Raw genomic sequence first — 55779 nt, forward strand, 5'->3', positions numbered from 1 at the left:
TACATCGATCCGGCGAGCGGCGCGGTCCTGCAGGATGCCCGCTTTGCCCATTTCGGCATCGGCGCGCGCGCCATCGAGTGGGGCATCGCAACCCATCAGGGCCAGCAATATGGCGAGGTCAACCGCACGCTGATGCTGCTCGGTTGCCTCGCGCTGATGCTGCTGTGCCTGACCGCGCCCGTGCTCTGGTGGAAACGCCGCAAGAACGGGCGGCTGGAGGCCCCTGCCCGGCCCGCCGATCCCCGCAAGGCGCGCGGCGTCGCGGCGATCATGCTCGCCATCGGCCTGTGCCTCCCCCTGACCGGTCTCACGCTGGCGGCCGCCTTGGCGCTCGACATGCTGATGGGACGCTGGCGAAGCCGAGCCGCCATGGCGGGCTGATCGAGCGATGAGTCGTGATACCGCCGGAACAAGGGCGGTTGTACGGCGTTATTCAGCACGAGCCGGCGCGATACGTGCCGGTCGCTTGTTTGATATTACGAGGATGAGTCCGATGAAGAAGATCCTGCTCGCCACGGCGCTGATGGCGTTTGCGATGCCCATGGCACCGGCCATGGCCGATCCGCCACACTGGGCGCCCGCGCACGGGAAGCGCGCGAAAGACCGGGACAATGGCCGCGCCCTTTCCCATAACGACCGCATATGGCGCGGCGACGATGGCCGGTACCGCTGCAAGCGCAATGACGGCACGACCGGTCTGCTGATCGGTGCCGGCGTCGGCGCGCTCGCCGGCCGCGCGATCGACACGAAGGGTGACCGCACAGTTGGCACCTTGCTCGGTGCGGTTGGCGGTGGCCTGCTCGGTCGCTCGATCGACCGGGGCGAAGTGCGCTGCCGCTGATCCTCCGAAAATCTGAAGATCATGGATGCCTGCTTTCTCCCGAGAGCAGGCATCTTTGCCATTTACAGCAGGCGCCACGCTCGCTAGAGGCGCGCGCCATGTCCATGATGATCGTTCAGCCGATTATTACCAAACCGACCCGCATCAGCGGGGCGGTTCGGATGCGCGCGGCCTAAAGAGCCACGATCAGCCGGACAGGAAGCCCCGCGAAGTGCGCGGGGCCGACTTTCCAGACGAAAGCCTGACCGCCGCGTCCTTCAATCAACAGGAAGGAACGTATAGATGGTTGCCCGCTTTTCCCCCGATGCCCGCCTGAATGTCGGCGTGGTCGGCGCCACCGGCCTGGTCGGCTCGATGATGCGCCAGTTGCTCGCCGAGCGCGATTTCCCGGTCGGCACGCTGCGTCTGTTCGCCTCGGCCCGCTCGGCCGGCGCGCAGGTCGAGTTCAAGGGCCAGCAAGTGACGGTGGAAGATGCCGCGACCGCCGACTTCGCCGGCCTCGACATCGTGTTCTTCTCCGCGGGCGGCTCCACCAGCAAGGCGCTGGCGCCCAAGGTCGCGGCAGCGGGCGCCATCGTGGTCGACAACAGCTCGGCCTGGCGCTCCGATCCGGAGGTGCCGCTCGTCGTCTCCGAAGTGAACCCACATGCGCTGGCAAACCTGCCCAAGGGCATCGTCGCCAACCCCAATTGCACGACCATGGCAGCAATGCCGGTGCTCAAGCCGCTGCATGAAGCCGCCGGCCTCAAGCGCCTGATCGTCGCCACCTATCAGGCCGTCTCCGGTGGCGGCATGGAAGGCATCGACGTGCTGGCGCGCCAGATCGCCGCCGTGGGCGATAAGGGCGCCGCGCTCGCCTTCAACGGCAAGGCCGACTTCGTGCCCCAGCCCGAGAAGTGGGCGGTGCCGATCACCAACAACATCGTGCCGCTCAATTATGTGCTGGGTGAGGACGGCTATACCGAGGAAGAGCTGAAGCTGCGCGACGAGAGCCGCAAGATCCTCGAAATTCCCGGCCTGCCCGTCTCCGGCACCTGCGTGCGCGTGCCCGTGTTCACCGGCCACGGCCTCTCCATCAATGCCGAGTTCGAGCGGCCGATCGATGCGGAGACAGCGCTGGCGCTGCTCGGCAAGGCGCCGGGCGTGGTGGTGAGCGATGTGCCCAACGCACTCGACGCGACGGGCGCGGACCCGGTGTTCGTCGGTCGCATGCGCCCGGACCGCACGGTTGAGCATGGCCTCGCCATGTTCGTCGTCGGCGACAACCTCCGCAAGGGCGCCGCGCTCAATGCCGTGCAGATCGGCGAAGTGCTCGCCGGGCGCTAAAACCCACATCGTGCCTCCCCGGCCCTGGGTCGGGGAGGACACAGAGCGTGCTGCCCTCAGAAGCGCTTGCTCAGGAAGAAGCGCTGCTGACCGACGGGATGATCGTCCAGCGTGCCGAACACGCTAAAGCCCAGCTTCTCGTAAAAGCCGCGCGCCTGAAAGGCATAGGTGTCGAGCCAAATGCCGACACAGCCATGGGCGCGCGCCACCCGCTCCGCCTCGGCCATCAGCGCCTTGCCATGGCCGCCGCCGCGATGCTCCGGCGCGATGGCGAGAAGCTCCACGAACATCCAGTCGTAGGAGCATTTGCCCCAGATGCCGCCCACCCGCCCGCCCTGCTCGTCGGTCAGCAGAATGGCGATAGGGCGGATATTCGGATTCCCCGCTTGCGCGATGTTATAGGCCAGCAAGGGTGCGAACACGGCATTGCGGTCGGCCTCGGACGGCTGTTCGGATACGGTGATATGAAGCGGCATAGGCTGATTAGTAGGTCGAATGCAGGGCATGGCAAGGCTGACGACCGGCTCGGCGGCGCGGCCGAAATCGCATGCCGACGCGAGCATACTTGCTTTTTCCACAAACGCCCTCTATGTGCATCGCAGCATTCGGCGCCAGGACTAGTGATCCGGCGCAATCCCGCGCAGCGTGAGGCCCCGCATCTTGCACAAGGGCCGCCGGGACGGACGGATGCGAGAATCGCTCAAGCTTCCTTATTCACGCAGGGTCGCCCGTTTGGAGACCACTGCTGCGCCCGCTCGCGACAGACGCGAGGGCGACGCATGTCATATCGAAAGTCTATTCATGTCTTTTTTCAATGAGCTTGGCCTTGCCGAGCCTATCCTCCGCGCCCTTGAGACCAAGGGTTATGCGGACCCTACGCCGATCCAGCAGCAGGCCATTCCGGCGCTGATGCAGGGCCGCGACCTGCTCGGCATCGCGCAGACCGGCACCGGCAAGACCGCAGCCTTCTCGCTGCCCTCGCTGCACCGGCTGTTCAACAATCCCCAGCCCCGCAAGCCGGCCTCCTGCCGGATGCTGGTGCTCTCGCCCACCCGCGAGCTGGCGGCGCAGATCGCCGAGAACATGCGGGGCTATGCCAAGTATCTCAGCCTCAACGTGCAGGTCGTCTTTGGCGGCGTGCCGGTGGGCAAGCAGGCCCGCGCGCTGGTGCCGGGCACCGACATTCTGGTCGCGACGCCGGGCCGCCTGCTCGACCTGATCGACCAGCGCGCGCTGACGCTGCGCAATGTCGAGATCTTCGTGCTCGACGAGGCCGATCAGATGATGGACCTGGGCTTCATCAAGCCGCTCACGCAGATCGCCAAGATGCTGCCGGCCGAGCGCCAGAGCCTGTTCTTCTCCGCGACCATGCCGCAGGCGATCGCCGAGCTGGGCAAGCGCTTCATCAACGATCCGGTCAAGGTCGAGGTTGCGCCGCAATCCACCACCGCCGAGCGCGTGGAGCAATATGCGACCTTCATCGACCAGAAGGAGAAGCAGGCGCTGCTGACCCTGCGCCTGCGCGATGCCATCGCGTCCGGCGCGCTCGACCGGGCGCTGGTCTTCACCCGCACCAAGCATGGCGCGGACCGCGTGGCGCGGCACCTCGTCGCCGCCAAGATCAGCGCAGCGGCCATTCACGGCAACAAGAGCCAGGGCCAGCGCACTGCTGCCTTGCAGGGCTTCCGCACCGGGAGCGTGCAGGTGCTGGTTGCGACCGACATTGCCGCGCGCGGCATCGACGTGTCGGGCGTGAGCCATGTCTTCAACTTCGAGCTGCCCAATGTCGCCGAGCAATATGTCCACCGCATCGGCCGCACAGCCCGTGCCGGCGCCGATGGTATTGCGATGAGCTTCGTCGCGCCGGACGAGAAGCCCTATCTGCGCGACATCGAGAAGCTGACCCGCGTCAAGCTGGCGGTGATGCCGCTGCCCGAGGACTTCGTGGTAGAAGCCCGCCGTCTGCCGCTGCCCTCCAAGGCGGCTGTGGCCGAAGCCGTCGGCGATGCCGATGGGCGCCGGCAAGGACGGGGCCAGGGTCGAGACCAGGGCCAGGGCCGTCGCCCCGAGTCGCAGCAGCGCCGCGATCGCCCGGAACGCGGCCGGTCCGACGACCGTCGCGAAGCCGGCGCCGGCGCACCGCGCCATGATGGACGGGGTGAGGGACGCGGCGAGCGCCCAGCCCGCTTCGATCGCGCACCCGGTCAGGATGGCCAGCGCCGGAATGCCGGTGAACGCGGCGAACGCCCCTTCCGTGGCGAGCGGGACGGCCAGACCGCCCGCCCGGCGCGCGCGCCTCGCGATGGGCAGGACGCCCAGCGCGGCGGCCAGCGCAATCCCGGCGGCCGCTATCATGATGGCCACGCCCCGAACCGGCCCGGCTTCGACCCGCTGGCCCAGCGCCCTGAACCTGCCGCGACCATGGATGCCGAGCGCCTGCCCAAGCGCCTGCGCCCGGTCTATGCTGCCGCATCGGGCGAACAGCGCCAGACGGACACCCGCTCCGAGGGGGATCGCGCCCGCAAGCCGGGCGGTCAGCGTCCGCGCCACTTCGGCGGCGGACGTCCGCAAGGCAATCCCGGTGGCGGTCGTCGCAGCGGCGCCGGCCGCGCGGGCTGATCCGTCAGGCCGATATCATTGAGATCCGATGGGGGGGGAGCGCTGCTTCCCCCTCATTGCATTCCAGCTAGTGCAGATGGCGCAATTTATCAGGATTGCGCACCACATAGATGCCAATGATGCGCCCCGCCTCGATCTCGAAGGCGGTGGTCTGCAGCTCGCCATCGGCCTCGCGCGTCACGAACCCCGGCAGGCCATTGATGAGCGCCGTGCGCACAAGCTGCGAGCCATGCTTGCGAAACAGCACCGCCAGCGCCTTGTGAAACAGCAGCACATTGCGTCGCCCGAGAACCTCGGCGACCGCTGCCGAACGCTTGCCCCCGCCATCGGCATGCATGCTGACATCAGCGGCCAGCATCGCGCCGAGCGCGGTCATGTCGCCGGTGCGCGACGCCGCAAAGAAGGCGCTCGCGATCTCCAGACCCCGCTGCTTCTCAACCTCGAAGCGCGGCCGCGACTGCCGCACGTGGTCCCGTGCCCGAGCGGCAAGCTGGCGACAGGCCGCCGGCTCCCGATCGATGGTGGCGGCGATTTCCTCGAACGAGACGCCGAACACATCATGCAGCAGGAACGCCGCGCGCTCGAGAGGTGAGAGCCGCTCCAGTGCGAGCATCAGCGGCAGGGTCACATCCTCCTGCCCATCCTCATCCTCGATGACCGGTTCGGGCAGCCATGGCCCGACATAATGCTCCCGCTGGACTCGCGCCGACTTGGCATGATCCAGGCAAAGCCGCGTGACCGTGCGACGGAGGAACGCCTCCGGCTCGCGCACTTCGGCACGGTCGACCCGCATCCAGCGAATGAATGCCTCCTGCACCACATCCTCGGCATCGGCGACCGAGCCGAGCATCCGGTACGCCACCCGCACCAGCCGGGGACGCAGCGGATCGAAGCTGATCGCTGCATCCTCCTGCTGATGAGGGGACATGGGATACCCTGCGCGCATCAGGCAGCCAGCTTGCGTGTCGCCGGGGTTTCGATCCACAGATCGAAGCCGACCGCGAGGCGGTTCCAGCCATTGATGATGTTGATCAGCAACGTCAGCTTCACCTGCTCTTCCTCGCTGAACTGGGCCGCGAGCTGTGCATAGGCTTCGGCCTTTCCGCCATGCCCTTCCGACAGACGCGTAAGCGCCTCGGTCCACGCCAGCGCGGCCCGCTCCCGTGCGCTATAGCATGGCGCCTCGCGCCAGACCGAGAGCAAGTAGAGGCGCTGCTCGCTCTCGCCCTTTTCGCGTGCTTCGGCGGTGTGCATGTTGAGGCAGTTGGCGCACTGGTTGATCTGCGAAGCGCGGGCCTTCACCAGCTCCACGAGCGCAGGCTCCAGGCTGTCGTTGATGGCAAGCGAGGTCGCCATCCATTGCTTGATGAGTGCGGGCGCGGCGGTGAAGGGATCGAGGCGTGCGGTCATGATCGTGTCTCCTGTCCATCGGGTTTGCACAGGCATGACGAGTGAGCGGGCGGCGATTGTGACATGGCGGGAAATTTTTTCTGCCGCCGGCGCAATGGCTACGCCGTCCGGTGCGATCGATGCCTAGACAGGGAGGGCAGCGGCTGGCTAGGACCGCGCATTCGATTCTGACACATTCCATCCGGAGACCTTGCAGACATGAGCGACAACATCGCCGCCGACCAGTTGCGCCTTCTCATCGAGCGCATCGAGCGCCTCGAAGAAGAAAAGAAGGGCATCTCGGACGACATCAAGGATGTCTATGGCGAAGCCAAGGCAACAGGCTATGACGTCAAGATCATGCGCCAGATCGTCCGCCTGCGGAAGCTGCCGCCGCATGATCGCCAGGAGATGGAGGCAATCCTCCAGACCTATCTGGCGGCCCTGGGCATGGAATAAGCCGCATGCGCGGCGAGAGGAGCGGAGAGATGGCCGATAATCCCTGGGGCAATGCCCCGACCGAGATGATCGTCACGACCACCAACAATATCGATGGCCGCACGGTGCAGCGTTATTGCGGTGTGGTGACGGGCGAAGTGATCGTGGGTGCCAATCTCTTCCGCGATCTCTTTGCCAGCGTGCGCGATATCGTTGGCGGGCGCTCGGGCGCTTATGAGGAAGTGCTGAGCCGCGCCCGCGAGGAAGCCATGGCGGAAATGCGCCAGCGCGCCGCCGCAGCCGGTGGCAATGCGATCATCGGCGTGGACCTGGATTATGAAGTGCTCGGCTCGGGCGGGTCGATGCTGATGGTCTCGGCCACCGGCACGGCGGTGCTGCTGTCCGATCCGGCCTAAGCCTGAAGCCGCTCAGGGCGCGGTCGGCGCCAGCGGCTTGAGCTTTCCGCGATTGAAATCCGGCACCGGAATCGGCGCATCGAGCATGGTCCATTGCGCGCCGACCAGCGCCAGCCAGCTCGTATAGGGATGCCAGTTGCCGTCCCGGCGCTGTTCCCACTGGCAATCGAAGGCGCCCGGCGCGTCACTGGTTTCCGCGCAGGTCACGGCGCGCAGATCACCGGCATCCACCGCCCCACTGCCATGATCCCGCAAGGCCTGCGAGAGCGCGTCCGGACTCGGCGCGGGTGGCGCGGCGGGCGCCTGTGCCGCCAGCGGCGCCCCGACCGGGAGGGCGAGCGCGACCAGCCCCGTAAGGACAGCCATGGCCGCGCCGTGCATGACGCCTGTTACTCCGCCGCCTTGGCCACGCCGACCAGAGCCGGGCGCAGCAGGCGATCCTTGATCATGTAGCCGGCCTGCATCTCCTGCACGATGGTGCCCGGCGCTGCGTCTGCGGAGGGCATCTCAATCATCGCCTGATGCTTGTTGGGATCGAGCGGCTCGCCCACAGAAGTGAACTTCTCCACGCCATGCTTGCGCAGCGCGCTCTCCATCTCCTTGCCGGTGGCATCGAGGCCGGCGATCAGGCCTTTCACCTTTTCATCCGCGCGCAGTTCGGCCGGAATGGCTTCCAGCGCGCGGCTGAGATTGTCGGCCACGGAGAGAATGTCGCGGGCGAAGGCGGTCGCGGCATAAGCGCGGGTATCGGCCAGTTCCTTCTCCAGCCGGCGACGGACATTCTGGGTATCCGCGACAGCGTAGAGCGTTTCCTGCTTGGCGTTGGCCAGATCTTCCTCCAGCGCGGCGATGCGCGCGGCGGCGATCTCCTCGCGGCTCAGCGTCTCGCCCGCGCCCTCGGCGATGTCAGCGGCCAGGGTCTCATTCTCATTGTTGGTCTGGTCAGTCATGTCTTCCGTCATTTCATCAATCTGCTGAGGGTCTGTGCGGTGAAGTCCACCATGGGGACGACGCGGGCATAGTTCAACCGGGTTGGGCCGATCACACCGACCACGCCGACCACCTGCCCGCCGGGTCCGCGATATGGCGCTGCTATGACCGAAGAGCCGCTCAGGGAAAAGAGCTTGTTCTCCGAGCCGATGAAGATCTTGGTCGCGGCACCGGCGCGGGCGCTGTCCAGCAGGCGGGCGATCTCGCTCTTGCCCTCCAGCTCATCCAGCAACTGGCGCACGCGCTCGAGATCAGCAGCGGATTGCTCGTCGAGCAGATTGGCTTGGCCGCGCACGATGAGCACGGGCCGGTCCTCGGTATCGCGACTCCACGCTGCCACGCCCCGCGCGACCAAATGGCGCGAAGCCTCATCGAGCGCCGTTTCCTCCGCTTCGATCTGTCCGCTCAGCCAGGCCTGCACCTCGCTCAGCGTGCGGCCGGTGGCGTGGGCGGAGAGATAATTGGCCGCTTCCACGAGCATCGATGGCGTCGTGCCCGGCGGCAGATCGACAATGCGGTTCTCGACGGTGCCATCCTGCCCGACCAGCACGGCCAGCGCCTGCCGGTCCGAAAGCCAGGCAAAACCGAACTGCTTGAGCAGCGTCTCGCGGCGCGGAACCATCACCAGCCCGGCGCAGGCAGACAGGCCCGAGAGCAGAGCCGAGGCGGCGTTGAGTGCTTCCTCGATCGGCCCTTCCCCGGTCAGCTGCCGCTCGATGGCGCGCTTCTCGTCCTCGGAGGGCTCGGCGACCTGCATCATGGCGTCCACGAACAGACGCAGGCCGGATTCGGTCGGCATCCGCCCCGCCGAGGTGTGCGGCGCAGCGAGCAACCCCGCTTCCTCGAGATCCTGCATCACATTGCGGATCGACGCCGGCGAGAGATTGAGCCCGCTCAACCGGCTGATCGTGCGCGAGCCGACCGGCGCCCCGGTGCCGATGTAGGATTCCACGACGACGCGAAAGATATCGCGCGCGCGATCGCTCAAAAGGTTGATGGGCGGCCCGGACATCCCCTGTATGTAGGACGCCGCGCGGCGCTGGCCAAGCGTCCTGTCTTCGGGCCTCTTTTCTTGATTTTAAGATTGTTTCCGTCTCAGAGACATTCAACTCCGCACACAGGTTTTCCATGCAGCGCCGCCACATCCAATCGCATACTGCTCTTCGCGGGATCGCGGCTTTGCTCGTGGTCTTGTATCACCTGCAGTTCGGCGCCGACTTTCGGTTCAGCTGGGAGCAATCCACGCCCTTTTTCACAAAGGGATATCTGTGGGTGGATCTCTTCTTCATCCTCTCGGGCTTCGTTATTGCCTATTCAACGCGGGCTGAAACGCGTCACACATTCCCATGGCCGGAGGTAAAGCGTTTCTGGCGTGCGCGATTTGCGCGCATTTATCCGCTGCACCTCTTCTGCCTCCTTCTGATGGCCAGCATCCAAACGAGCATTCTGGCTCTGAGTGCGATGGCCGGAAAGGACTATGGTGACCCCGACCTGTGGCGCGGGGACTCGTTGCTGAACTTCGTGGAGCAACTGTTCCTTATGAATGCCTGGGGCCTCACCGGCCGGATCGGATGGAACATCCCGAGCTGGTCCATCAGCGCAGAAGCCTTTGCCTATCTGCTCTTCCCCGCCCTCGCCTTGTTTTTGGCGCGCGGCGGGAAATATTGTGTCGCGGCGCTCCTTGCCGGTTCCGCTGCATTCTATGCCTATGCCGCGCTGACGAGCGGGAACCTCGATATTGTCAAAGGCCTGGCCATCGCGCGCTGTCTGGCCGGCTTTTCCCTCGGCATGATCCTGTATTGGCAGAGATCAGCGTTCGATCATCTCTCTAGCGGCTCCCTCGGACTGCTCCAGTTGATCGGCCTGGCGCTCATATCTGCACCTCTGATCGCCGGGCTGAACGACGTGATCGCGATCCCCGGCTTCTTCCTTCTGGTCGCCGCAACATGGCCCGACCGTGGTGCGTTGCCGAGACTTCTGGCCCGACCGTTCTTTCAATGGCTGGGCGAAATCTCCTATTCCATTTACCTCACCCACGTCGTTCTGCTGGGGCCGTGGCGCCTGATTGTTCCACCCATCACGGAACGCCTGCACATAGGGGACGCAATGGCGCGCGTGATCCTGATTGGTGGCGGTGTCCCGATGATCCTGCTTGCCTCCACCCTGACCTTCGTCTTCATCGAGCAGCCCGCTCGCGCGGCGCTGAACCGGAAATCGGCGCATTCATCATGATCCAGTGCAGGCGCGACCTTGCGCCTTGGTCCTGTGCTGATAAAGCCGGTCACCATCTTCCCAACCCGAAAGGCACTCAATCTATGCGCCCATCCGGCCGCGCCCCCGACGAAATGCGTACGATCGCCATGGAACCCGGTTTTACCGTCCATGCCGAAGGCAGCTGCCTCATTTCCTTTGGCGATACGCGGGTGCTCTGCACGGCGAGCGTGGAAGAGCGCGTGCCGCCGTTTCTGCGTGGAAAGGGTGAAGGCTGGGTGACGGCGGAATATGGCATGCTCCCCCGTGCCACGCACACGCGTGGGTCACGCGAGGCAGCCAAGGGCAAGCAGTCTGGGCGCACGCAGGAGATTCAGCGGTTGATCGGCCGCTCGCTCCGCGCGGTGGTGGACCTTAAGGCACTCGGTGAGCGGCAGATCACGCTCGATTGCGACGTGATCCAGGCCGATGGCGGCACCCGCACCGCCAGCATCTCAGGCGCCTGGGTGGCGCTGCGGATCGCAGTGGACAAGCTGCTCGCCAGCGGCGCGCTGACCACCGATCCGATCCAGGCCAAGGTCGCGGCGGTCTCCTGCGGCATCTATCAGGGCAATCCGGTGCTCGACCTCGATTATATCGAGGACAGCAATGCCCATGCCGACGCCAATTTCGTGCTGCTCTCCAACGGCAACATTGCCGAGGCGCAGGCGACGGCGGAAGGCGCGACTTACGACGAGGAAGCGCTGCTGCGCCTGCTGCGCCTCGCGCGTATCGGCTGCACCCAGATCTTCGCCGCGCAGGACTGCGCGACGGGGCGGTGAAGTCCTAACGCCCCCGTTCGTGTCGAGCGAAGTCGAGACACGGAAGGACTGTGCTGGACGTGTCTCGACTTCGCTCGACACGAACGGAAAGAGAGCGCTGAATGACCCGCAAACTCACACCCGGCAAGCTCGTCATCGCGAGCCACAATGAAGGCAAGGTGCGGGAGATCAGCGCGCTGCTCGGGCCTTATGGCATGGCGCCGGTGTCTGCCGGATCGCTCGGCCTGCCCGAGCCGGAGGAGACCGGCACCACCTTCGCGGAAAACGCCGCCCTCAAGGCGCTCGCCTCCGCCACTGCCTCCGGCCTGCCCGCGCTGGCCGATGACAGTGGCCTCGATGTGGCGGCGCTGGGCGGACGGCCCGGCGTCTACACCGCCGACTGGGCGGAGCGGCAGTGGTTCGAGGGCGAGCCCGGGCGCGACTGGTATATGGCGATGGGCAAGGTCGAAGGCCTGCTCTGCGCGCAAGGCCCGCAGGCGGACCGCAGCGCGGCCTTCGTCTGCACGCTCTGCCTCGCCTGGCCGGATGGCGAGACCGTTTTGTTCGAGGGTCGCGTCGCCGGCAGCCTTGTCTGGCCGCCGCGCGGCGCGCAGGGCTTTGGCTATGATCCGGTGTTCCTGCCGACCGGGGCGACGCAGACCTTTGGCGAGATGTCCATTGAGGCCAAGCAGGCGGTCAGCCACCGCGCCCGCGCATTCGAGCAACTGGTCACTGCGCTGTTCTGAAAGGACGCCCCGCGTTCAGCGCCCCGCGTAATCGACCGACGCGCGGTGCCCGTAGACATTGCCCGCCGGATCGTAGCGGCAGACCAGCACGTCCAGCGTCGCCGTGGGGTGGAGCGCGCAGCCGACGCGGCGCGTGCCGGCCCAGATGATCTGTGAATAATGGCCGACATCCGCCCAATTGCCGCTGCGCGAAATGTCCGGCACCGGCGCATCCAGGTAGAGCGCGCGCTCTTCCAGCCAGCTCTCCGCCATTTCCTCATAGGCATAGGCATCGCGGGTGCCGGCCCACAGATTCTCGCCATAGTTGCCCGCGCCGCCGGTTTTGTGATGGGCCGCAATCGGATCCGGCTCCTGCGCCAGCCGGGTGGCGCTCTGCGCCGCATCGGCCGCGAGTTCATCGCTCCACGCCAGCTTCGGCACGCCCCGCGCGGCGCGTTCGCCATTGTGAGCACCCAGCATGATATCGCGGAAATGCGCCGCATCGCGCGGCATGGCAGCAGAAGGCGCATCGCCAGCCAGCACGGGCGCCGGCGTCAGGGTGCAGAGCACGAGCAGGCCCATCGCCGCCCGCATACGCCGTCGCACCACTTCTCGCCCTTTGCCCGCGTCCATGTGCGTCCGCCGTTCCCCCTGCGGTTCCGGTGTGGAACCTAGCTCAGTATGAACGGTTGGGAAAACATTTTCTTCACCAATAAATTGCGTTAAATCATTGTTAATTAATATTTAACCATCAAACCGTGTCTTATTCGCCATGGGCTGACTTTGGCGCGCAGTCCGCTATAGCGGCGGCCATGGCCTCTCCCGCGCCGCTTGCCCTCTATATCCACTGGCCGTTCTGCGTGGCCAAATGTCCCTATTGCGATTTCAACAGCCATGTCCGCGATACGGTGGATCAGGAAGCGTGGCGCGCCGCGCTGCTCGCCGATCTGGCCCATGAGGCCGCGCTGCTGCCGGGGCGGACGCTGGGCAGCATTTTCTTCGGCGGCGGCACGCCCTCGCTGATGCCCCCCGAGACGGTGGCCGCCCTGATCGATGCGGCGACCGGGCACTGGGCGGTCGCGGACGACATCGAGATCACCATGGAGGCCAATCCGAACAGCGCCGAGGCCGCGCGGTTCGCGCAGGTGGCCTCTGCCGGCGTCAACCGCCTCTCGCTGGGCCTGCAGGCACTGGACGATCATGCCTTGCGCTTTCTCGGGCGGGCGCACGGCGTGGACGAAGGCCTCAGAGCGCTGGCGGCAGCGCAGGCTTGCGTGCCGCGCGTCAGCCTCGACCTCATCTATGCGCGCCCCGGCCAGAGCGAGGCGGACTGGGAGCGCGAACTGGCCCGCGCGCTCAGCTTCGGCACCGATCATCTCTCGCTCTATCAACTGACCATCGAGCCCGGCACGCGGTTCGAAACCGACGTGCGCCGGGGCACGCTGGTACCCGCCGATGCGGACCATGCCGCCACGCTGTTCGAGTTGACGCAGGCCATGACGCTGGCAGCCCGCCGCCCGGCCTATGAAGTCTCCAACCATGCCGCGCCGGGGCAGGAGAGCCGGCACAACCTCGCTTACTGGCGCTATGCCGATTATGCCGGTGTCGGTCCCGGTGCGCATGGTCGGCGCGGCGGCATGGCCACCGTGCGTCATCGCAAGCCCGAGAACTGGATGGCGGCGCTGCATCGCCATGGCCATGGCCTCGCCGAGGAGCGCGTACTGCCCGCCGGCGAACAGGCGGCCGAAGCGCTGATGATGGGCCTGCGCCTTGCCGAGGGGATCGATCTGGCCGCGCTCAGCCAGCGCACCGGGTTGGACCGCCCGTCGCTGGTAGACGAGCACGCCATTGCAAAGCTGGCCGGCCATGGCTTGCTGGAGCAAACCGGTGAGCGCCTACGCGTCACCCCGGCCGGAATGCTGCTGCTCGATGCCATTCTAGCGGACATCGTGGTGGCAGGCTGAAGCGACCACGCCCCGCCTTCATTAACCATTCGACCATTTGGGTTAACTCGTGGATAATGGCCACAGTCCTTCCCACCCGAGTCAGCTCATCTGAGGGAAGGCGTCAACTTCGTGGGGGAGTAGACATGGCCTTTCCAACCATTTGCAAAATCGCATCGCACCGGTCCGGCGTGATCATCGCTGCTTGTGCGCTGGCGCTGCAAGGGAGCGCTACGCAGGCCCTGACAATCGCCAGTCTTAAGGGCCAGGGCCTCGATCACATCTATGGCAGCTACGCGCCGCGCGGCGATTGCAGCGGGGAGCCCCGCGTCACCATCGACGACAAGGGCATGACCTTCCGCGCCAATGGCCGCACGGTCACGCCGCCGCGCGTCGAATATGCAGTGAGCTTCATGGGCCCCAGCTATGAGGGCATCACGGCCGTGTTCATGCCGTTTCCGATCAGCGCCAGCGATTCCGGGCGCGTCTATATGTACGTCAATGATGACGAAAAGGCCGGGGTCATCCGGTTCGAGGACAATCTGATGCGCGGTCAGAGACCTGACCCTTTTCATGCCGCCTTTACGGCAGGCGGTTTGTTCATGCTCTGCAAGGGCAGCGCGGCCGTCGGCAGACCAGCCCCGACGCCACCGCGACCAGCGGCAACACCGGCCGCCGCCGTGCAGGGCATCCCGGCGGAATGGACGAACCTTGCCAGCCTCGTGGGCAAATATCCGGGCAGCTACGCCAAAGATAATATCGATCTGCTGGATCGCGGCGCCGTCGCGGCGGCGCTCAAGGCCCGGCTAGGGCCGAAGATGGACGTGCTGCGGACCAATCTCTCAGTCGTCACCCCGCTCAAGCGCGTCGGGAATTATTATTATCTCTCCGGCAACGCCCAGCACAAGGGCGGCGAGGAGCAGGCCTATATCATGATCGACCCCGCCCGGCGGGCGGTGCAGGTGGGCCTGTGGGAACGCGGCAAGCTGAGCGTTTACGCCCCCGCCACCGGTACACGGCTGCCCGTCGCGCCCGAGATCAAGACCCTGCTGGATAACAGTCCGCCCGAGACGGCGGCGGCCCTGCCCGGCACGCCGTGGGAAGTCGTGCCCGTCGCCGGACGCGCGCCCATGGCCTATGTCAGCGCCGCAGCATCCCCCAACATCGAAGCCCTCAGCCTCTATTGCGAGGGCGGGAAGCCTTATATGGCGATGCTGCTCAACAAGCCGACCGCCGGCAACGCCCTGACGATGACCTGGAATTTCGCCGGCCGTCTGGTCAACATTCCCGTCCAGCGTGGCAGCGCCAACGGCACCCACTGGATCGGCGGCATCACCGGCACACCTTTGGTGCCGCTGCTGACCCAGCAGAAAGGAACGGCGATGCTGCGGATCAACGGCAGGCTGGAGGGCGAGGCATCGCTCAGCAATGCGACGATGGCGCTGCGCGCGGCCTTGCGCGGCTGCGTGAAGATGTGATCCGGCAGGGGCGGATGGCCTCGCAGGCCATCACTCGCGCCACTTCCCCCGCCCGGCTTTTACCGACGCGCGCTTGGTCTTACCCTCGACGCGGCGCACTTGCGAGGCTTTGGTAGGCTTGGTCGGCTTGCGTTTCTTGGGCACGATGGTGGCCTGCGCGATCAGATCGCACAGCCGCTGGCGCACTTCGCGCCGGTTCTCGAACTGCGAGCGCGAGCCTTCGCTGCGCAAGATGAGCACCCCCTCCCCCGTCATCCGTGTGCCCGCCAGCGCTGCGAGGCGCGTCTTGACCGCCTCCGGCAGCGACGGCGAACCGGCGACATCGAAGCGCAGAATGACCGCGCTGTCGGTGGTATTGACATGCTGACCGCCAGCCCCGGACGCGCGCGTGGCGCTCTCGAGAAGCTCGTCCTCATCGATGCTGATCGATCGCGTGATCTGGATGCGCGGCATGGCCCCTCATCACCCGGCGCGGGGCACTGTCGCAAGAGCCAATCGCTGCCGGGCCTGACGATCAGTTTCCGGTGGTAGGCGCGCTGGGAGACAGCAGCGGCGCCTCGCTGGGAACCGAAGGCGATGACGCGGCTGGGGGCGGGGCCGGATTGGCGGACGCGGACTGCGATGTGGTGCGTGCAGGCGCGGATCGGACCGGCGGCGGTGAGGCCTGCCGCTTGCTCCGCGCTGCGGGCGCAGGTGCGGCTGTCGCGGCGCGTGGCTGCGCCTGTGTTTGGCTTGGGACCGGGCGCGCGGCAGCACGGGGCGCAGGCGCAACCGCCGACACCGGCGGCGCGGCGGCTTCAGGGAGAGGAATGGCGGGCGCGGTGCTGTTCGCCGCGGCCTCGGGCGCCACGCTCTCCATCGCAGCGGCGGGCTCGCTCGAGGGACCGAAGGCGCCCAGCCGCTCGCCGAGCATGAGAGCGCCCGCCGCAAACAACGCCAGCGCAATCAGTCCGACCAGGCCCATTGCGGCGATCCACACTGTCCCCATCCGGCGAACATGGCGGGCCGAGGCCGTCGCCGCGTCGCTCAGCTCGCCGGAGAGCGAAACCTCGGTCCAATCCGTCAGCGCTCGCCGCATCGCTCCAGCCAGTGGGACCGAGAGCGCTAAGCCAACGAGCGCCGCCAGCAGCGCCATCATCATGCCGCCAAAGAAGGTCAGCGCCACCTGCGACAAGGCATCCGGCCCCAGACTGTCCCGTGCGAGTAGACTGAGGCAAAGGCCGCCGGCATTCAGCAGAACCAGCATCGTCAGCGCCCATCGATAGAGCGCGGAGGTCTCCTCCACCAAGCGCGTCATGCCGGTGCCAAGCCGCTCGACGCCACGGCGCCCGACGTCCCGGCCCAGCGCCTGTATCTCCTCCGCTTCGCTCACGCCTGCCTGCCCGATCGGCTCCATGGCTGCTTCCCCGTTTCGTTAACCGCCCGATAATCCAGCGCCTGAAGACCATGCGGCAGCCCGATCCGCAAGAGCCAAGAGGCTGGCGCGGGGGGCAGGCGGCGCCTAAATGAGCAGGTATGTACGATTTTTCTCCCGCAACGGGCAGCGACAAGCCCGCTCTCTATGCCGACCTCCTTGCCGCGGCGCGCGCGCTGACGGAGGGCGAGCCGGACGCCATCGCCAATATGGCGAATGTCGCGGCGCTGATCTGGCGATATGTCCCGGACCTCAACTGGGCCGGCTTCTACCGGCTGGTGGATGACGTGCTGGTGCTCGGCCCGTTTCAGGGCAAGCCTGCCTGCATCCGCATCGCGCTGGGCAGCGGCGTGTGCGGTACGGCTGCGGCGACCCGGCAGGTCCAGCGCGTCGAGGATGTCCACGCCTTCCCTGGCCACATCGCCTGCGATGCCGCCTCCGCATCGGAACTGGTCGTGCCGGTGATCCACGAAGGCGCGCTGATCGGCGTGCTCGATCTCGACAGTCCCCGCCCCGCCCGCTTCGACGAGGCCGACGCCGCCGGGCTGGACGCGCTCTGCGCAGCAATCGCCCCCGCTCTGGCAGGCTGACGCAGGGGCCTTTCGGCTGATCCACTTTGGGACGCGAGACGGGGCGAGCGGACTCGCCAAGCCGGTAAGGCATTGATAGCCTCCCCTTATCGCTCGCACCAAGGCGCATGGCCGCAAGGCGCAACATCGCGGCCACACGCCCCGAGCGAACTGGAACCGGGGGGCTTTCCAGCAGGGGTCCGGCAGCTTTCGAGCGGCCGGACCCTTAGCGTTTTGGGGTGGGGGTGTGCACGAGGCGCTCTTGCACAAAGAGCGGCTTTTCGAGTTTTCAGCTCGAAAGCGGACGTTCCGGACTCGACGACATTGCGGATCTCCCGTCCGTTCGTCCTGAGTAGCTGCTGAGCTTGTCGAAGCGGCGTATCGAAGGACCAGCCTATGCGCTGCGATGCTTCGATACGGCTCTTCGATACGCGCCTGCGGCGCCACTCAGACCCTACTCAGCACGAACGGGGAGGTTTGGCAAAGACCACTCCCCACGACTTTCCAGCCGCAGGCTTAGCCTTACCTGCTCTCAAGTGCGGAACTCCTAGCGCACGACACCCTCCGTTCAGACCGACGCAGGCCGATTATTTGAGAACCCGCCCCTCATGGTCGCGAGTCAGGCTCTGCTCCGGGCGGGCGGCATTCGGGGTGTCGGACTGGCCTGCGGGCAGCACCAGCCGCTCCCAGCCGGCGCGACCGAGCTTTTCCATTGGCTGATAGCGGACCTTGTAATTCATCCGGTCCGAGCCTTCGACCCAGTAGCCGAGGTACACATAAGGCAGGCCGGCGCGTTGGGCGCGCAGGATGTGATCGACGATGATGTAGCTGCCAAGGCCATTGCGGCCTTCCAGCTCCGGCTCGAAGAAGCTGTAGATCATCGACAGCCCATCGCCCTGCTTGTCGGTCAGGCAGGCGCCGATCAGCCGACCGGGGCGGCCGTCTTCCCCCGGTTCGCGATATTCGATGAGATAGGTTTCGACCGGCGTCTGCTCGACCATGTCGGCGAAGTCGATCTCGTCCATCTCGGTCATTCCGCCAGTCGGGTGGCGGGCGGCGAGATAGCGCTGGAGCAGCGAGAATTGCTCGTCGGTGGACCAAGGCTTGCACGCCCGTACGACGAGATCGCTATTGCGGCGCACGAGGCGGCGTTGCGTGGCGTTGGGCTTGAATTCGTTGGCCACGATCCGCACCGACACGCAGGCGGTGCAATCCGCGCAGCTCGGGCGATAGGCGACGTTCTGGCTGCGGCGAAAGCCGATGCGGCCCAGCGCGTCATTGAGCTCGGACGCGTGCTCGCCGGTCAGTTCGGTAAACACCTTCCGCTCCGTGCGCCCAGGCAGATAGGGGCACGGTCCGGCATTGGTCATGAAGAACCGCGGAAAGCGGAAAGCAGCGCTCACATCAACTCCCAGCGGCCCGGCAAAGGCCCGTGATTCAATGGCTCAAGAGACTATGCCTCTATCCCCCCAGTGTGAAAAGAGCATTTACCACGGATTTTTCTGTGCCCGATGGGGCAAGGCTTCGCGCTGCGCGACAATCACGAGCCTTGCTTCTCGCGCCATCCTGATCGATAGTAAGGTAACGAATAATGGAGAGCCTGCCATGGTGATGCTGACTGATGCCGAACAAGCCATGCTGGACGGAGAGTCCGGCGCCGCGACGCAAAAGGCCATGGAACTGCTCATCCGCTACGCCGATGCGCTTGGCGCGGAGCGTTTCGTCGAGACCAACAATGTCGCCGGCGTGCCCGGCTCCGCCCCGCAATGGGTGAAGGATTATTATGCGGCGGACGGCGGCGATTACCGCGCCGTCTTCTCCCGCTTCGATCTCGACAGCGACGAAGTGGTGGACGTCCCGCGCATGAACGCCTTTTCCTGCCACCTGCAGGGCGGCATGGACCCCACCCTCTGGCAGGAACAGGGCATGACGGCGGAGGCGCACGACAATTTCGTCTCCGACGAGGCGGAAGTCGCCGCGCACGGCATCCAGATCCTCAAGACCTGCACGCCCTATCTCGCCGGTAATGTGCCCGTGATGGGCGAGCATTGCGCGTGGATGGAATCCAGCGCGGTGGTGTTCGCCAACTCCGTCATCGGCGCACGGACCAATTGCGAGGGACGCGAATCTACCAGCGCCGCGATGCTGGCCAAGCGCATTCCCGACTGGGGCTTCCACCGCGACGATTTCCGCAAGGGGCAGCACAGCGTGGACGTGCAGGTGCCGGTCGACAGCATCTTCGAATGGGGGATGCTCGGCTATTTCGTCGGCGATGCGGTGCAGGACACGATCCCCGTCATCACCGGGGACATCAGCGAGGCGAGCCTCATCCGCCACAAGCATTTCGGCGCGGCGGCGGCCTCGTCCGGCGGCGTCGAGATGTATCACATGGTCGGCATCACCCCCGAGGCGCCGAGCGTGGAGACGGCCTTCGGCGGCGCGGCGAAAGGCGAGCGCTTCGTCTATGACGCGGCGGCGCGGCGGCGCATCTACGAGACGCTGAACAGCGTCGGCTCCAGCGAGGATGTCGATTATGTCATGCTCGGCTGCCCGCATTATTCCATCGAGCAGATTGCGCAGGTCTGCGCTCTGATCGAGGGGCGCAAGGTGAGCGCCAACAGCGCCTTGTGGGTGTTCACCAGCCGCGCGGTGAAGGCGACGGCGGATGCCAATGGCTATACCAAGATCCTGCGCGATGCCGGCGCCTACCTCATGACCGACACCTGCTCGGCGATCAGCCAGGCGGTGCCCAAGGGCACGAAGGTCGCCGCGCTCGATAGCGCCAAGCAGGTGCATTATCTGCCGGCAATGATGGGCATCGAGGGCTGGTACGGCACCACCGCCGACTGCGTGGATGCAGCCTGTACCGGCAAGTGGAAAGGAGCCTTGGCATGAGCGACGTTCTGGACAAGCCCCGCCTCATCATCCGCGGCCGCGCCGTGGTGCCGGGCATCGCCGAGGGCGAGGCGCTGGTGACCCGCGAGACGATCTCCGGCTGGGGCGGCGTCAACCCGATGAGCGGCACAGTGATCGAGAGCCGCCATGAGCTGAAGGGCCAGAGCTTCGCCGGCAAGGTGCTGGTCTTCCCCGGCGCCAAGGGCTCCTCGGGCTGGTCGAGCATTTTCCACATGTCCAAGCTGCGCGGCGCCTCGCCGGTGGCGATGGTGTTCAACATCATGACCACCAAGGCCGCGCTCGGCGCTGTGGTGATGCGCACGCCGACGGTCACCGAGTGCGACCAGGACCCGCTGGATGCCATCCGTACCGGCGACTGGGTGCGGGTGGATGGCGATGCCGGGACGATTACGGTTTGGGATCGCAAGCCGGGGTGAACGGCGGGTGCGGATCGGCCTTCCCCTGATCCTCATCCCTCGTCATTCCCGCGAACGCGGGAATCCAGCTTCGACACTGTCCCATAACGCAAGCGCTGACCTGGATTCCCGCGTTCGCGGGAATGACGAAGTGTGAGGTTATCCGCGCAGGCTTCGGCTCGCTACCTTACCGCCGCGCCATGATGCTCTGCGCCACGGCCTCGGCGACCTTGATGCCGTCCATCGCCGCCGAGAGGATGCCGCCGGCATAGCCCGCGCCCTCGCCGGCGGGGAACAGGCGGGCGACGTTGAGGCTCTGATAGTCCTTGCCGCGGGTGATGCGGATCGGTGAGGAGGTGCGCGTTTCCACGCCAGTCATCACCACATCGGGATGATCGTAGCGCGCGATCTGGCGGCCGAAGGCGGGGATCGCCTCGTGAAAGGACTCCAGCACGAACTCCGGCAGGCATGATGACAGGTCCGTCATCGTCACGCCCGGCTTGTAGGAGGGGGTGATGCTGCCCAGCTCCGTGGAGGCACGCCCGGCGAGGAAATCCCCCACCTTCTGCCCCGGGGCGCAATAGTTGGAGCCGCCCGCGACATAGGCCAGCGATTCCCAATGCCGCTGCAGCGCGATGCCCGCCAGCGGCCCATCGGGGTAATCGCGGGCGGGATCGATGCCGACCACGAGGCCCGAATTGGCATTGAACTCGGCGCGGGAATATTGGCTCATGCCATTGGTGACGACGCGCCCTTCCTCGGAGGTCGCCGCGACCACCCGCCCGCCCGGGCACATGCAGAAGCTGTAGACGGTGCGCCCGTTGGCGCAGTGATGGCTGAGGCTATAGGCGGCTGCGCCCAGCACCGGATGCTTGGCGTATCGCCCGTAGCGCGCCTCATCCACCCAGGCCTGCGGATGCTCGATGCGCACGCCGAGCGAGAAGGGCTTTGGCTCGATGAACACGCCGCGCTCGTGCAGCATCTCGAAGGTCGGCCGCGCGCTGTGGCCCACGGCGAGGACGACGTGATCGGCCTCCAGAAAACTGCCATCGTGCAGATGCAGCCCGCGCAGGGCCATGTTGCCATCCGGGCTGCGATCCAGCTCCAGCCCGTCCACCCGCGTCTGCCAGCGATATTCGCCGCCAAGCCCCTCGATGGTGCGGCGCATGCTCTCCACCATGGTGACGAGGCGGAAGGTGCCGATGTGCGGATGCGCCTCGGTGAGGATGTCCTCCGGCGCGCCGGCGCGGACGAACTCCTCCAGCACCTTGCGGCCAAGGAAGCGCGGGTCCTTCACCCGGCAATAGAGCTTGCCGTCCGAAAAGGTGCCCGCGCCGCCCTCGCCGAACTGGACATTGCTGTCCGGGTTCAGCTGTGAGCGGCGCCACAGGCCCCAGGTATCCTTGGTCCGCTCCCGCACCACCTTGCCGCGATCCACGATGATCGGGCGAAAGCCCATCTGCGCGAGGATCAGCCCCGCGAACAGACCGCACGGCCCGGCGCCGATGACCACCGGGCGCAGGCCGGACCAGCCCTCCGGCGCGCGGGCGACGAAGCGATAGTCCGTATCCGGGCGCGGCCGCACATCCTTGTCGCCCGCGAACCGCGCCAGCACGGCGGCTTCGTCGCGCAGGGCGGCATCCACGGAATAGACGAGCAGAATCGCACTCTTGCGCCGCGCATCATTGCCGCGCCGCACGACCTCATGGCTGAGCAGATCGGCCTGCGGAATGCCAAGGCGCGCGGCAATGGCGGGCGCGAGCGCATCGTCCGGGTGATCGAGGGGCAGGGTGAGACCGGTCAGGCGGATCATCGCGCCGCCCTAGCGCGTGTGGGGCGGGAGGGGAATGGGGTGTTGGGGAGCGAGAGGATAAGAATTCGGTGACGAAGAACCTCATTTCCGTAACTACGGCAAGTTGACCTATTAACTGCCGGAGGTATTGCCAAACCACATTGGAATTATCGTAGGGACTTTTCGAGTGCGTTGGACCGGTAAATTGCCCTTGGCGGCTTTTGCGATCCTTGGTGCATGTAGCGGCGGTGGAGGTGGCGTCAACAACACACCCCCGCCGCTTCCATCCCCATCGCCGACACCAACGCCGGCGCCAAACGTGACCGTAAATGATCTCCATTCCAGCCAGACTTTTGCAGTGTCCGCACCATCCGCGGCGGTGGAATTTGATCTTTACACCTTACAGAGCAGTTCGGGTGTTTATGATCGTAAGGCGCTCACCATAAGTTACGACGCAGTAAACAATAGTTACACGTTAACTACGCCGATTCGTTCGCAAACCTTCACTCCAGAGGACAAAGAAGCGGGCAATTCTCCCAATCAACTATCTTACGTGATCGGCGGAGCTTCTAGCGGTACAAGGGATGTACTGATGATTGCGCATCAGCAATTTTCACAGACTGATCCCAACCAATTTGTAGGCTTCGGCTATTGGCAACACGATGAATTGGAAGGCGCGAAGCAGAAGGCTTCGTTCAGTATGTTCACTTATGGATTCCCAACTCCCGAAGCTAATATCCCCAGAGTCGGAACAGCAGCCTGGGACATCGACTTATTTGGCATCGCCAATTCGAGCGGCTACTCACCGCAGGGTCTGGGAGGATCCGGCGTTTTCAACGTGGATTTTTTGACCGGCGACTTTGCAGCAACTGCTGACGTGCAGATAGTCAATCTAGTCACGATGGAACCGGGCGAGTTCACATCCAAATTCGAGGCCCTCGGCAGGCTCGGCAGTGCTAACAGCTTTGCAGGCACGGTACTGGTTGTTGGACCGCACGCATATGCTGGATCAATCGAAGGGCAGTTCTTCGGGCCCAATGCCGAGGAGATCGGCGCAACGATTCTCGCTACGCTGCAAGGCGATCCAACCCTGAACAGAGAGGGATTCGTGGGCACAATCACTGGCCGACGCAACCCCAATCCCAATCCGATAAATCTCAATCTCATGAACCTCCAGCAGGATTTGATGGTAGAGACAACTGTCGCACAATTCAGATCAGGGACGGATCCCGGCACGGCGTTTCCTGCGGGGACCACTACGATGCTTCAAGATTTTCTCGGGCAGGTAGTTACGCTCGCTACGGACGGCAGCGTAAAACTGACCGCTGACTTTCTACCGGGATTGAACGCCACCTTCGCCAGCACCGACCGGGTTGGACAAAATTCGCGTTTCGTGACCTACCAGAAGACTATCGATGAGGTTCCGACAGAGCTCGGGATTTTTCGTCCAGGCCTCGCCAACGCTGACATCGCTCTCTCCTATGCCAGCTTTGGCTACTGGTCCACGCACACCGTTAAGGAGAACGGAGGCTTCGATGCCATTCGCAGCTATTTCCCTTACGGGTTCCAAACGCCTCTAAATATGCTGGCCGTCAAGACGGGCAGTGCTCACTATAGTGGCGTGGTCTACGGGACCGGTGCGTTCGGTGACGCGCAACCGTTCGAAGTGGGCGGATCTTCAAATTTCGATTTCGACTTTGCCATGAGCAGATATACAGGCGCCCTAGATCTGCATCAAATTTCCGCAGGGGGATCAGCGGGTGCAGCCTTAGGCCGGTGGACCATCAGCAGCGGCTATATTACGTCTGGAATCCCTTATGGTGGCGGGCTTGTTGGCCCCGTCGAACACGCCAGTGGGGGCTCAATTCTGCCGCGCTTTTACGGTCCAAACGCCGAAGAACTCGTAGCTCGCTTCGTTATTGGGACGCCTACTACAGGCCAGCCTAGACCTGGGGAGGTGTGGATTGCAGGGGTGACGGTCGCCAAGCAAGACTGAGAATGGCCGTCATCACAAACGGTTGAGGTCATGATCGCAATCAGGACTCTGTTCCCCTACTCCCCTCCCCCTTCAACACTCCCGCCACCAGCGGCCCCACCCGTCCCACAATCGTCTCCACGCCTTGCGGATTGGGGTGGATGCCGTCGGGGAGCATGAGGGTGCGGTTGCCGATCACGCCATCGAGGAAGAAGGGGTAGAGCGGCGCGTCGTACTTCTTCGCGAGATCGGTGAAGATCGGATCGAAGGCCTTGGCGTAGTCCGCGCCCATATTGGGGGCGGAGACCATGCCGGTGAGCATGATGGGGATGCCGCGCTTTTGCAGCTCGGCGAGGATCGCATCGAGATTGGCGCGGGTTTCCTTTGGCTCCAGGCCGCGCAGCATGTCGTTGCCGCCGAGGCCGACGATCACGAGATCCGGCTTGCGCTCCAGCCCGTCGAGCGTGAAGGCGAGGCGCTGGCGGCCGGCTGCGGTGGTATCGCCCGAGACGCCGGCATTGACCACCTGCGCGGGCACGCCCTGCCCCCCCAGCGCGCGCTCCAGCACCGGGGCAAAGCCCTCGCGTGGCCCAAGATTATAGCCGGCGTAGAGGCTATCCCCGAACACCACGACCAGCTTGCGGTCCGCGACCGGGGCGCTGCGGGCGTCAGGGCCATTTGCCGTATTGGAGAGGGCTGCGGCGGCGTTATTGCCGGCACCAGCACCCCCCTGAGTGTCGGGAGTTTGTGGAGAACAGGCGAGCAGTGCTTGGACAAGCAGCAGTGAGACACCATAACGAGTAAACGTCTTTGCCACGCGAGGCCCTTTCCGCATGCATGCACCCATCGATGCCTCCCATATCGCCATCCGCGCCCGCAATGTCACCCTCTCGCTCGGCACGGGCGAGGCGAAGGTGGATATCCTCAAGGGCGTGGACCTGGACATAATGCGCGGGGAGAGCATTGCGATCCTCGGCGCCTCGGGATCCGGCAAGTCCTCGCTGATGGCGGTGCTCTCCGGCCTGGAGCAGGCGAGCGGCGGCAGCGTGAGCGTGGCGGGCACGGATTTCAGCACGCTGGATGAGGACGGGCTGGCGCGCGCGCGGCGCGGCCAGATCGGCATCGTGCTGCAGGCCTTCCATCTGCTGCCGACGATGACGGCGGTGGAGAATGTCGCGGTGCCGCTGGAGCTGGCGGGGCTTGAGGATGCCTTTGCCCGGGCGCGCGCGGAGCTGACGGCGGTGGCTCTCGGGCATCGCATCGACCATTATCCCGCGCAGCTTTCCGGCGGGGAGCAGCAGCGCGTTGCGATTGCGCGCGCGGTGGCGCCGGGGCCGCAGATCATCTTTGCCGACGAGCCGACGGGCAATCTGGACGGGCACACCGGTGCGGCGATCATCGACCTTCTGTTCACCCGCCAGCAGGCGAGTGGGGCGACGCTGATCATCATTACCCACGACCCGGATCTCGCGCAGCGCTGCGACCGCATTGTGGAAATGCGCGACGGGCTGATCGTGGAGGGCGCGCCCGCATGAGGGCGGCGCGCATGAGGGCTTTGGGCCTGCGGGCGAGCTGGTCCATTGCCCGGCGCGACCTGAATGCGGGCCTGCGGGGGCTGCGGTTGCTGTTCGTCTGCCTGTTCCTGGGCGTGGCGACGCTGGCGGCGATCGGCAGCCTGACGACCTCCATCACCAGCGAGATTTCCGCACGGGGGCAGACGATCCTGGGCGGCGATATCGAGGCGCGGATGAGCCAGCGCGAGGCGAGCGAGGCCGAGAAGCAGACGCTGCGCGCGCTGGGCACGATGAGCGAGACGATCCGGCTGCGGGCGATGGCGAATGCAGTGGGGGCCGGCGATACCGATGGCCCCGCGGCAGTGCTGACCGAACTCAAGGGCGTCGATGGCGCCTATCCGCTCTATGGCAAGCTGCTGCTGCGCGAAGGGACTTATGCCCCGCTTGCCGCCGACCGCATCATGATCGGCGAGGCGCTGGCGGAGCGCTTGCAGGTGCGGCCCGGCGGCGCGCTGCGCTATGGCACCGCGACCTTCACCATCGCCGGCATCATCGCCGACGAGCCGGACCGGGTGGGCGAAGGCTTCACGCTGGGGCCGGTCGCCATCGTCTCGCTAGAAGGTCTGCGGCGCACCGGGCTGATCCAGCCGGGCAGCCTCTATGAGAGCAAATATCGCGTGCGCGTGGCGCCGGGCACCGATGTCGAGGCGCTGCGCACGCGGCTGGAAGACGAGCAGGCCGAAGCGGGCTGGTCGTTCCGTGACCGGGAGAATGCGGCGCCGGGCACCAGCCGCTTCATCGAGCGGATGGGGCAGTTCCTCTCGCTCATCGGCCTCACGGCGCTGGTGATCGCGGGCATCGGGGTGAGCAATGGCGTCTCCTCCTATCTCGCGATCAAGCGCGGCGGCATCGCGACCTTCAAGGTGTTGGGGGCGACGTCTGCCGATATCGAGCGCATCTACCTGATGCAGATCGGCACGGTCGCGGCGATTGCCATTGCCTGCGGGCTGATCGCGGGCGCGCTGCTGCCGCCGGCGCTGATTGCCGTGCTGGGCGATGTGCTGCCGGTGCAGCCGGGCTTCCGTATCCATCCGCTGCCGCTGATCACCAGCGCGGCTTATGGCCTGCTGATCGCCTATATCTTCACCCTGCCGCCACTGGACCGCGCGCGTACGCTGCCGGTCGCCGCGATCCTGCGCGCGCATGTCGAGCCGCGCAGCCGGCTGGACCGGCGCAGCGTGGCGGGCGTGGTGCTGGGCGTGATGGCGGTGCTCGCGATTGCGCTGGGCACGGCGCGCGAGTCCCTGTTCTCCGCCGCAGTGCTGGGCGCGACGGCGGCGGTGCTCGGCCTGCTGCTGCTGCTCGGCTGGGGGATCAGCGCGATTGCCCGGCGCGTGCCGCGCCCGCGCCGGCCGCTGTGGCGCCTCGCCATCGCCAATCTGTATCGCCCCGGCGCCCAGACCAGCGCGCTGGTGATCGCGCTGGGGCTGGCGCTCACGCTGTTCGTCACGCTGGCCGGCGTGCAGACCAGCCTCACCGCCGAGATCGACCGGACGGTGCCCAAGAAGGCGCCCAACCAGTTCGTGCTCGATATCCCGTCCGATCAGGAAGCGCGCTTCCGGCAGATCGTGGCGCAAGAGGCGCCGGCGGCGGAGCTGAACGTGGTGCCGGCACTGCGCGGGCGCATCGTGGCTTATGCCGGGCAGCGCGTCGCCGACATGGAGGAACTGCCCGAGGGCGCGTGGTTCCTGCGCGGCGAGCGCGGCGTGACCTATAGCGCGGCGCTGCCGGAAGGGAGCGATCTGGTTGCGGGCCAGTGGTGGGCACCCGATTATGCCGGCCCGCCGCTCATCTCGCTGGACGAGGAAGCGGCGAAGACCCTCAACCTCAAGATCGGCGACAGCATGACGGTGAGCGTGCTCGGCCGCGAGATCGAAGCCAAAATCGCCTCGCTGCGCAAGGTGAACTGGGACAGCATGGGGTTCAACTACGTCATGGTCTTCTCGCCAAGCGCATTGGCGAGCGCGCCGCACAGCCTTACCGCCACCATCACCATGGACGAGGCGCAAGGCGCGGGCGTGACGCGCGCGCTGCTGGCGGCCTTCCCCGGCGTCTCAGTGATCGCGGTGGCCGAAGTGGTTGAGCAGATCAGTGGCCTGCTGGAGCAGATGTCCGGCGCCATCGTGGCGGCGGCCTCCATCGCCATCTTTGCGGGCGTCGCGGTGCTGATCGGCGCGATTGCCGCCTCAAGGCAGGCGCGCAGCTATGACAGCGTGATCCTCAAGACGCTGGGCGCGACGCGCTGGCAGATCCTCGGCACGCAGGCGATGGAATATGCGCTGCTCGCTGCCACGCTGGCGCTGGTCTCGCTGGCGCTGGGCATGGGCGCGGCCTGGTACGTGATCGTGCAGGTCTTCGAGTTCGGCTGGGCGCCGGACTGGGGCGTGGTGCTGGCGACACTGGCGGGCGGCGCGATCATCACGCTAGGCATCGGGCTGGCGGGATCGATCCCACTGATGTCGCTGCGGCCCTCGCGGGCCCTGCGGGAATTGTAAGGGTAGAAATTTGTCCACAGCTTATGTGCACTTGTAGACATAAGTCCGCTTTACAGGCGCCTAGGGTCCCTCTTATGGTTAATGCATCTCAGAAGCATGACCATTTAACGGATCATCAAACGGCCGATGAAGCGTTCCTTGAGCCATTTGACAGGTCTTTTTGCGCTCTACGGCCTGCCGCGGCCATGGGCGATCGCAAAGCAGCTTTCGAGGCAATTCGCCTCGCTGGCTGAGCTGGTCCACGCTCCACCGGACGTCCTCAAATTGCGGGGCGCTTCGGAGGCGCAGATACGCGCGATCAAGGACTTTCGGAGCCTTCATCTCAGCGTGCTGGCATCCGAAGCGTTGAAGACCACGCAGCCCCTCGATGTCGAAAAGTTGAAGCGTCACCTTGCTGCGGAAATCGGGCATTGCCGGATCGAGCACTTCCATGTGGTCTATCTGAGCCAGCTCAAACACGTCATCGAGAGCCGTACTCATTGGTCCGGGGGATATGACAGCACCCCGGTCTATGTCCGCGAAATCGTCATGACCGCGATCATCCTCGGGGCGGCGCACATCATTCTTGCCCACAACCACCCCTCCGGCATCGCCGAACCCAGCAAGGCCGACCGGATCATGACGGACCAAATCTGCAAAGCGGCGCGCCCCTTGGACATTCATGTCGCAGACCACTGGGTTTTTGCCGGTCAGGCCGTCTTCAGCTTCGCCGAACACGGCCTGTTGTAGCGGGCGGGGTTGCGGCAATGGCTCGCAGGCCTGGCACGGCTGAAGGAAGCGGCTTCAGGCCATGTCGGCTGGCAGAACCTGCTGGGGATGCAGTCAGTCCACTTTGATGCTCTGTGGCCCACAGCAATATCTCAGAAAAGGCATGGGCAGTGAACAAAGTGATCGCTATGATCGGCTTATGGAAAGCCCAGAAGACCGTGTGGACTATGACCGCCAGCCTCCAGAGGAGGGCATTCCGAAAGATCGAAGTCGTTGGCTGCTGTTAATCAAAGAAATGCGGGCCGCCCATAGTTGCGGCATTTATGAAGCCGAGTGCCGGGCTTTGCAGCAGCCTGCCTGGAAACGATGGGTCGCGCGCCAAATCAATCATGACGCCGAATGTGCAAAAATGGCGCGCGGCCATATTCGCTATAACGGCGACAGAGCTCTGATCGCGGAAGACAATGGAAAGCTGATCGTCCGCAATGGCGTGGGTTCCAAATAGGCCCCCTTTTGCTCTCACTCCGTTGAAGAGCAGCATTGATTTCCAGCCCAGTCCAACCCTCTCCTGTTCCAGGAGAGGGCTGACGGACCAGCTCAGAACAGCTGATCGAACGCCGTTTCCAGCCGCTTGAGGCTGGCGGGCACGTCCTTGAGCTTGTCGAGGCCGAAGAGGCCGATGCGGAAGCTGCGATAATCCGGGCCTTCATCCACCATCAGTGGCACGCCGCCGGCGACCTGCAGGCCGAGCGCGGCGAAGGGCTTGCCGGTCTGCATCGCGGCATCCTCCGTGAACACCACGACCACGCCCGGCGCGGCAAAGCCATCGGCGGCGACCGACCGCACGCCGCGCTCCGCCAGCATCGCCCGCACGGCATTGCCCTGCTCCCATTGCGCGGCGCGCAGCGTCTCGAAGCCGATTTGCTTGGTTTCCATCATCGCCTTGTGGAAGGTGCGCAGGGCATCGGTGGGCATGGTGGCATGATAGGCATGGCCGCCGTTCAGATAGGCTTCCATGATGCTGTTCCACTTGGCGAGATCGATCGCGAAGCTGGTCGACTGGCGGGCGCGGCAGCGCTCCAGCGCGGCGGCGTTCATCATCACCAGCCCGGCCGACGGCGGCGCGGACCAGCCCTTTTGCGGGGCGGAAATGAGGATGTCGACGCCGGTCGCGACCATGTCCACCCAGATGCAGCCCGATGCGATGCAATCGAGCACGAAGAGGCCGCCGACCTCATGCACCGCGTCCGCGACGGCGCGAATATAATCGTCCGGCAGGATCATGCCCGACGCGGTCTCGACATGCGGGGCGAAGACGACGGCGGGCCGCTCGGCACGGATGGCCGCGACGACCTCGTCGACGGGCGCGGGCGCGAAAGGCTGGTCCGCGCCGCCATTGCCGATGCGGCGGGCCTTCATGACCGATTCCGACGCGGGGATCGATCCCGCCTCGAAAATCTGCGTCCAGCGATAGGAGAAGAAGCCGTTGCGGATGACCATCACGGTTTCGTCAGTGGCGAACTGGCGGGCGACTGCTTCCATCGCATAGGTGCCGCCACCGGGGACGACCACGGCGCGCTCGGCCTTGTAGACTTCGCACAAGGTGGCGTGGATATCGCGCATCACGCCCTGGAAAGCCTGGCTCATGTGATTGAGCGAGCGATCCGTGAAGACCACCGAATATTCGAGCAGGCCATCGGGATCGATATCGGGGCGCAGGGCGGGCATAGATGGTTCTCCTTGCTTCAGGCAGCGCATCCTGATGCTGCCCGTTCGTGCGACGGCGCTGACTCGATGCCACGCAATCGCTGCTGGCCGCGCATAGCGGGGCATGGTGCGGGATGCCAGTTGATCCTTCGCATCACCGCTCGGCGCTCGGATGAAGCGAAAGATGCAGATCGCGCTTGACGACGTCCACAGGGATCGGCATGACGCTGTTAATGCGATTCATTGTCATTAGCAGATGATGCAGTCGCAACGCCTTCACCCGCGCGAACCCCTCTTCGCGCGGCGCGGACGTTCCCGGCCTGCAGGTGCAGCAGGCCGGGGACGTCCTTCCACCGGCGATATGCGCGCTTGCCTTGCCGGAGCCAGCGCCGCCTGCCATCGCCCCTGCCTGCCACGGGAGAGATTGCCCATGTATGCGTTTCTGGATTGCCCGCTTTCCTCGCTTGATCGTGGCGGCCGTTTGCTCGTCTGGGCCATGCGGCATTGGGCAAAGGCGGTCTCTTGCGGGCGCTGCCCGTGCGGCGATGTCGGCCCCGTCTTTCACAAGGCGGATCTCATGGCCGGCTTCCCGCATTTCCACATGATGATGGCGGTGCTGAACCGTCACGCGCGCGAGAAGCTGTCCTTTGCGGATGTCGATTGCCCCCGGCTCAGCGATGGCGAGGCGCTTCTGCTCAGCCTGATCCGCCTGGCGGGCGGGGCGCACGCAGATCGAACGCCCGCGACGGTCGCGCTTGTCGTGCAGCCCGAGGGCGCCCCGGCGCTACGTATGGCGCTGGATTCGCTCGGCGCGGCGCTACGGGCGGTTGAACTCTGGCCCGCGCTGCCCATGTTCGATCCCGCCACTGTAAGGTTCCCCAATGAATGACATGACCCATCACGGCTTCGAGCTCGAGCCGACCGGCGCACTCAGCGTGGAATCCGTTCGCTGGGTGAAGCACTGGAACGACCATCTCTTCAGCTTCGCGATCACGCGGCCGGCGAGCTTCCGCTTCCGCTCCGGCGAGTTCGTGATGCTCGGCCTGCCGGGTGAGAATGGGCGGCCGCTGCTGCGCGCCTATTCCATCGCCAGCCCCGCTTATGCCGAGGAACTGGAATTTCTCTCGATCCGCGTCGAGGGTGGCCCGCTCACCTCGCGCCTGTGCAAGATTCAGCCCGGCGACCGTCTCTATCTTGGCCGCAAGCCCACCGGCACGCTGGTGATGGACGCCCTGCGGCCCGGCAGCCGCCTATTCCTGCTCTCCACCGGCACGGGCCTCGCGCCCTTCCTCAGCCTCGTGCGCGATCCGGATGTCTATGAGTATTTCGGCCAGGTCATGCTCGCACACAGCGTGCGCACGGTCGCCGATCTGGCATGCCGCACCGATCTGGAAAGCCAACTCGCCGGCGATCCGCTGGTGCAGGATCAGGCCCTGCTGCAATTCCATTACTGCCCCACGGTGACGCGCGAGCCTTTCCGCACCACGGGGCGGCTCGATGCCCTGATCAACGACGGCACGCTGTTCCGTGGACTGAGCGGCCCGGCGCGCCTGGACCCGGAAACCGACCGGGTGATGATGTGCGGATCGATGGCGATGATCCGCGACTTCTCCGCCCGCCTCGACGCGCTGGGCTTTGAGGAGGGCTCGAACGCCAAGCCGGGGGATTATGTGATCGAGCGGGCGTTCGTGGATTAGGTTTTAGGGTCAGGGGGTTAATCGCGAAGGCGCTTCACCTCCGTCATTCCCGCGCACGCGGGAATCCAGCATGGACGTTGCTTCCCGGCGCAGGCGTGGAACTGGATTTCCGCGTACGCGGGAATGACGAATTCCTGGTCGCCCACTCGCCGATGGCGATCAGGCGCTCCAGGAGACCGCGAGGGCGCCCAGCGCCTTGAGGGCGGCCTCGTCTTGCGGGCGGACATCTTCGGCGAAGGTCGGCGTCTCGACATAGCCGATCACGATCAACGGACTGCGCCCGCCCGGCGGGACCAACACCGCCAGATCGTTGGTCTTGTTGCCGACGCCCTGGCGCATTCCGGTGCCCGTCTTGTCCATGCCCTGCCAATCGGCGGGGATGCCGGCCCTGATGCGATTGCGCCCGCTCTGGGTCTGCACCATCCAGTCCCTCAGCCGGTCGCGACTGGCGGCGCTGAGCACATCGCCGAGCACGATCTTGCGCACCGTTTGCGCCATCGCCGCTGGCGTCGTGCTGTTCTGCTCTGTGCCAGGCGGGATCACATTGATCTCCGGTTCATAGCCATCCAGTCGGCTCGTGCTGTCGCCAATCTCCCGCCAAAAGCGGGTCAACGCGTCCGGGCCGCCGAGCCGGCGCATCAGGATGTTGGCAGCGGCATTGTCGCTAGTGATCTGGATCGCCTGGGCCAAGGTGAGGATAGGCAAGCGCCCTCTGGCGAGATTTTCTTCCACCACCGGCGCGTAGGCGACGAGGTCCGCCTGACTGAAGCTCAATTCTTCCGCCAGATCGAGGCGCCCGGCGTCGCTCTCGCGCAGGGTCATTGCCGCCAGCGACAATTTGAAGGTCGAGCAGTGACAGAAGCGTTCGTCAGTCCGCCAGCCGAAGCTGCGTCCGCTGCCGGTATCGAGCACGAGCGCGCCCAGCCTGCCGCCGATCGCGCGCTCCATCGCCTGCAGGCGGGCCACCGGGTCATTCATCCCCTCCCGCTTGTCGGCACAGCCGGCCAGCAGAACACTCGCACCCATAGCCAGGGCAAAATCGCGACGATCGATCATCCCACTTTGATAAGCGGGACGAACCGGTTTCGCCAACCCTTCCTGACTGCGCCGCGCGTTGCCTCTGCATTCTGAGCGAGAAAACGCCCCCGCGCGGCCATTGGGTGCTGCATCATCAGGCAAAACTGTGCATTAGGTTTGTCAGATGCTGACGATATTGCTGATTTCCTTCCTCGGCGCCTGCCTGATGCCGCTGCTGGCCTACGTCATCGGGCGTGGTGCGGGCATGGTGATCGCCCTCTTCCCCTTCGGCCTGCTCGCGGCGTTCGTAAACATGGCGCAGTTCGTGGAACGGGGCTGGGTGAAGGGGGAAGCAGCCGAATGGGCACCCTGGCTCGGCCTTGATTTCACGCTTCGCCTGGATGGCTTCTCCTTCCTGCTCTGCCTACTCATCACCGGGCTGGGCGGGTTGGTGACGATCTATGCCGGCGGCTATCTCACCAACAAGTCGCCGGCCGAACGCGCCCGTTTCTTCTGTTACATCCTGCTCTTTCTCAGCGCGATGCTGGGGGCGGTGCTGGCCGAGAATCTGCTCGTCTTCCTCGTCTTCTGGGAAGCGACGAGCATTCTCTCCTTCCTCCTCATCGGCTTTGAGGGACGCAGTGCCCGCGCCCGCCGGGCGGCGCTGATGTCGCTGCAGGTGACGGCGTTCGGCGGTCTCGCCTTGCTGATGGCCGTCGCGATGATCGGCCATGTGCTCGGCACCTACTCCATGGCGCAGGCGGTGGCGCGGGTTGGCGAATTGCATGACAGCCCGTGGGGCGCGGCCATCGTCGTGTGCATCCTGATCGCGGGTTTCACCAAGTCCGCGCAATTCCCGTTCCACTTCTGGCTGCCCAACGCGATGCAGGCGCCAACGCCCGCCTCGGCCTATTTGCACTCGGCGACGATGGTGAAGCTCGGCATCTATCTGCTCGCCCGGTTCGAGCCGGTGATCGGCGCGGAAAGCTGGGGACGGGGCGCGCTGATCACCGTGGCCTGCGTCACCATGCTCGTCGCCGCGTTGCAGGCCCTGCGGGCCGAGAACTTCAAATCCGCGCTGGCTTATTCCACGGTCGCATCACTCGGCATTCTCGTGCTGCTCGTCGGGCTGGACGGACCGGCGGCGTCGGTGGCGATGATCGGCTTCCTGTTCGCGCACGCGCTCTACAAGGCGGCATTGTTCTTCTGCGCAGGATCGGTGCTGCACGCGACGGGCCTCTACAGTTTGCGCGCCATGGGCGGGCTTGCCCGGCATCTGCCGCTGACGGCGCTGGCCTGCCTCGGTGCCAGCCTTTCCATGGCCGGCATTCCGCCGTTCATCGGCTTCATCTCCAAGGAATTCCTGTTCCAAGCGCAGTTGGAGAGCAGTTGGGAAGTCATCCCGCTGGCCATCGCCGTGATGGTCAACGCCGTCATGGTCGGCGTGGCCGGAGTGGTGACGCTGCGGCCGTTCTTCATGGGCCGCGGCAAGGTGAACAAGGTGCAGCATGGCGAGACCTTCTCGCTGGTGATGCCGCCGCTGCTGCTCTCTGCCGCCGGCCTGTTCATGAGCCTCGCGCCGGACTGGATCACGCGCGTCGCCATCCGCCCGGCGGTCGCCTCGGTCTACGGCCGCGCCGTGGAGGTGGACCTGACGGTGTGGCACGGCCTCACGCCGATGCTGCTGCTGAGCTTTGTCGTGGTCTCCATCGGCGCGCTGATCGTGGCCTTCTGGCGCAAGATCCACATCTGGCTGCGGCAGACCAAGCAGTTCAACACCTATGAGATCGAGCCGCTGTGGGAAATCAGCCTGCGCAACCTGATCCTCTCCTCCCGCAAGCTGACGGACGCGCTCCAGCATGGCGACCTGCGCCGCTATCTGCTGGCGGTGGTCGGCGGCGCCGGGTTGCTGATCGCCTGGTCGGTGGCGAAGAGCGGCGTCGCGCCTGACATCCCATTCCCCGGCGATTTCCGGCCGGGCGAGGCGCTGGTCGCGCTCATCGGGCTCGGCGGAGCCATTGCCGCTGCTCGCGCCAACACATTGCTGAGCGGCATGATCGCCACCGGCCTTGCGGGCTTTGCCGCCGCGATCACCTTTCTGATGAACGGCGCGCCCGATCTGGCGCTCACCCAGTTCACCGTGGAAGCGCTGCTCGTCGTGCTGCTCTCGGCCCTGTTGCTGGCGGTACCGCTCGCCAGCCCGGCGACGCGCACCCGCGCGATGCGCAAGCGCGACGCCCTGCTTGCGATCAGCATCAGCGCGCTGCTGTTCCTGGCAGTGATGGACATGGCCGCGCGCGAGCATGTGTCCGCCGCCAGCCGCTTCTTCGGCCAGATGAGCCTCGTGGCGGCGCATGGCCATAATGTGGTCAACGTCATCCTGGTGGATTTCCGCGCCATCGATACGCTGGGTGAAACCATCGTGATTGCCATTGCCGCCGTCATGGCACGCTCGCTGCTGCGCAGCCGGGGCAGCGAAGGGCCGGTGCCCGGTCCCGAGCCGGTCCACTTCTCCCTGCAGGTCGCCGGGCGCTGGATCAGCCTGCTGCTGCTGCTCGCCTCGCTGGTCATTCTGTTCCGCGGTCACAACCAGCCGGGCGGCGGGTTCGTCGGCGGGCTGGTCGCAGCTCTCAGCTTTGCGCTGCTGGCACTGGCTTATGGCGTCAATCACGCCCAGCGCGTGCTGCGCCTGCGCACCCTGACGCTGGTGGGCCTTGGCATGCTATGCGTGCTGCTCGCTGGCCTGCCCGGCCTGATAACCGGCGAGCCGTTCCTCACCCATCTCTGGTGGGAGCCGGGTGGCCTCATTCCGGCCCTCTCGACCACGTTGATCTTCGATCTGGGCGTGTACCTGGTAGTGCTCGGCGCCGTGCTGGCCTTCCACTTCGGCCTCCAGCGGGAGGCGACGCGATGACCCTGCTCTATGGCGCCGTCGGCGCGGGCATCATCGCCTGCGCGCTCTACATGATCCTCTCGCGCAATCTGGTGAAGATGCTGCTCGGCTTTTCGATGCTGGCGACGGGGGTCAACATCCTGATCTTCCTGGCCGGGCGCATCCAGAGTCGGCAGCCGCCGATTGTGGGCGAAGGCCAGCGCGCGCTGGGCGAGTCTGCCGATCCGATCACGCAGGCGTTGATCCTCACCGCGATCGTCATCGGCTTCGCGCTCACGGTGATGCTCGCCGTGCTGGTGCTGCGCGCCTGGCGTCACAGCCACAGCATCGATGCGCGCAACGTCGATTCCGCCGAGGCGCTGGGCACGCCGCAGGAGCGGGAACTGACCGATGACTGATGCGCTGCTGCTGCCCGCGCCCGTCATCCTGCCCTTCATCGGCGCGGCCCTGGTGCTCATCCTGCGCGCGCGCATCGCGCTCACCCGCGCCATCGGCCTGATTACGAACGGCCTGCTATTGGTCGTCTCGCTGCTGCTGTTCGTGCAGGCCAATGGCGGCAACCTCGTCCCGCTCACCGTCTTCGGCGGCTGGCCGCACGGCATCTCGATCAGCTTCTCGGCGACGATGCCGGGGCTGGTGCTGGTGGTCGTCACGGCGCTCATCGCCTTTGCTTCCGCAATATATGCGCTGGTCGACGTCGGCCCGCGCCGCCGCCGCGCCGGCTATGACGCGCTGATGCTGGCGATGACCGGCGCAGTGAACGGCGCGTTCCTGACGCGCGACCTGTTCAACCTCTACGTCTGGTTCGAGCTGGCGCTGATCGCCGCGCTGGGCCTGCTGACGCTGGACCGGCGCCCGGCGCAGATCGACGGCGCCATCCGTTATGCCAGCTTCTCCATGCTGGCGGCGACCTTCATCCTGCTCGGCGTCGGCATGATCTACGGGATCACTGGCACGCTGGATGTCGGCGCAGCCGCCACTGCGCTCGCCAGCCGCCCGCCCAGCTTCGCCTCTGCCACTGCGACCGCTCTGTTGATGGCCGGCTTCGCGCTCAAGGCCGGGCTGTTTCCCTTCCACCTCTGGCTGCCGGCCTCCTATCATACCGGGCCGATTACTGCCGTCGCCGTGTTCGCCGGCCTGCTCACCAAGATGGGCTTCTACGCGCTGCTGCTCGTCTTCGCCGGGGTGTTCGGCGTGGGCGCGGGCGGCATCGGCGCCGCGCAGATGGTGCCGGTGTTCGGCTGGATCGCGGCTGCGACAATCCTCATCTGCTGCGCGGGCGCGCTGGCACACACAGACATGCGCCGCATCCTCGCCTACCATATCGTCGCGCAAGTGGGCTACATGACCATGGGACTGGCGATCGCCACACGCGAGGGGATTGCCGGCGCGGTGTTCTATATGGTCCACTCGATCATCGTGCAGGCCAATCTATTCCTCGGCGCAGGCCTGATCCGCCGGGCGAGCGGCAGCTGGGATCTCACCCGAGCGGGCGGCATGGCGCGGACGAACCCGCTCTTTTCGCTGGTGCTCGCCGTGCCGGTGCTGTCGCTGGCGGGCATCCCGCCCCTCTCCGGCTTCTGGGCCAAGTTCATCGTCATTCGCGAGAGCTTCGATGCCGGCATGGCCTGGCTGGGCATTATCGCGCTGATCGGCGGGCTGATGACGATCGTCTCCATGTCCATCTTCTGGTCCGATGCCTGTTGGAAGGAACCGCGCGGCAAGCCGGTGCGCAAGGTGCCGCTGGCGGGGTTGATCGCCATGGCGATCCTCTCCGGCGCGACCATCGCCATCGGCCTGCTGCCACAAAGCCTGTGGACGCTCTCGCTCCTCTCCAGCCGCGCGCTGGCCGTCGTCAGCGGAGGCGGCTTATGAGGCCCGCCCGCCGCCTGCGCGCCGGTCTGACGCTGGTCGCGATGTTCCTGTGGGATCTCCTCGTCGCCTCGCTCGCGGTTGCCAGGATTGTCCTGTCACCGCGCATCCGCACCGCCCCAGCGATCATCCGTGTGGAGACGGAGTTGGAGCGGCCCTGGGCCGTGGCCCTGTTCGCCTATTTCATGTCGCTCACGCCCGGATCGACCTGCCTGCATGTCTCCGAGGACCAACGCAGCCTCTACGTCCATGTGCTCAACACCGCCGATGCCGCGACGACTATCGCGCGGTTCAAGCGGATCTACGAGCGCTGGATCATGGAGTTGGAGCGATGATCGATATGGCGACGCTCACCACTGTTCTCGCCGTGCCGCTGGCGCTGGCCTTCCTGCTGGCCGGCTGGCGCATGGTGACCGGGCCGAGCTTTGCCGACCGGTTCGTCGCGCTCGATATGCTCACCGCCATCGCCGTCGGGTTCGCGGCGCTGACCACGCTGGCGACCGGGCGCGGCGCCTTTCTGGACATTGCGCTCGGCATCTCGCTGATCAACTTCGTCGCCACGGCAGCCTTCGCCGTGTTCCTGGAACGCAAGCGGAGGCGGCAATGATGATCCTCGCCATGGCCCTGCTGATTGCCGGCACCGCCTTTCTGCTCATCGCCGCCATTGGCATCGTGCGGCTGCGCGATCCCCTTCAGCGGATGCACAGCGCCACCAAGGCCGGCACGCTGGGCGCAACGCTGATGCTGCTCGGCGTCGTGCTGGCGGCCGACGTCGCGGAGCTGAACTGGACCAGCGGGCTGACGATCCTGTTCCTGCTCATTACCCTCCCGATCGGCGCGCAGTTGCTCGGCCGCGCTGCCTATGTTTCCGGCACGCGGCTGGAAGGGCTGGCGCATGATCCGCTCAGTGAGGAACTGGAGCGCCAACCCGGCAAGCCTGACGAGCTGACGCGGGACAGCTAGGCCTCAGCGTCCGCCCGAGGACGGACAAAAATCCTTATGTTTCGCTTGGCTAGATATGTTGCATATTTGCAACAATCCGGCGCCACTAGTGATGCATCGCAACCACGAGAAGGTTGACCCCGTTAACCGGGCTCCATAAGCGGCCCGTCCGCCTCGTGCAGAAGGCGAGATTAAAACAAGGAAAATACAATGAAACTTGCTGTTCTGGCTTCCGCAGCCGCCGTGATCGTTGCCACCCCTGCCGCTGCGCAGGAAGGCCCCACCTTCTCCGGCCTGAGCCTCGCGGTCCTCGGCGGCTATGACTCGGTGCGGCTGAGCGACGGCGTCGACAATGGAAGCAGCGATGATTTCGCTTATGGCGTGAGCCTCGGCTACAATGCCGATCTCGGTTCCGCTGTGGTTGGCGTCGAAGTGGAAGCCGCTGACTCCGAGGTCAAGGAATCGGTCACGGACCAGTTCGTGACGGGCGATGAGCTGTCCCTGTCGGCCGCGCGCGATCTGTACGTCGGCGTCCGCGCTGGCGCCAAGCTCGCCCCCAACGCGCTGATCTACGCGAAGGCCGGCTACACCAACGCCCGCCTCAAAGTGAGCTACACCGACGGCGTCGACTCGATCAGCGACGGCGACAATCTCGACGGCTATCGTCTCGGCGCCGGCGTTGAGTACAGCTTCGGCCGCTTCGGCATCCGTGGCGAGTATCGCTTCTCCGACTATGGCAAGCTGAAGTTCGACGACGTCGACACCGGCATCAGCATGCAGCGCCATCAGGTCATGGTCGGCCTCGTCGGCAAGTTCTGATCCAGCGTTTTCGCTAAACGGGAAGGGTCGGCCTTGCGCCGGCCCTTCTTTTTTTGTGCGCGACGTGGCCAATCGAGGCGCGCCGGTTCCGATCTAGGCGGCGACGGCGCTCACCAGCAAAGCCTTGCCGGCAAGCATGACGCCCTGGCCCGCCACATGATGCGGCGCAAAGGCCGCCGCGAGGCGAGCCTGCGCCTCGGGCATCCGGTCAGGCGCGACCTGATTGCCGATGTGCATGGCCGACAGCACGAAGGTCGCAGCATCCTGCGCGCTCGCGCCGGGTCCCCCGACCGGCAGGTCCCGCAGGCACGGCGCCACATCCATCTCCGCGAAGCCGGCATGCGCGAGCACCTCTCCCAGCCATGCCGTATCGGCAAACGCAAACGGGCCGGGCGCTCTGGGGTCCGGCCGCCCATCCGGTGCCGGCAGCAGATCCTTCAGCGCCTGCTGCATCAGCTGCATCCAGGGATTTTCCGGTGGCGCCGCCCAGACCGCGAGATCGATACGCCCGCCGTCGCGGACTTGTCCGCGCAGATTGCGGAACGCCCCCTTGGGCTCGGCAAAGAACATCGATCCGAAGCGCGAAAACAGCCGGTCGAACGGCGCGCCGTTGATCGGCGCCGCGCCAGCGTCTGCACAGACGAAGCTGACATTCTGCAGGCCACTGAGCGTTGCACGCGCACCGCAGGACAGGATGAGATCGGACGAGATATCGACGCCGGTGACATGCCCCTCCGGCGCCACCGCCCGGGCAATCGCAAGGCTGGTGCCACCACCGCCGCAACCGACATCGATCACGCGCTCGCCCGGCTGGAAGTCCGCCCGAGCCAGCGCCAACGCGCCGATCGGGTCGATCATCCCCTCAAGCCGATCCAGATTGGCGAGCCAGTTGCGCCCCATGTCGCCTGCCCAGCCTTCAGCAGTTTTGCTGGATCCCCACCCCGCTGTTATCGGCACCCATGCCTTTGTCTCCCGACCCATGATGCGGCCCCTGCCGTCATGACTGTCCGGCAGGCCGCTTGCTCAATAGATGACAATGTCCCGTCCCTCTGTCGAGCGGTGATGCGCGCGACATCAAATGCTTTGCGCTTCCATGTTTCCGCGCAGCGCAAGCTCCAGCATCCGCGCCGCCAGTTCGCGCTCGCCCATCACCACGTCACCGATCCCCAGCTTGATCAGATGCTCCACCTCGCCGTCCGAATGGGCCCGCGCGACGATGCCGATCCCGGGGCGCAGCGCCCGCGCCTTCTGGGCGATGGCGCCGGCATCGAACCCTTCGGGAATGGCGATGAGCAGGCTGGTCGCGCGGTCGATGCCGGCCGCCTCCAGCACCCGCCGGTCCAGCGCGTTGCCGGTCACGGCCTCATGACCGTCGCGCCGCGCGGCATCGGTCAGTTCGGCATTGCTCTCGATGACCACCAGCGGCTTGTTCCGCTCGCGCAGGGCGTTGGCGATCAGCCGGCCCACTCGGCCATAACCGACCAGCACGACATGCACGAGCGTGGCGGACGGCGCGGCGACCGGCGGCGCATCGACCTTGGCCGCCTCGCTCGCGCGATGGGTGATGTAGGAGAACAGGAAGGGGTGCAGGAAGATCGAGATGATCGCGCCGGCCAGAATCAGATCGCGCGCCTCGGACGGAAGGACGCCGAGCCCAAAACCCAGCGTGACAAGAATGAACGAGAATTCGCCGATCTGCGCCAAGCTGGCGGCAACCGTCATCGCCGTCTCGCGCGGATAGCCGGAAACGCGGACGATGGCATAAGCGGCGAGCGATTTGCCGATCGTAATGATCAGCACCGTGGCGAGCAGCGGCAAGGGCTGGCGAAGGATGACCATCGGATCGAACAGCATCCCAACCGAGACGAAGAACAGCACCGCAAACGCATCGCGCAGCGGCAGCGTCTCCTCCGCCGCGCGCCGGCTGAGCGGGGTTTCGCCCAGTATCATGCCCGCAAAGAAGGCGCCGAGCGCGAAGGACACATCGAAGATGAAGGCCGATCCGGCGGCCACGCCCAGCGCGATGGCCAGCACGGCAAGGCGGAACAGCTCGCGCGAGCCGGTATGCACCACCCAGTGCAGCGCCCATGGAATGATCCGCCGCCCGACCAGCAGCATCAGCGCGACAAAGCCGCTCACCTTGAGGATCGTGACCAGAACCGGCCAACCGATGGCCGAGAGACCCTCGCTCTGCGGATCGAGTGCGATGCCGGCCAGCACCGGCAGCAACACCAGCGCCAGGACCATCACCAGATCCTCGACGATCAGCCACCCGACGGCGATGCGTCCGCGCTCCGTCTCGACCAGATCGCGCACCTGCAGGGCGCGCAGCAGCACGACGGTACTGGCGACCGACAAAGCCAGGCCAAAGATGAACCCCGAGAGCAGGCCCCAGCCCATCAGCCAGGCGAGCGCCATGCCGAGCACGGTGGCGGTGGCGATCTGCACCACCGCGCCGGGCACGGCGATGCGCCGCACCGCCATCAGATCCTTCACCGAAAAATGAAGGCCGACCCCGAACATCAGGAGGATCACGCCGATTTCGGCAAGTTCATTGGCGAGGTTGGGATCGGCGACAAAGCCCGGCGTGAACGGTCCCACCATCACACCGGCGACGAGATAGCCGGCAATGGGCGAGACCCGCAGCCGCATCGCCAGCGCGCCCATGAAAAAGGCAGCGACGAGGCCGGCGACCACCGTGGCGATGAGCGGCGTGTAATGCGGCATCCTGTATGGCAGCTCCTGTTGAGGCGAAATCCTATGGTGCGGAACGCGAATGTTGCAGCGTCTCTGCCAGAAAGGCATCGCACGACGCCGCAACCATCGCTTCGTCGCAAGGACTTTAATGGCTTGACGGCCATGCGCAACGATGGTCATTGCCTTCAAGCACTTAGGCTGGCCGCACCGACTATGACGAGGCCGCGGACCATCCGCGTTGCTGGCCGTTGCGCCGAGCGCCGCTTTCCGCTAAGGGCCGCGAGAAATTCCGGCCGGATGACCCGTGTCGGCCGTCCACAAGCCCAGAGAGATTATCATGAGCCCCCGTCCCAACGCTCTGCGGAACGTTGCCATCATCGCGCACGTCGATCATGGCAAGACCACCCTCGTCGACCAGCTTTTCCGCCAGTCCGGCACTTTTCGAGACAATCAGCGCGTCGATGAGCGGGCGATGGACTCCAACGATCTGGAGAAGGAGCGCGGGATCACGATTCTCGCCAAGCCTACCTCCATCGAATGGGAGGGCACGCGCATCAACATCGTCGACACGCCCGGCCACGCCGACTTCGGCGGCGAGGTGGAGCGCATCCTCTCGATGGTCGATGGCGTGGTGCTGCTGGTGGACAGCTCCGAAGGCGCGATGCCGCAGACCAAGTTCGTGACCGGCAAGGCGCTGGCCCTCGGCCTGCGTCCCATCGTGGTCGTCAACAAGGTCGACCGGCCCGATCAGCGCATCCAGGAAGTGCTGGACGAGGTGTTCGATCTGTTCGTGAGCCTCGACGCGACCGACGAGCAGCTCGACTTCCCCGTGCTCTATGCCTCCGGCCGCAACGGCTATGCCAGCACCGACCCGACCAAGCGCGAAGGCACGCTGACGCCGCTGTTCGAGACGATCGTCAACCATGTGCCGCCGCCGGCGCTGGACATCGACGCGCCGTTCACCTTCCTCGTGACGCTGCTGGACCGCGACAACTTCCTCGGTCGTATCCTCACCGGCCGCGTGACCTCCGGCACCGTGAAGATCAATCAGCCCATCCATGCGCTGGACATGGACGGTAAGGTCATCGAGACCGGCCGCGCCTCTAAGATCATGACGTTCCAGGGCCTCGACCGCGTGCCGGTCGATGAAGCGCGCGCCGGCGACATCATCAGCCTCGCCGGCCTGACCGTCGCCACCGTGGCCAACACCATTGCCGACACCTCGGTCTCCGAGCCGATCAAGGCACAGCCCATCGATCCGCCGACGCTTTCCATGCGCTTTGCGGTGAACGATTCGCCGATGGCGGGCCGTGAAGGCGACAAGGTGACCAGCCGCATGATCCGCGACCGCCTGTTCCGCGAAGCCGAGAGCAATGTCGCGATCAAGATCACCGAGAGCGCGGACAAGGACAGCTTCGAGGTCGCCGGTCGCGGCGAGCTTCAGCTCGGCGTGCTCATCGAGACGATGCGCCGTGAAGGCTTCGAGCTCGGCATTTCGCGCCCGCGCGTGCTGTTCGGCGAGGATGAAAACGGCAACCGCACCGAACCTTATGAGACGGTCGTCATCGACGTGGACGATGAATTCTCGGGCACGGTGGTCGACAAGATGAACCAGCGCAAGGCTGAGATGACCGACATGCGGCCTTCGGGTGGCGGCAAGACCCGCATCACCTTCTCGGCACCCTCGCGCGGCCTCATCGGCTATCATGGCGAGTTCCTCTCCGATACGCGCGGAACCGGCATCATGAACCGGCTGTTCGAGAAATACGGTCCCCACAAGGGCAAGATCGAAGGCCGCAAGAACGGCGTGCTGATCTCCAACGGCGCCGGCGAGGCCAATGCCTATGCGCTCGGGCCCCTTGAGGAGCGCGGCGTGCTGATGGTCGGCGTGGGCGAGGCGCTCTACGAAGGCATGATCATCGGCGAGAATGCCAAGCCGGAAGACCTTGAGGTCAACCCGATGAAGTCCAAGGCGCTCACCAACTTCCGCGCCAGCGGCAAGGACGACGCCGTCCGCCTGACCCCGCCGTGGAAGCTGACGCTGGAGCAGGCCATCGCCTATATCGACGATGACGAGCTGGTCGAGGTGACACCCAAGACCATCCGCCTGCGCAAGCGCTACCTCGACCCGAACGAGCGCAAGCGCGCTTCGCGGTCCAAGGCCGCCTGATCCAAGGGGCGCTTGTCCAGCCGGACGAGCGCCCTTTTCTTTTGGGGAAGAGGCGGCGTGCGCCGAACGACCCCATTCCCAGTCCCGCTCAAGGGCGTTGCGCGCGAGGGACAAGCTCCCAACCCTCTCCCCTTGAGGGAGAGGGTTGCGCAGACTTGGCAGCCTGCGGCCTTAGTCGAAGCTGGGAGAGGGGTAAGCGATCCAAAGGATCGCGCGGATCAAAGATCCGCCACCCCTCATCCAACTCCGCCTAACCGCCAGATGGCGACAAGGCGCCGTATCCTCCTCCCTCAAGGGGAGAAGGTTGAATTTGACCCGCGCCACTTCGTCCCTGCAACCTAGCGCGCAGGCGTGGGCGTTGCTGTCCCAGTCGTTCGCATCGCGGCGACCACCCGGTCCGCCTCGGCATGGGCCTCCGCCTCGACACCCTGATAATCGCGCGTGTAGCGCTGGGCGAAGCCCTGGACGCCCCATTGGCGATACTGGTGCACATGATGCAGCTCATGCGCCCAGAGGCCGACATCCGAGGCGGCATCCTCGGCGGAGCGGAAGAGCACCACATCGTCCAGCGTGATCGCCGCGGCGTTGCTGCGGTTGAAGGTATTGGTCTGCAGGCTGAACTCGTGACCTTGGCCAACGCGATAGCGCACGCGGTCCAGCAGGGCGTCCGGCATATGGCCGCGCAGCCGGGCGCGAATGGCGGGCGGGATCGGCTCGACACCCGCTGCCACCGCATCGTTGCGCGAGGCGGTGATCCAGCTCGCCAGCGCCTGCGCCGCGAACAATTGCCCGGCACCCTGCAGATCGGTCAGCAAGCGCCGGCCGGCCTCGTCAAATGCCGGTACGACCTGGCGGGCGGCGTCCTGAGCCCGCGCGGGAACCGTGAAACCGGATGCGGGAATCAGAAGCCCCACCGCAGCAAGCGGAACGACCAGCAGGGAGGGAAAGGAGAAACAGGGCATAGAGCAGACCTCTAGGTCGTCGCGGCTGAACCCGCTTTTAACGCCTTACGCGTCCCACGCCCTTCGCGACCATCCTTCCACATATCACCGCATCCAGGGCACGCCCCATGGGCAGATGAACGGCCTGTTTCGCGGGCGTTCAGGCCGGTCTGGCAGAAAGGATGGATCGGACGAGCGAAGGCCGCGCGCAACGCCGACATTGGACATAGGAGAATGAAAATGCCTCTTACCCCCCGCCTCGCTTCGGTCGCCTTCGCCGTTGCGGCCACATTCGGCCTCATGCCGCTCGCCGCGACACCGGCTCAGGCCCAGAGCAGCCTGTCGATCAGCTATCGGGATTATGATCGTGGTGCCTATCGTGATGGCTACCGCGACGTCCGCCGCGACCGCCATTATCGCGAACGGTCTTATCGCAGCGACCGCCGGGACTGGCGACGTCACGACCGCGGCTATCGTAGCGGCTACGGCTATAACGACCGTCGCCGCTGCTGGACCGAAACCCGCTGGGATCGCTGGCGCGGCGAGCGGTATCGCGTGCGCATCTGCCGCTGATCATGCCACCCGCACGACCGGGCCGGACAGCCTCCGGCCCGGTCGCCCTCGCGGACTGCCCCATGCGCGCTCCTGAGAAGCGTTGACTGGCCGAAAGCTCTTCGGCAAGGACGAGCCATGGTTGATACTCCCGCATCCGACACGCCCGCCGCACCGCAGAGCGAGACGCCGCCCGACCGCCTCTCCACCAATCCGCGCAGCCCGCATTTCGACATGGAGACGCTGCAGCGTGGCATCGGCATCCGCTTCAAGGACCGGGTGCGCACCGATGTGGAAGAATATTGCATCTCCGAAGGCTGGATCCGCGTCGCCGCCGGCAAGACCCGCGACCGCCATGGCCAGCCGCTGACCATCAAGCTCTCCGGCCCGGTCGAGGCCTGGTTCGAAGACGCCAAGCAGGACTGAGCCCTGATGGCCCGCGACAGGCGCGCGGGCCAAACCATCTGCGTTGATGGCCTCGCCGATAGTGGCGGATGATCGCCATCCGATCGAAAGAATTGCCTTCCCGCCCGCCTCGTTTATGGTAGCGTTATCAAAACGCGAAGTTGAACGCGACTGGGGAGGATTAGATGGCGGCTATGTCCTGTCATATGCATGCAAGGGGCGTGTCGGCGTCTCGCCGTGAGTTGTTGGCTTCGGTCGCCTCGGCCACGCTGGTGACGCTGGGGAGCGGAGTGACCGCGCGTGCGGTTTTGCCGTCAGCTCAGCCCAGGGGCGCGCTCAGCGTAGCGCCGCGCCTTCAGCCCTTCGACATGGCCGATGTGACGCTACTGGAAAGTCCGTTTCTCGCCGCGCAACGGGGCACGGAAGCCTATCTGCTTTCGCTCGAGCCGGACCGGATGCTGGCCAATTTCCGCACAAATGCCGGGCTCGCTCCCAAGGCACCGGTCTATGGCGGTTGGGAATCCGAGGCGACCTGGGCTGACATCCACTGCCACGGCCACACGCTCGGCCATTATCTCTCCGCCTGCGCACTGATGTTCCGGTCCACCGGCGATGGGCGATTCAAGCAGCGCATCGATTATATCGCTAACGAGCTGGATGCCTGCCAGCGCGCATCCGGCGTGGGGCTGGTCTGCGCCTTTCCTGAAGGCGCCGCGCTCGTCGCCGCGCATATCCGGGGCGAGCCGATCACCGGCGTCCCCTGGTATACGCTGCACAAGATTTTCGCCGGACTGCGCGATGCCTGGCAGCTTGCCGGCAGCGACACCGCCCGTCTCGTGCTGCTGCGCATGGCCGATTGGGCGGTGGTCGCCACCCGGCCGCTCGGCGCCGCCGCCTTCGAGGCGATGCTTGCTACCGAGCATGGTGGCATGAACGAGGTGCTCGCCGATCTCTATGTGCTGACCGGCAAGGCCGATTATCGCGCCCTCGCCGAGCGCTTCTCCCAGAAGGCGGTGATGGAGCCGGCCGCCAAGGGGCGGGACCTGCTGGATGGCATGCACGCCAACACACAAGTGCCCAAGTTCGTCGGCTTCCAGCGCGTCTATGAGGTGAATGGCGAGAAGGCTTATGGCGATGCCGCAGCCTTCTTCTGGCGCACGGTCGCCCGCACCCGCTCCTATGCGACCGGCGGCCATGGCGATGCCGAGTTCTTCTATCCGCCGGCAGACTTCGCCGCACATGTCTTCTCGGCCAAGGGCTCTGAAACCTGCGGTCAGCATAATATGCTCAAGCTCACCCGCGCGCTGTTCCTGCACGATCCGCAGGTGGAGCTGGCCGACTTTTACGAGCGCGCGCTCTACAATGGCATTCTGGCGTCACAGGACCCGGAGACCGGCCTCGTCACCTATTTTCAGGGCGCGCGGCCGGGCTACATGAAGCTCTATTGCACCCAGATCGATTCCTTCTGGTGCTGCACCGGATCCGGCATGGAGAACCATGCGAAGTATCGGGACTCCATCTATTTTCATGATGCCGAGGCGCTGGTCGTCAACCTGTTCATCCCCTCATCGGTGCGCTGGCGGGAGAAGGGCGCGGTACTGACCCAGACCACGCGCTTCCCCGAGGAGCCCTCCACCACCCTGCGCTGGTCTCTGGCCCGCCCCACCCGCGCGACCCTGCGCCTGCGCCACCCGCGCTGGAGCCGGACGGCGCGCGTCAGCCTGAACGGCGCCGCGCTGGCGCAATCGACGAAGCCGGGCAGCTATCTGGAGCTGGACCGCAACTGGCGGGATGGCGACATGCTGACGCTCGAACTCGACATGCAGGTCCGCGTCGAGGAATCGCCGGCGGCGCCGGGAATCGTGGCATTCACTTATGGGCCGGTCGTGCTCGCTGGCGCACTCGGGACGGAGGGGCTGGCACCGGGATCGGATGTGGTCGTCAACGAGCGCCTCTATGGCCAGTATAACGATACGCCCTTCTCCCCGCCCCAACTGGTGGGCGATGCCGAGACGATTGCGGCGCAGCTCCGCCCCGGCACCGCCCCGCTGGAATTCATCATCGCCGACCGGGAGGGACGCCCCGTGCGGCTGATCCCTTATTATCAGATCCGCCACGAACGCTACGCGACCTACTGGCCGCTACAGCCTGCCCCCGGTTGAGGGCTAGGCCCCTCACTGGTCGGCCCGCTCTTTCGACGCGGCCGAGCGGCCCCATACCGCCATCTCGTCTTGCGAATGCTTCTCAATATATGCAATGGAGGCGCTCGAATATGATTCGCGCAGGCTGATCGCTGCGCGTCGCCAATCATCGTCGGGGGGCATGTGGACGGACAGCGGGTGGACAGGCAGCGGGCGGATGAGCCGGTAGCGGCAAGCGGCGGCGCGGCAGCCATCGCGCGCGGGGCGTCCGTGTCGGCATCTCCCTCCAGCGCCGCTCGGCCCACGCACAAGGCCCCGGGCAAGCGCAAGGCGCGCGCCTTCTGGCTCAAGCAATTGCACAGCTGGCACTGGATCAGCGCGGCGATCTCGCTAATCGGCATGATGCTGTTCGCGATCACCGGCCTCACGCTCAACCACGCCGATTCCATCGGTGCCGCGCCGAAGGTCGAGGAGCGAACCGCGACCCTGCCGTCCGCCCTGCTCGCCCAGATCGAGGCGGCGCCTGCTTCAGGAGATGCGCCGCTGCCCGCGCCGGTCGCCGCCCATCTGCGTCAGGTGGTCTCGCTCGACGCAACCGGGCGCGCGGCGGAATGGTCGGATGAGGAGGTCTATGTCGCCCTGCCCGGCCCCGGCAGCGATGCGTGGATCACTATCGATCGCGCGACCGGCGCCGTGACGGCCGAGCGCACCGATCGCGGCTGGATTTCCTACTTCAACGATCTGCACAAGGGCCGCAACACCGGCGGCACGTGGAGCTGGTTCATCGACATCTTTGCTGTCGCCTGCATCGTCTTCACCCTCACCGGCCTGCTGCTGCTCCAGCTTCACGCCCGGCATCGCCCCTCCACCTGGCCGCTGGTCGGGCTGGGGCTGCTCATCCCGCTCGTCATCGCCCTGCTGTTCATTCACTGAGGACCCGCTCTCCCATGAAGAAGACTTCCCTCGTCCTTGCCGGTCTCGTCGCCACGCCTGCCACGGCCGGCACGATCAGCGTGACCATTCCCCGCCTCAATGTCGCCGAATATCACCGGCCTTATGTCGCGGCATGGGTCGAGCCGACCGGCGGCGGCGCGGCGCAGACCATCTTTGTCTGGTATGACGTCAAGCTGCAGGGCCGCGAGCCTGGCACGAAGTGGCTCTCCGATCTGCGCACCTGGTGGCGCAAGGGCGGCCGCAGCCTCAAGCTGCCCGCCGATGGCGTAAGCAGCGCCACCCGCGCACCGGGCACCCACAAGATCGCCCTGCCCGCCACGCTCAAGCCGGGCCAATATACGCTCTATGTAGAAGCCGCGCGCGAAACCGGCGGCCGCGAGATCGTCTCCATTCCGCTGCAGGTGCCCGCCAAGGGCGCCTCCGCCACGGGCAAGTCCGAACTGGGCGCCATCACCATTTCCGCTCGCTGAGCTTTCCAAGACCCGAAAGGCCACGACCCCATGCGCATCAAGACCGCTCTGCTTGCCGCCGCCGCGCTGATCGCCGCCACGGCGATGCCTGCCAATGCTCACCGCCAGTGGCTGCTCCCCTCCGGCACCATCTTCTCGGGCGAAGACCCGTGGGTGACGGTGGACGCGGCCAGCTCCAACGACCTCTTTTATGCCGATCACAACGCCATGCGGCTCGAAGCCGTCAAGGCCTGGCGGCCGGACGGCAGCGAAGCTCAGATCAAGAATGCCGCCACGGGGCGCTATCGCTCCGTGTTCGACGTGCAGCTCGACCAGCCGGGCACCTGGCGGATCGGCAGCGCGCAATCGGGCGTGATGGGCACGTTCAAGGTCGATGGCGTGGAGTGGCGCTTGGGTGGACGGCGCGGACCGCCGCCGGCACCGGGCGCGCAGGCGCCCGCCAATCAGGTGAGCAGCGTCGCGGAGATTCCGGCCAATGCGACCGACCTCAAGCTGACCGAAACAAGCGGCCGCAACGAGTTCTTCGCCACAAAGGGCGAGCCGAGCGCCATCAAGCCGCTGGGCAAGGGGCTGGAGATGGTGCCGATCACCCACCCGGCGGAGCTGGTGCAGGACGAGCCGGCCAAGCTGCGCTTCCTGGTCGATGGTCAACCGGCGGCCGGCCTCAAGGTCACGCTGGTGCCGGGCGGCAAGCGTTATCGCGACAATGAAGGCGTGTTCGAGGTGACGACCGATGCCGACGGCGTGGCCATAGTGAACTGGCCGATGGCGGGCATGATCTGGCTCAATGCCGCGCTCAGCGACGACAAGTCGGCGACCCCGCGCGTCACCGCGCGGCGGATGAGCTACACCGCCACGCTGGAAGTGATGGCACCCTGAGCGTGCTCGGCGCCGTCCCGCGCATCGTCGTGCCCCCGATCCAGTCCGGCGCCCTCGCCGGGATCGACCCGGGCGCGCCGGTGCGGGAGATTGGCGGTGAAACCATGGGCACCATCTGGCGGGCGCGCTTCTGCGCCCCGCGCAACGTGGATGCCGATGCGCTCAAGCAGGATGTGCAGGCACGGCTCGATGCCATCGTGGCGGATATGAGCCATTGGGCGCCGGATTCCGCCCTCAGCCGCTTCGGCGCGGCGCCGGCTGGGCACTGGACCACCTTGTCCGCCGACTTTGCCGCCGTGATGGCGACCGGCCTCGCTCTTGCCGAGCGTACCGATGGCGCGTTCGATCCGGCCATCGGGCGCTTGACGGATCTCTATGGGCTGGGCCCCAACCCCATGCAAAGCGAGCCGACGGACGAAGCGCTTGCGCAGGCGCTGACGCAATCGGGCTGGCGACGCCTCGCGTTCGAGCCAACGACCCGCCGGTTGCGCCAGCCGGGCGGCCTGTGGCTGGACCTCTCCGGCATCGCCAAGGGCTATGCCGTCGATGCCGTGGCGGACCTGCTGGCCGAGCGCGGCGTGGCGCATTGCCTCGTCGAGGTGGGCGGCGAATTGGTGGGCCGCGGGATGCGCCCGGATGGCGACCCGTGGTGGGTCGACCTTGAAATTCCGCCGTCCATGCGCGCCCGCCCGATCCGCATCGCCCTGCATCAACTGGCCGTGGCGACATCCGGCAATTATGTGCGCGGCGCCCACACGCTCGATCCGCGCACCGGGCGGCGGGTGGAGAACGGCGTTGCCTCGGTCAGCGTCCTCCACGCCCGTGCCATGAATGCCGACGCCTGGGCCAGCGCGCTCACCGTGCTCGGGCTCCACGCCGGCGCCGCCTTGGCGATCCGCGAAGGGCTGGCCGTCCACATGCTCGCCCAGGACGGCGCGACGACCCGTGAATGGATCAGCCCTGCGCTGGCGGAGATGCTGGGCGATTGAGCCCCGCCAGTTACTTCGCCTTCATTTCCCCATTTCATTCGGGTCAAACTTCAGCATCGCCGCGCTTTTAAGCGCCGGGTCCCAATGTTCGGCGATCAGGCCGTTTTCGATCCGGTACACATCGAACCAGCTGGTGACATAGGGCTTGCCCTCGTCCTTCATCGGGCGCTCGCTCATCACCAGCACATAATCGCCTTCCGCCACGATTCTGATGATCGGCAGCGTGATAGTCGGCGAAATCGGGCGGGCGGGGCGCGAGCCGCGCAGGAAGGCCGCCAGCGCATCCCGGCCCGAGGCGACATTGGGATTATGCTGGATATAGTCCGGCGTGAAGAAGCGCTCGACCAGATCAGCATGGCCACCCTGCACAATATGGCGATACATGTCGTAAACGAGCTTCTTGTTGGCGGCGAGCTTTGGGTCCGGGCTGGCGAGCATCGCCTGCTGCGCCTCGGCCGAGGCAGCGACCTGAGCATGCCCCGGGCTGGTGACCATGGTCATGGCAACCAACAGCGCCGCGATGGTCGGAATGCGTGCGAAAACCCTCATGCTCTCTCCCCTCTCCATTCCGCCCGTGCGTCCCGTGCCGGCGGCTCTGGCCTTTGTGCCGCAAAAGTCCCATGCTGGCGAGCCTGAGGGAGAGACCGCATGGAAGACCGCAACAATCGCCGGGCCGTAGACCTGCTCAACAGCTTCCCGTTGCTGCTGATTCCGGTGCTGATCTACAATCTGGTGGCGCTGTTCGCCGGCGCGCCGCAGCCGGATCAGACCGAGCCGGCGCTGGCCGCCGTGATGCGGGGCGAGGCTTTCACGCTGCCCATGCTCTCAGGCGTAGTGCTGATGCTGAGCTGGGGTGACATGCTGTTGCTGCTCACCATCGTCTTCCTGCTGGTCGAGGTGGTGCGATCGACGCGGCGCGGGGCATCCTCCATCGCCAACCTGCTGCTGACCATGGCGGTGTTCCTGTTGTGCGCGGTCGAGTTCTTGCTCCTCCCGCGCTTTGTCAGCGCCACCTTCTTCCTGCTCACGATGATCGTTCTGTTGCACGGCCTGACCGGCCTGTCGCTCTGGCTGGCGGACCGGCGCCACGCCGCAGCCGCCCCGCCCGCTTAGCGCAAGGCCAGTTCCGCAGGCTTCGGCGCCGGGCCAGCCGCCGCCGCGTCGGCCGTCGCTCCGCCGCGCAGTAGCGTGCCGCAAGCCGGCGCCTGCGCCTCGTCCGGATCGACAAAGCCGAAGATGGCCCGCACATCCGGCAGCATCATCGAAAAGCCGAAGAAGCGCTGCGGCCGGAACAGATCGACCGGCTCGCGCAGCACGGTCGGCGCGGCCAGCGTGCCGCCGATCAGGATCGGCGCGGGGCGACCGAACCATTCGCGGCTCTTGCCCTGCGCCTGCAAGCGCAGATCGAGCCGCTCGCCGCGCAGATCGAACTGGCCACGCCCGGTGACGACATGACCATCGGTATCGATCAGGATCGGGTCTGCCGTTGCCAGCCCGTCGCGGACCGAAAAGGCGATCAGTCCGCAATTGAGGTGGGTCGCGTCATCTACCGCCGCCTTATCGCCGCCGATCCTGAGGCGCTGACCGAGGCCCCAGAACATGCCTCCCCCCGAATCCACCCCGTTGCCGCTGCGCGTGCCGAACATCGCAGCACGCAGATTGGTCATATCCAGCTCCGAGGCGCTTGCCCGCGCCATGCCCACGCGCCCGGCCGGCAGCACCAGGGCGATGCGGCCATCGGCATGACCGAGCGTCTCGCGCAGGGTCTCGCCGCGCCCGCTCAGCTGGATGCGCCCGCGCGCCAGCGCAGTCGTCTCGCGCGGGGCGAGGCCCCAGCCGGCCAGCAGCGGCCCCATCGGCGTCGGCGAGAGGCGAATATCGTAGCGGGCAAGCGCCGGGGCGGATCGCGCATCGATGTAGATATCCGATGAGACGAAGCCGCCCGCCAGATCAACGCTGGCCGGCGACAGCATGAACCGCCCATCGATAAGCGCGAGCCGCATGGCGAGATGCGCGGGCTTGAGCGCGGAGGCCGCGTCCCCGATGCCCTCGATCTGCTCGGCCTTATAGTCGACCACGGCATCGAAACTGCGCAGCGCCTCGGAAGACAGGGTGGCATCCGGCAGCAATGAGGCGACGGGTTGAGGACCTTCGCCATCGGATGGGGACGTCGCAGTGCGCAGCCCCAGCACAGCCATGCCGTCCGCCAGATGCAGGGCCCCGGACGCCAGAGACGCGACGACGCGCGGACGGGCGCCGCGTTGATCGAGCGTGAGGCTGCCGCTGAGATCGGTCTCGCCAAGCTGCCCTGCGATGCGGCTGAAATGCCAGCCGCCACGCCGTTGCGCGAGCCGGGCCGTCAGCGAAAAGGAGGGCGCGGCTGGAAGATCGATGCGCGCCAGTGCCGCCAGCGCGGCAAGGTCGGGACCGCGCGCCGTCACGCGCAGGTCCGCCCCGGCTAGCCGGAAGGGACTGTCGCTTTCCCCTTCCAGCCGCAGGTCCAGTGTCTCCGCGCCCGCACGCACAGCAAATCGAAATGGTTGCCCTTCGGCCGAGTTGCTGGAGCCACTCATACGGAAGGCATCACCGGCAAGGCTGGCCCGCCCGGTGAAACGCACCGCGCCCGGACCGCTGCCGACCAGCTTGAGCCAGCTCTCGATCCCGTCACGCTCGTCCCGGTAACGCAGCACGAGATCGTCCGCGTCCACCCGCTGCACGCCTACGACGGCAAACAGCCCATCCTTGCCGCCGAGCTTCCAGTTGGCCGCGCCCGTGCTTGCCTGTCGCTCCAGATCGAGCGTGCCGCCGCGCAAGCCGAGCGCACGCGGGCCAGGGCGCCCGATCAGCAGATCGAATGTGAAGAAGCGCGCCGTCAGAGCGCGGACATTGAGCAGATCGGGCGCCTGCGCCCAACCGGCATTGGCGATGCGCACATCGTCCGCAGCCAGTTGCAGGGAGAAAGGCGTCACCAGCAGGCGGACATCGCCCTCAATCGCGACGGCACGGCCCAGCGCGGCGCTCGCCCGGCGCTCGATCGGCTCGCGCAGCAGCGTGGTGCCAAGACCGGCGGCCAGTCCGGCCCAACCCAGCAGCGGCACGGCCAGCGCTGCCCAGAGCAGCGGACGGCGACGGCGCGCGGCCCGAGGCGTGGCAGGGTGAGGATCGTCCAAGGGCGGCAGGTGCGGAGCTACGGTCACGGCGCGCCATTACTGGCACGCCGGATCATCAGCGCTGCCGCCGCCCCACGCTTGTCCCCGGAGTTCATGCCGCCGCACTAGCGCCGGCAAGCTGAACCGCCGCTGAGCGCTGGCGCGACTTACTTCTCGAAGGCCGCGCTGATCGTCAGTTTAACCTCGTCGGACACGATGGGGATCGCATAGGTCATGCCGAAGTCCGACCGCTTGATCGCCGCCGTCGCCTCGAAGCCGAGCGTCGCCTTGCCGTTATACGGATGCTTGCCGGCCCCGGTGAACTCGGCCTCAAGCACCACCGGCTTGGTCACGCCGTTGAGCGTCAGGTCGCCGGTGATCTTTGCAGCCGTGGCGCTCGTCGCGACCACACTGGTGGAGACGAAGCGGGCCGGCGCCGGATCGGGGCCGAAAAAGTCAGGTTTTCCGCCA

General features: G+C 66.0%; 56 protein-coding genes and 1 pseudogene (2 of these 57 cut by a window edge). 37 read left to right on the forward strand and 20 right to left on the reverse strand.

From position 1 onward, the window contains the following. The 3 genes from M2342_RS15520 to M2342_RS15530 all read left to right on the forward strand — a co-directional run. Positions 1 to 381: the final stretch of a PepSY-associated TM helix domain-containing protein gene (locus M2342_RS15520; RefSeq protein WP_264579738.1), read on the forward strand. It extends 969 nt beyond the left edge of the window; 381 of the gene's 1350 nt are visible here — the last part of the coding sequence; its start codon lies off the left edge, out of view; it ends in the stop codon at positions 379 to 381. A gap of 112 nt (positions 382 to 493) precedes the next feature. After that, on the forward strand, positions 494 to 841 hold the full coding sequence (locus M2342_RS15525; RefSeq protein WP_181560607.1) for a glycine zipper 2TM domain-containing protein: 348 nt from the start codon (positions 494 to 496) through the stop codon (positions 839 to 841). Between the two features lie 282 nt (positions 842 to 1123). Then, positions 1124 to 2167, forward strand: coding sequence for an aspartate-semialdehyde dehydrogenase (locus tag M2342_RS15530; RefSeq protein WP_264579739.1), 1044 nt, complete (start codon positions 1124 to 1126; stop codon positions 2165 to 2167). 56 nt (positions 2168 to 2223) lie between these two features. Here the strand turns inward: M2342_RS15530 and M2342_RS15535 are convergent, their stop codons facing one another. Further along, positions 2224 to 2730 carry a GNAT family N-acetyltransferase gene (locus M2342_RS15535; protein WP_319801097.1) on the reverse strand — a complete coding sequence of 169 codons (507 nt, stop codon included), beginning with the start codon at positions 2728 to 2730 and terminating at the stop codon, positions 2224 to 2226. A gap of 238 nt (positions 2731 to 2968) precedes the next feature. Between M2342_RS15535 and M2342_RS15540 the strand changes: the two are divergent. Next, positions 2969 to 4405, forward strand: a pseudogene (locus tag M2342_RS15540) (DEAD/DEAH box helicase); the annotation flags it as partial. Positions 4406 to 4853: 448 nt separating this feature from the next. On the opposite strand, the gene M2342_RS15545 reads toward M2342_RS15540, so the two are convergent. Beyond that, complete coding sequence (locus M2342_RS15545) at positions 4854 to 5714, reverse strand: sigma-70 family RNA polymerase sigma factor (RefSeq protein ID WP_264579740.1); 861 nt, start codon at positions 5712 to 5714, stop codon at positions 4854 to 4856. A gap of 17 nt (positions 5715 to 5731) precedes the next feature. Continuing rightward, positions 5732 to 6196, reverse strand: coding sequence for a carboxymuconolactone decarboxylase family protein (locus tag M2342_RS15550; RefSeq protein WP_264573597.1), 465 nt, complete (start codon positions 6194 to 6196; stop codon positions 5732 to 5734). Positions 6197 to 6394: 198 nt separating this feature from the next. Here M2342_RS15550 and M2342_RS15555 point away from each other — a divergent pair, with 198 nt between their 5' ends. Beyond that, the gene (locus M2342_RS15555; protein ID WP_181560613.1) at positions 6395 to 6634 is read left to right on the forward strand and encodes a DUF2312 domain-containing protein; all 240 of its coding nucleotides are present in this window, start codon (positions 6395 to 6397) and stop codon (positions 6632 to 6634) included. 65 nt (positions 6635 to 6699) lie between these two features. Further along, positions 6700 to 7029 (forward strand): heavy metal-binding domain-containing protein, encoded by a 330-nt coding sequence (locus M2342_RS15560; protein WP_264580060.1) that lies wholly within the window; start codon positions 6700 to 6702, stop codon positions 7027 to 7029. A 12-nt stretch (positions 7030 to 7041) separates the two neighbouring features. Here the strand turns inward: M2342_RS15560 and M2342_RS15565 are convergent, their stop codons facing one another. Genes M2342_RS15565 through hrcA form a run of 3 tightly spaced genes read right to left on the reverse strand, consistent with a single transcriptional unit; the run spans position 7042 to position 9031 of the window. After that, complete coding sequence (locus tag M2342_RS15565) at positions 7042 to 7395, reverse strand: hypothetical protein (protein ID WP_264579741.1); 354 nt, start codon at positions 7393 to 7395, stop codon at positions 7042 to 7044. Between the two features lie 23 nt (positions 7396 to 7418). Beyond that, positions 7419 to 7979, reverse strand: a complete 561-nt coding sequence (gene grpE, locus M2342_RS15570) for a nucleotide exchange factor GrpE (RefSeq protein ID WP_413715147.1) — start codon at positions 7977 to 7979, stop codon at positions 7419 to 7421. Between the two features lie 8 nt (positions 7980 to 7987). After that, complete coding sequence (gene hrcA / locus M2342_RS15575; RefSeq protein ID WP_264572305.1) at positions 7988 to 9031, reverse strand: heat-inducible transcriptional repressor HrcA; 1044 nt, start codon at positions 9029 to 9031, stop codon at positions 7988 to 7990. 116 nt (positions 9032 to 9147) lie between these two features. Between hrcA and M2342_RS15580 the strand changes: the two genes are divergently transcribed. The 3 genes from M2342_RS15580 (at position 9148) to rdgB (ending at position 11776) form a co-directional block, all read left to right on the forward strand. After that, positions 9148 to 10251: an acyltransferase family protein gene (locus tag M2342_RS15580; protein ID WP_264579742.1), complete on the forward strand. Its 1104-nt coding sequence runs from the start codon at positions 9148 to 9150 to the stop codon at positions 10249 to 10251. Positions 10252 to 10334: 83 nt separating this feature from the next. Further along, complete coding sequence (gene rph / locus M2342_RS15585; RefSeq protein WP_264579743.1) at positions 10335 to 11051, forward strand: ribonuclease PH; 717 nt, start codon at positions 10335 to 10337, stop codon at positions 11049 to 11051. 101 nt (positions 11052 to 11152) lie between these two features. Then, positions 11153 to 11776: an RdgB/HAM1 family non-canonical purine NTP pyrophosphatase gene (gene rdgB, locus M2342_RS15590; RefSeq protein WP_264579744.1), complete on the forward strand. Its 624-nt coding sequence runs from the start codon at positions 11153 to 11155 to the stop codon at positions 11774 to 11776. Between the two features lie 15 nt (positions 11777 to 11791). On the opposite strand, the gene M2342_RS15595 is transcribed toward rdgB, so the two are convergent. Further along, entirely contained in the window at positions 11792 to 12388 is a 597-nt protein-coding gene (locus M2342_RS15595; protein WP_264579745.1) for a CAP domain-containing protein, read from the reverse strand. A gap of 179 nt (positions 12389 to 12567) precedes the next feature. Here M2342_RS15595 and hemW point away from each other — a divergent pair, with 179 nt between their 5' ends. Next, positions 12568 to 13719, forward strand: a complete 1152-nt coding sequence (hemW, locus tag M2342_RS15600) for a radical SAM family heme chaperone HemW (protein WP_264579746.1) — start codon at positions 12568 to 12570, stop codon at positions 13717 to 13719. Between the two features lie 125 nt (positions 13720 to 13844). Continuing rightward, positions 13845 to 15176 (forward strand): hypothetical protein, encoded by a 1332-nt coding sequence (locus tag M2342_RS15605; RefSeq protein WP_264579747.1) that lies wholly within the window; start codon positions 13845 to 13847, stop codon positions 15174 to 15176. A gap of 30 nt (positions 15177 to 15206) precedes the next feature. On the opposite strand, the gene arfB is transcribed toward M2342_RS15605, so the two are convergent. Together arfB and M2342_RS15615 are read right to left on the reverse strand one after the other, a co-directional pair. After that, positions 15207 to 15629, reverse strand: a complete 423-nt coding sequence (arfB, locus tag M2342_RS15610; protein WP_264577366.1) for an alternative ribosome rescue aminoacyl-tRNA hydrolase ArfB — start codon at positions 15627 to 15629, stop codon at positions 15207 to 15209. A gap of 61 nt (positions 15630 to 15690) precedes the next feature. Further along, the gene (locus M2342_RS15615) at positions 15691 to 16572 is read right to left on the reverse strand and encodes a hypothetical protein (RefSeq protein ID WP_264579748.1); all 882 of its coding nucleotides are present in this window, start codon (positions 16570 to 16572) and stop codon (positions 15691 to 15693) included. 119 nt (positions 16573 to 16691) lie between these two features. Between M2342_RS15615 and M2342_RS15620 the strand changes: the two genes are divergently transcribed. After that, positions 16692 to 17180: a GAF domain-containing protein gene (locus M2342_RS15620; RefSeq protein WP_264579749.1), complete on the forward strand. Its 489-nt coding sequence runs from the start codon at positions 16692 to 16694 to the stop codon at positions 17178 to 17180. Positions 17181 to 17746: 566 nt separating this feature from the next. On the opposite strand, the gene M2342_RS15625 is transcribed toward M2342_RS15620, so the two are convergent. Continuing rightward, complete coding sequence (locus M2342_RS15625; RefSeq protein WP_264571292.1) at positions 17747 to 18562, reverse strand: arginyltransferase; 816 nt, start codon at positions 18560 to 18562, stop codon at positions 17747 to 17749. Positions 18563 to 18764: 202 nt separating this feature from the next. Between M2342_RS15625 and M2342_RS15630 the strand changes: the two genes are divergently transcribed. Continuing rightward, positions 18765 to 20054, forward strand: a complete 1290-nt coding sequence (locus M2342_RS15630) for an aconitase X catalytic domain-containing protein (RefSeq protein ID WP_264579750.1) — start codon at positions 18765 to 18767, stop codon at positions 20052 to 20054. After that, positions 20051 to 20491 (forward strand): aconitase X swivel domain-containing protein, encoded by a 441-nt coding sequence (locus M2342_RS15635; RefSeq protein ID WP_264571294.1) that lies wholly within the window; start codon positions 20051 to 20053, stop codon positions 20489 to 20491. The genes M2342_RS15630 and M2342_RS15635 overlap by 4 nt, the downstream gene beginning before the upstream one ends. Before the next feature lie 166 nt (positions 20492 to 20657). On the opposite strand, the gene M2342_RS15640 is transcribed toward M2342_RS15635, so the two are convergent. Next, positions 20658 to 22283 (reverse strand): NAD(P)/FAD-dependent oxidoreductase, encoded by a 1626-nt coding sequence (locus M2342_RS15640; protein ID WP_264579751.1) that lies wholly within the window; start codon positions 22281 to 22283, stop codon positions 20658 to 20660. 298 nt (positions 22284 to 22581) lie between these two features. Here M2342_RS15640 and M2342_RS15645 point away from each other — a divergent pair, with 298 nt between their 5' ends. After that, positions 22582 to 24258: a transferrin-binding protein-like solute binding protein gene (locus tag M2342_RS15645; RefSeq protein ID WP_264579752.1), complete on the forward strand. Its 1677-nt coding sequence runs from the start codon at positions 22582 to 22584 to the stop codon at positions 24256 to 24258. A gap of 40 nt (positions 24259 to 24298) precedes the next feature. Here M2342_RS15645 and M2342_RS15650 read toward each other — a convergent pair whose 3' ends face one another. Beyond that, complete coding sequence (locus M2342_RS15650; protein WP_413715148.1) at positions 24299 to 25054, reverse strand: arylesterase; 756 nt, start codon at positions 25052 to 25054, stop codon at positions 24299 to 24301. 16 nt (positions 25055 to 25070) lie between these two features. Here M2342_RS15650 and M2342_RS15655 point away from each other — a divergent pair, with 16 nt between their 5' ends. The 4 genes from M2342_RS15655 to M2342_RS15670 all read left to right on the forward strand — a co-directional run bounded on the left by M2342_RS15655 (position 25071) and on the right by M2342_RS15670 (position 29519). Continuing rightward, the gene (locus M2342_RS15655) at positions 25071 to 25772 is read left to right on the forward strand and encodes an ABC transporter ATP-binding protein (RefSeq protein ID WP_264579754.1); all 702 of its coding nucleotides are present in this window, start codon (positions 25071 to 25073) and stop codon (positions 25770 to 25772) included. An 11-nt stretch (positions 25773 to 25783) separates the two neighbouring features. After that, a complete protein-coding gene (locus M2342_RS15660) occupies positions 25784 to 28306 on the forward strand; it encodes an ABC transporter permease (RefSeq protein ID WP_264579755.1) in 2523 nt (840 codons plus the stop codon). 138 nt (positions 28307 to 28444) lie between these two features. Beyond that, the gene (locus tag M2342_RS15665; RefSeq protein WP_264579756.1) at positions 28445 to 29035 is read left to right on the forward strand and encodes a JAB domain-containing protein; all 591 of its coding nucleotides are present in this window, start codon (positions 28445 to 28447) and stop codon (positions 29033 to 29035) included. Positions 29036 to 29177: 142 nt separating this feature from the next. Next, positions 29178 to 29519 (forward strand): hypothetical protein, encoded by a 342-nt coding sequence (locus M2342_RS15670; protein ID WP_264579757.1) that lies wholly within the window; start codon positions 29178 to 29180, stop codon positions 29517 to 29519. Between the two features lie 92 nt (positions 29520 to 29611). On the opposite strand, the gene M2342_RS15675 is transcribed toward M2342_RS15670, so the two are convergent. Beyond that, complete coding sequence (locus M2342_RS15675) at positions 29612 to 30742, reverse strand: aminotransferase class V-fold PLP-dependent enzyme (RefSeq protein WP_264579758.1); 1131 nt, start codon at positions 30740 to 30742, stop codon at positions 29612 to 29614. A gap of 409 nt (positions 30743 to 31151) precedes the next feature. Between M2342_RS15675 and M2342_RS15680 the strand changes: the two genes are divergently transcribed. Together M2342_RS15680 and M2342_RS15685 are read left to right on the forward strand one after the other, a co-directional pair. Further along, the gene (locus tag M2342_RS15680) at positions 31152 to 31610 is read left to right on the forward strand and encodes a hypothetical protein (RefSeq protein ID WP_264579759.1); all 459 of its coding nucleotides are present in this window, start codon (positions 31152 to 31154) and stop codon (positions 31608 to 31610) included. Continuing rightward, a complete protein-coding gene (locus M2342_RS15685; RefSeq protein ID WP_264579760.1) occupies positions 31603 to 32418 on the forward strand; it encodes a ferredoxin--NADP reductase in 816 nt (271 codons plus the stop codon). The genes M2342_RS15680 and M2342_RS15685 overlap by 8 nt, the downstream gene beginning before the upstream one ends. Before the next feature lie 159 nt (positions 32419 to 32577). Here M2342_RS15685 and bla read toward each other — a convergent pair whose 3' ends face one another. Then, entirely contained in the window at positions 32578 to 33474 is an 897-nt protein-coding gene (gene bla, locus M2342_RS15690) for a class A beta-lactamase (RefSeq protein ID WP_264579761.1), read from the reverse strand. Between the two features lie 145 nt (positions 33475 to 33619). On the opposite strand from bla, the gene mbhE reads away from it, so the two are divergent. From mbhE to M2342_RS15725, 7 genes are all read left to right on the forward strand, one after another. Continuing rightward, positions 33620 to 36349, forward strand: coding sequence for a hydrogen gas-evolving membrane-bound hydrogenase subunit E (gene mbhE / locus M2342_RS15695; RefSeq protein WP_264579762.1), 2730 nt, complete (start codon positions 33620 to 33622; stop codon positions 36347 to 36349). Then, positions 36346 to 36726, forward strand: coding sequence for a sodium:proton antiporter (locus M2342_RS15700; protein ID WP_264571306.1), 381 nt, complete (start codon positions 36346 to 36348; stop codon positions 36724 to 36726). The genes mbhE and M2342_RS15700 overlap by 4 nt, the downstream gene beginning before the upstream one ends. Beyond that, the gene (locus M2342_RS15705) at positions 36719 to 38203 is read left to right on the forward strand and encodes a complex I subunit 5 family protein (protein WP_264579763.1); all 1485 of its coding nucleotides are present in this window, start codon (positions 36719 to 36721) and stop codon (positions 38201 to 38203) included. The genes M2342_RS15700 and M2342_RS15705 overlap by 8 nt, the downstream gene beginning before the upstream one ends. Then, on the forward strand, positions 38200 to 38535 hold the full coding sequence (locus tag M2342_RS15710; RefSeq protein ID WP_264579764.1) for a Na+/H+ antiporter subunit E: 336 nt from the start codon (positions 38200 to 38202) through the stop codon (positions 38533 to 38535). The genes M2342_RS15705 and M2342_RS15710 overlap by 4 nt, the downstream gene beginning before the upstream one ends. Continuing rightward, on the forward strand, positions 38532 to 38807 hold the full coding sequence (locus M2342_RS15715; RefSeq protein ID WP_181560637.1) for a monovalent cation/H+ antiporter complex subunit F: 276 nt from the start codon (positions 38532 to 38534) through the stop codon (positions 38805 to 38807). Before M2342_RS15710 ends, M2342_RS15715 begins: the two co-directional genes overlap by 4 nt. Continuing rightward, positions 38804 to 39163 carry a monovalent cation/H(+) antiporter subunit G gene (gene mnhG, locus M2342_RS15720; protein ID WP_264579765.1) on the forward strand — a complete coding sequence of 120 codons (360 nt, stop codon included), beginning with the start codon at positions 38804 to 38806 and terminating at the stop codon, positions 39161 to 39163. Before M2342_RS15715 ends, mnhG begins: the two co-directional genes overlap by 4 nt. Before the next feature lie 189 nt (positions 39164 to 39352). Beyond that, positions 39353 to 39961 carry an outer membrane protein gene (locus M2342_RS15725; RefSeq protein ID WP_264579766.1) on the forward strand — a complete coding sequence of 203 codons (609 nt, stop codon included), beginning with the start codon at positions 39353 to 39355 and terminating at the stop codon, positions 39959 to 39961. A gap of 93 nt (positions 39962 to 40054) precedes the next feature. On the opposite strand, the gene M2342_RS15730 is transcribed toward M2342_RS15725, so the two are convergent. Together M2342_RS15730 and ybaL are read right to left on the reverse strand one after the other, a co-directional pair. Continuing rightward, complete coding sequence (locus tag M2342_RS15730) at positions 40055 to 40861, reverse strand: class I SAM-dependent methyltransferase (RefSeq protein ID WP_264579767.1); 807 nt, start codon at positions 40859 to 40861, stop codon at positions 40055 to 40057. 174 nt (positions 40862 to 41035) lie between these two features. Then, positions 41036 to 42688, reverse strand: coding sequence for a YbaL family putative K(+) efflux transporter (gene ybaL, locus M2342_RS15735; protein ID WP_264579768.1), 1653 nt, complete (start codon positions 42686 to 42688; stop codon positions 41036 to 41038). A 307-nt stretch (positions 42689 to 42995) separates the two neighbouring features. Here ybaL and typA point away from each other — a divergent pair, with 307 nt between their 5' ends. Continuing rightward, the gene (gene typA / locus M2342_RS15740; RefSeq protein ID WP_264579769.1) at positions 42996 to 44828 is read left to right on the forward strand and encodes a translational GTPase TypA; all 1833 of its coding nucleotides are present in this window, start codon (positions 42996 to 42998) and stop codon (positions 44826 to 44828) included. A gap of 338 nt (positions 44829 to 45166) precedes the next feature. Here the strand turns inward: typA and M2342_RS15745 are convergent, their stop codons facing one another. Then, positions 45167 to 45790, reverse strand: coding sequence for a DUF4157 domain-containing protein (locus tag M2342_RS15745; protein WP_264579770.1), 624 nt, complete (start codon positions 45788 to 45790; stop codon positions 45167 to 45169). A gap of 219 nt (positions 45791 to 46009) precedes the next feature. Between M2342_RS15745 and M2342_RS15750 the strand changes: the two genes are divergently transcribed. From M2342_RS15750 to M2342_RS15780, 7 genes are all read left to right on the forward strand, one after another. After that, positions 46010 to 46342 carry a hypothetical protein gene (locus M2342_RS15750; protein WP_264579771.1) on the forward strand — a complete coding sequence of 111 codons (333 nt, stop codon included), beginning with the start codon at positions 46010 to 46012 and terminating at the stop codon, positions 46340 to 46342. A 117-nt stretch (positions 46343 to 46459) separates the two neighbouring features. Beyond that, positions 46460 to 46747 (forward strand): DUF3297 family protein, encoded by a 288-nt coding sequence (locus M2342_RS15755; protein ID WP_264573628.1) that lies wholly within the window; start codon positions 46460 to 46462, stop codon positions 46745 to 46747. Positions 46748 to 46947: 200 nt separating this feature from the next. Then, on the forward strand, positions 46948 to 48888 hold the full coding sequence (locus tag M2342_RS15760) for a glycoside hydrolase family 127 protein (RefSeq protein WP_319801098.1): 1941 nt from the start codon (positions 46948 to 46950) through the stop codon (positions 48886 to 48888). 249 nt (positions 48889 to 49137) lie between these two features. Further along, positions 49138 to 49800: a PepSY-associated TM helix domain-containing protein gene (locus tag M2342_RS15765; RefSeq protein WP_264580062.1), complete on the forward strand. Its 663-nt coding sequence runs from the start codon at positions 49138 to 49140 to the stop codon at positions 49798 to 49800. Between the two features lie 14 nt (positions 49801 to 49814). After that, positions 49815 to 50291, forward strand: coding sequence for a DUF2271 domain-containing protein (locus M2342_RS15770; protein WP_264579772.1), 477 nt, complete (start codon positions 49815 to 49817; stop codon positions 50289 to 50291). A 30-nt stretch (positions 50292 to 50321) separates the two neighbouring features. Beyond that, on the forward strand, positions 50322 to 51170 hold the full coding sequence (locus M2342_RS15775; RefSeq protein ID WP_264579773.1) for a DUF4198 domain-containing protein: 849 nt from the start codon (positions 50322 to 50324) through the stop codon (positions 51168 to 51170). A gap of 104 nt (positions 51171 to 51274) precedes the next feature. Next, on the forward strand, positions 51275 to 52159 hold the full coding sequence (locus M2342_RS15780) for an FAD:protein FMN transferase (RefSeq protein ID WP_264580063.1): 885 nt from the start codon (positions 51275 to 51277) through the stop codon (positions 52157 to 52159). Between the two features lie 21 nt (positions 52160 to 52180). On the opposite strand, the gene M2342_RS15785 is transcribed toward M2342_RS15780, so the two are convergent. Further along, positions 52181 to 52708 (reverse strand): nuclear transport factor 2 family protein, encoded by a 528-nt coding sequence (locus M2342_RS15785; protein ID WP_264579774.1) that lies wholly within the window; start codon positions 52706 to 52708, stop codon positions 52181 to 52183. Positions 52709 to 52807: 99 nt separating this feature from the next. Between M2342_RS15785 and M2342_RS15790 the strand changes: the two genes are divergently transcribed. Continuing rightward, positions 52808 to 53272, forward strand: a complete 465-nt coding sequence (locus M2342_RS15790; RefSeq protein WP_264579775.1) for a hypothetical protein — start codon at positions 52808 to 52810, stop codon at positions 53270 to 53272. Here M2342_RS15790 and M2342_RS15795 read toward each other — a convergent pair. Further along, positions 53269 to 55356 (reverse strand): AsmA family protein, encoded by a 2088-nt coding sequence (locus M2342_RS15795; RefSeq protein WP_264579776.1) that lies wholly within the window; start codon positions 55354 to 55356, stop codon positions 53269 to 53271. The genes M2342_RS15790 and M2342_RS15795 overlap by 4 nt on opposite strands. A 119-nt stretch (positions 55357 to 55475) precedes the next feature. After that, positions 55476 to 55779 carry the 3' portion of a YceI family protein gene (locus M2342_RS15800; RefSeq protein WP_264571321.1) on the reverse strand. The gene runs 350 nt beyond the window's last position, so only the last 304 of its 654 coding nucleotides appear in the window; its start codon lies off the right edge, out of view — the gene reads right to left on this strand; its stop codon occupies positions 55476 to 55478.

The organism is Sphingobium sp. B8D3A (assembly GCF_025961995.1).
GTDB lineage: Bacteria > Pseudomonadota > Alphaproteobacteria > Sphingomonadales > Sphingomonadaceae > Sphingobium.

Coding starts and splice junctions, on each gene's coding strand:
- M2342_RS15725 (WP_264579766.1), top strand. CDS start 39,353: ATGAAACTTGCTGTTCTGGCTTCCGCAGCCGCCGTGATCGTTGCCACC.
- M2342_RS15755 (WP_264573628.1), top strand. CDS start 46,460: ATGGTTGATACTCCCGCATCCGACACGCCCGCCGCACCGCAGAGCGAG.
- M2342_RS15785 (WP_264579774.1), bottom strand. CDS start 52,708: ATGAGGGTTTTCGCACGCATTCCGACCATCGCGGCGCTGTTGGTTGCC.
- hemW (WP_264579746.1), top strand. CDS start 12,568: ATGGCCTCTCCCGCGCCGCTTGCCCTCTATATCCACTGGCCGTTCTGC.
- M2342_RS15615 (WP_264579748.1), bottom strand. CDS start 16,572: ATGGAGCCGATCGGGCAGGCAGGCGTGAGCGAAGCGGAGGAGATACAG.
- M2342_RS15730 (WP_264579767.1), bottom strand. CDS start 40,861: ATGGGGCGCAACTGGCTCGCCAATCTGGATCGGCTTGAGGGGATGATC.
- M2342_RS15770 (WP_264579772.1), top strand. CDS start 49,815: ATGAAGAAGACTTCCCTCGTCCTTGCCGGTCTCGTCGCCACGCCTGCC.
- rdgB (WP_264579744.1), top strand. CDS start 11,153: ATGACCCGCAAACTCACACCCGGCAAGCTCGTCATCGCGAGCCACAAT.
- M2342_RS15555 (WP_181560613.1), top strand. CDS start 6,395: ATGAGCGACAACATCGCCGCCGACCAGTTGCGCCTTCTCATCGAGCGC.
- M2342_RS15550 (WP_264573597.1), bottom strand. CDS start 6,196: ATGACCGCACGCCTCGATCCCTTCACCGCCGCGCCCGCACTCATCAAG.
- M2342_RS15780 (WP_264580063.1), top strand. CDS start 51,275: ATGGGCACCATCTGGCGGGCGCGCTTCTGCGCCCCGCGCAACGTGGAT.
- M2342_RS15630 (WP_264579750.1), top strand. CDS start 18,765: ATGGTGATGCTGACTGATGCCGAACAAGCCATGCTGGACGGAGAGTCC.
- M2342_RS15565 (WP_264579741.1), bottom strand. CDS start 7,395: ATGGCTGTCCTTACGGGGCTGGTCGCGCTCGCCCTCCCGGTCGGGGCG.
- M2342_RS15685 (WP_264579760.1), top strand. CDS start 31,603: ATGAATGACATGACCCATCACGGCTTCGAGCTCGAGCCGACCGGCGCA.
- M2342_RS15580 (WP_264579742.1), top strand. CDS start 9,148: ATGCAGCGCCGCCACATCCAATCGCATACTGCTCTTCGCGGGATCGCG.
- M2342_RS15675 (WP_264579758.1), bottom strand. CDS start 30,742: ATGCCCGCCCTGCGCCCCGATATCGATCCCGATGGCCTGCTCGAATAT.
- M2342_RS15535 (WP_319801097.1), bottom strand. CDS start 2,730: ATGCTCGCGTCGGCATGCGATTTCGGCCGCGCCGCCGAGCCGGTCGTC.
- M2342_RS15715 (WP_181560637.1), top strand. CDS start 38,532: ATGATCGATATGGCGACGCTCACCACTGTTCTCGCCGTGCCGCTGGCG.
- M2342_RS15635 (WP_264571294.1), top strand. CDS start 20,051: ATGAGCGACGTTCTGGACAAGCCCCGCCTCATCATCCGCGGCCGCGCC.
- M2342_RS15700 (WP_264571306.1), top strand. CDS start 36,346: ATGACCCTGCTCTATGGCGCCGTCGGCGCGGGCATCATCGCCTGCGCG.
- M2342_RS15745 (WP_264579770.1), bottom strand. CDS start 45,790: ATGCCCTGTTTCTCCTTTCCCTCCCTGCTGGTCGTTCCGCTTGCTGCG.
- mbhE (WP_264579762.1), top strand. CDS start 33,620: ATGCTGACGATATTGCTGATTTCCTTCCTCGGCGCCTGCCTGATGCCG.
- typA (WP_264579769.1), top strand. CDS start 42,996: ATGAGCCCCCGTCCCAACGCTCTGCGGAACGTTGCCATCATCGCGCAC.
- M2342_RS15670 (WP_264579757.1), top strand. CDS start 29,178: ATGGGCAGTGAACAAAGTGATCGCTATGATCGGCTTATGGAAAGCCCA.
- M2342_RS15710 (WP_264579764.1), top strand. CDS start 38,200: ATGAGGCCCGCCCGCCGCCTGCGCGCCGGTCTGACGCTGGTCGCGATG.
- M2342_RS15705 (WP_264579763.1), top strand. CDS start 36,719: ATGACTGATGCGCTGCTGCTGCCCGCGCCCGTCATCCTGCCCTTCATC.
- M2342_RS15750 (WP_264579771.1), top strand. CDS start 46,010: ATGCCTCTTACCCCCCGCCTCGCTTCGGTCGCCTTCGCCGTTGCGGCC.
- M2342_RS15640 (WP_264579751.1), bottom strand. CDS start 22,283: ATGATCCGCCTGACCGGTCTCACCCTGCCCCTCGATCACCCGGACGAT.
- M2342_RS15655 (WP_264579754.1), top strand. CDS start 25,071: ATGCATGCACCCATCGATGCCTCCCATATCGCCATCCGCGCCCGCAAT.
- hrcA (WP_264572305.1), bottom strand. CDS start 9,031: ATGTCCGGGCCGCCCATCAACCTTTTGAGCGATCGCGCGCGCGATATC.
- arfB (WP_264577366.1), bottom strand. CDS start 15,629: ATGCCGCGCATCCAGATCACGCGATCGATCAGCATCGATGAGGACGAG.
- M2342_RS15660 (WP_264579755.1), top strand. CDS start 25,784: ATGAGGGCTTTGGGCCTGCGGGCGAGCTGGTCCATTGCCCGGCGCGAC.
- M2342_RS15620 (WP_264579749.1), top strand. CDS start 16,692: ATGTACGATTTTTCTCCCGCAACGGGCAGCGACAAGCCCGCTCTCTAT.
- bla (WP_264579761.1), bottom strand. CDS start 33,474: ATGATCGATCGTCGCGATTTTGCCCTGGCTATGGGTGCGAGTGTTCTG.
- M2342_RS15605 (WP_264579747.1), top strand. CDS start 13,845: ATGGCCTTTCCAACCATTTGCAAAATCGCATCGCACCGGTCCGGCGTG.
- M2342_RS15790 (WP_264579775.1), top strand. CDS start 52,808: ATGGAAGACCGCAACAATCGCCGGGCCGTAGACCTGCTCAACAGCTTC.
- M2342_RS15530 (WP_264579739.1), top strand. CDS start 1,124: ATGGTTGCCCGCTTTTCCCCCGATGCCCGCCTGAATGTCGGCGTGGTC.
- rph (WP_264579743.1), top strand. CDS start 10,335: ATGCGCCCATCCGGCCGCGCCCCCGACGAAATGCGTACGATCGCCATG.
- ybaL (WP_264579768.1), bottom strand. CDS start 42,688: ATGCCGCATTACACGCCGCTCATCGCCACGGTGGTCGCCGGCCTCGTC.
- grpE (WP_413715147.1), bottom strand. CDS start 7,979: ATGACTGACCAGACCAACAATGAGAATGAGACCCTGGCCGCTGACATC.
- M2342_RS15680 (WP_264579759.1), top strand. CDS start 31,152: ATGTATGCGTTTCTGGATTGCCCGCTTTCCTCGCTTGATCGTGGCGGC.
- M2342_RS15775 (WP_264579773.1), top strand. CDS start 50,322: ATGCGCATCAAGACCGCTCTGCTTGCCGCCGCCGCGCTGATCGCCGCC.
- M2342_RS15560 (WP_264580060.1), top strand. CDS start 6,700: ATGATCGTCACGACCACCAACAATATCGATGGCCGCACGGTGCAGCGT.
- M2342_RS15595 (WP_264579745.1), bottom strand. CDS start 12,388: ATGGACGCGGGCAAAGGGCGAGAAGTGGTGCGACGGCGTATGCGGGCG.
- M2342_RS15545 (WP_264579740.1), bottom strand. CDS start 5,714: ATGTCCCCTCATCAGCAGGAGGATGCAGCGATCAGCTTCGATCCGCTG.
- M2342_RS15525 (WP_181560607.1), top strand. CDS start 494: ATGAAGAAGATCCTGCTCGCCACGGCGCTGATGGCGTTTGCGATGCCC.
- mnhG (WP_264579765.1), top strand. CDS start 38,804: ATGATGATCCTCGCCATGGCCCTGCTGATTGCCGGCACCGCCTTTCTG.